Genomic DNA, 55,997 nt, shown 5'->3' with positions numbered 1-55,997 from the left:
CGCCCTGCCGCTCCTGTACGGCGATGCTCGCCCACTTCGGGGTACGCACCGTCGACCCCACCTCGACTGTCGAGAACGGCTGACCGCACCTCCATGCCCGACCATCTGAGCACCACCCGCTTCCCGGTCAACGTCGACGCCGCCCTCCGCGAGGCGGGGTGGCAGCCGGGCCGCTGGGACATCAAACTCGCCGAGCAGTGGGCCGACGCACTGCGCGCCCACGTCTCCCCGGGCGGCCACCGGCACAGCGTCTTCCCGGCCGCGGTGGAGGCCTGGGCCGAGTTCGGCGGCCTGCGCGTCACGTCACCCGGCGCCGGCCGCCAGATCGCCCCGGCGCCGCTGCGCTTCGACCCACTGGCCGGCCTGCACCTGGCCCGCACACTGGCCGACCTGGGACGCGCGCTGGACACCGAGATCTCCCCGCTCGGGGAGGAAGGGGACCACCAGGCGGTCCTCGCGATCGACCTGGAAGGCCGGGTGTACAGCCTGGACCACACGGGCGACTGGTTCCTGGGCCGCGACATCGACACGGCGCTGTCGACACTGATCACGGGGGCGCAGCCGACGCGGCTCGTCACGGGCTGAGCGCGGGGGCGGGACTCTCGTAGGCGCGCGTACGACACCGGCTCCGCTACGCCGCCCGCTCCCCCACCGGCAGCACCGCCGACACCCGGAAGCCGCCCGCGTCCGTCGGGCCCGAGACGAAGACGCCGCCCAGACGCGTCACCCGCTCCCGCATGCCGACCAGGCCGTTGCCGCCGCTCGGAAGATGGGCGTCGGTGGCGGCCCCGTCCGAGGGGCCGTTCTCGACCTGCATGGCGACCTCGCCCTCCCGATGGGCGAGGCGGACGACGACCTTCGCGCCGGCCGCGTGCTTGTGGACGTTGGTCAGCGCCTCCTGGACGACCCGGTACGCGGTCTGCTCGACCTCCGCGGCGTACGCCCGCGCCTCGCCGAGCACGGTCAGCTCGACGACCACGCCGGCCTGCCGGGACTGCTCGACCAGCTTCTCCAGAGCGTCCAGGCAGGGCCCGTCCTCCGAGGCGGCCTCGGCGGCGGCCGCCGCCGCCCGGCCGACCGCGGCCAGCGGAACCGGAGACGCCGAGGACACCGAGGACGCCGGAGACGGGGCGGCGTCCTCGCGCAGCACGCCCAGCATCTCGCGCAGCTCCGTCAGCGCCTGGCGGCCCATGTCGCCGACCAGCGCCGCGTTCTTCACCGCCTTCTGCGGGTCCTTCAACGCGACCGCCTGCAGCGCCGCCGCGTGCACCACCATCAGCGACACCCGGTGCGCGACCACGTCGTGCATCTCCCGCGCGATCCGCGTCCGCTCCTCCTGCCGCGCCCACTGGGCCCGCTGCTCGGCCCGGTCGGCCAGCAGCGACAGCTCCTGCTCCAGGCTGTCGGCACGCTCCCGCAGGCTCTCCATGAGCCGGCGCCGCGCCCCTATGTAGAGGCCGAAGAGGACGGGGGGCGCGTTGAGCCCCAGGGTCATGAAGAGGGAGACGACGGGGACGTACCAGCCGCTGGGGTCGAAGTCCTGCTGGTCGACGTCGGCCTGGGCGACGTCCTGGCGGAGCCGTACCACCGTCACGATGAACACGGCGACCGTCGACATACCGGCCAGCGCGGCCGTGATCCGGCGGGGCACCTCGGAGGCGGCGAGCGTGTAGAGCCCGACGATCCCCATCAGGTAGCCCATCTCGGCGGGCGTGACGGCGATCGAGACGAGGACGACGGCGATCGGCCACCGGCGCCGCACGAGCAGGACGGACCCGACGATCAGCCCGAACAGCACCCCGACGGGCACCGGCAGCCCCGCGTCCCCGGCGAAGCCGATCCCTTCCAGCCCGCACTCGAGCGCCGACACGACGGCCAGCCCGCCGTCGAGCACCGCACTACGCCGTCTCCCCCACCACCACCAGCCACGGGCGGCAGCCGTGGCCGCCTCGTCCTGGTGCGCCCCCATTGTGGTCATGGCGACCAGCCTACGGGCGGGCGCGAGTCATTTTCCGGCGACCGCACGACGAGGGGATGACGCGCGTCAACCACGCACACACACCTGTCCCTCGAACTACTGAATCGCCCAGGTTTTCGACCCGGATGTCCGCATTCCGGACGCATGGTGTTCGTATGACATCCGCCACGAGCAAGTACGCGGACTTCGAGATCCTGCGCGAGCAGGCGATCGCGTTACGCCGCGAGGGCCTCAGCCTGCGCCAGATCCGAGACCGCCTGAAGATCGGCAACAACGACATCCTCCACCGACTGGTGAAGGGGGAACCCCCACCGGAGTGGACCAAGCGCCCGAACGCGAAGGACGACCTCCGGGACCGAGCCCGCGAGCTCCGCCGGGAGGGCAGGACGTACGACCAGATCCAGCTGGAGCTTGGCTGCTCGAAGAGCTCGATCTCGCTCTGGGTACGCGACCTCCCGAAACCGGAGCGCAAGCGCACCCGCGAGGAGGCGTCGGCGATCGCCAGGCGGGGGTGGGAGGTCACACTCCAGCGTCGCGAGGAGGAGCGCCGGCGAGCCAAGCAGGCAGCCGCGAGCGAGGTCGGCGCGATGTCGGAACGCGAGCTGTTCCTCCTGGGCGTAGCCCTGTACTGGGCCGAGGGGACCAAGGACAAGCCCCACGCCCGCCGCGAGAGGGTGGCGTTCGTCAACAGCGACCCAGGCATGATCCAGATCTTCGTCGCGTGGCTCGACCTTCTCGGCGTCGAGAGGGCGCGGCACACCTACCACGTCATGATCCACGAGAGCGCCGACGCCGCGGCGGCCGAGCGGCACTGGGCCGAGATCGTCGGCGCCGACATCGAGAGCTTTGGCAAGACGACCCTCAAACGCCACAACCCCAAGACCGTCCGCAAGAACGTGGGCGACGAGTACCACGGATGCCTTGTGATCCACATTCGCCAAAGCGCCGATCTGTACCGTCGCATCGAGGGGGCCTGGTACGGCATAGTAGGGGCGGCATCCGCACCGGTTCCCAAGAATCGGACATAGCGGTCCATCCCGGGTCGTCTAAGGGCAAGACGTCAGATTTTGGCTCTGATCATGGGGGTTCGAGTCCTCCCCCGGGAGCGGCCATGCTCAGTTCGGGTCCCGACCACTCGGTCGGGACCCGCACTCATTTCCGGACCTGGACCCCCCGGTATCCTGCGGATGTCCACCACCCGAAGCCGAAGGGCATTCCCGTGAGCGCCAACCGCCCGGCCGCCGTCGTCGTCCTCGCAGCGGGTGAGGGCACCCGCATGAAGTCGAAGACCCCCAAGGTCCTGCACGAAATCGCCGGACGCTCCCTCGTCGGGCACGTCGTGTCCGCCGCGCGCGAGCTGGAGCCCGAGCAGCTCGTCGTGATCGTCGGGCACGCCCGTGAGCAGGTCACCGCGCATCTGGACGCGCACTACGCCGGCACCCGTACCGCCGTGCAGCACGAGCAGAACGGCACCGGTCACGCGGTCCGCATGGGGCTCGAGGAGCTCGGTCAGGCGCCCGACGGCACGGTCGTCGTCGTCTGTGGCGACACGCCCCTGCTCTCCGGGGAGACCCTCAAGGCCCTGGCCGCCACCCACGCGGCCGACGGCAACGCCGTCACCGTGCTGACCGCCGAGGTCCCGGACTCCACCGGCTACGGGCGGATCGTGCGCGACGCCGCCACCGGCGCCGTCACCGCGATCGTCGAGCACAAGGACGCGACGGACGAGCAGTGGGCGATCCGGGAGATCAACTCCGGCGTCTTCGCCTTCGACGGCCGGCTGCTCGCCGACGCGCTCGGCAAGGTGCGCACGGACAACAGCCAGGGCGAGGAGTACCTCACCGACGTGCTGTCCATCCTGCGCGAGGCCGGTCACCGGGTCGGCGCATCGGTCGCCGGCGACCACCGCGAGATCCTCGGGATCAACAACCGGATCCAGCTCGCCGAGGCCCGCACCCTGCTCAACCAGCGTCTGCTCGAGCGGGCCATGACGGCCGGTGTCACGGTCGTCGACCCGTCCTCCGTCCTCGTCGACGTCACGGTGACCTTCGAGCCGGACGCCGTCATCCACCCCGGTACGCAGCTGCTCGGCGCCACCCACATCGGCGAGGACGCCGAGGTCGGCCCGAACACGCGCCTGAAGGACACCACGGTCGGCAAGGGCGCCCGGGTGGACAACACGGTCGCCGACTCCGCCGTGATCGGCGAGAGCGCCTCCGTGGGGCCGTTCGCGTACCTCCGTCCGGGCACGAACCTCGGTCTGAAGGCCAAGGCGGGCACGTACGTGGAGATGAAGAACGCGACCATCGGCGAGGGCACGAAGGTCCCGCACCTCTCCTACGTGGGCGACGCCACGATCGGCGAGTACACGAACATCGGCGCCGCGAGCGTCTTCGTGAACTACGACGGCGAGGCCAAGCACCACACCACGATCGGGTCGCACTGCCGGACCGGGTCGGACAACATGTTTGTGGCACCCATCACCATCGGGGACGGTGCGTACACCGCCGCCGGGTCCGTCATCACCAAGGACGTACCGGCCGGTTCGCTCGCCGTCGCCCGGGGCCAGCAGCGGAATATCGAGGGTTGGGTGGCCCGGAAGCGGCCCGGAAGCGCTGCCGCGCAGGCCGCTCAGGCGGTCACGGAGGGGCCCGCCGGGGAAAGCTGACCGGAAACGGGTACGTCGAACTCGGCGTACCGTGATACGTGCACACAAATTCGGCTGGCTCGCACACGCGCACGGGAGCGCGGGATTCGCGGCCAGAGAACACGTCTGAGGAGACAGTGCTGTGACCGGGATCAAGACGACCGGCGAGAAGAAGCTGATGCTCTTCTCCGGCCGCGCCCACCCCGAGCTGGCCGAGGAGGTCGCGCACCAGCTGGGTGTCGGTCTCGTGCCGACCAAGGCTTTCGACTTCGCCAACGGTGAGATCTACGTCCGCTTCCAGGAGTCGGCGCGTGGCGCGGACTGCTTCCTGATCCAGAGCCACACGGCTCCGATCAACAAGTGGATCATGGAGCAGCTGATCATGATCGATGCTCTGAAGCGGGCCTCCGCTCGGAGCATCACCGTGATCATCCCGTCGTACGGCTACGCCCGTCAGGACAAGAAGCACCGCGGTCGTGAGCCGATCTCGGCCCGTCTGGTCGCGGACCTGCTGAAGACCGCGGGTGCCGACCGCATCCTCACGGTCGACCTGCACACGGACCAGATCCAGGGCTTCTTCGACGGTCCGGTGGACCACCTGTCCGCGCTGCCGGTGCTCGCCGACTACGTGGGTGGCAAGGTCGACCGCGAGAAGCTGACGATCGTCTCCCCGGACGCCGGTCGTGTGCGTGTCGCCGACCGCTGGTGCGACCGTCTGGACGCGCCGCTGGCGATCGTGCACAAGCGCCGTGACAAGGACGTCGCCAACCAGGTGACCGTCCACGAGGTCGTCGGTGACGTCAAGGGCCGCGTCTGTGTCCTGGTCGACGACATGGTCGACACCGGTGGCACGATCTGCGCCGCCGCCGACGCGCTCTTCGCGCACGGTGCCGAGGACGTCATCGTGACGGCCACGCACGGCATCCTGTCGGGCCCGGCCGCGGACCGTCTGAAGAACTCCAAGGTGAGCGAGTTCGTGTTCACGGACACGCTCCCGGTGCCGGGTTCCCTGGACCTCGACAAGATCACGGTCCTGTCGATCGCTCCGACGATCGCCCGCGCGGTGCGCGAGGTGTTCGAGGACGGCTCGGTGACGAGCCTCTTCGAGGAGCAGTAGGCAGACCCGTACGCCCCGCCCGTACGCATGAGAAAGGGCCGCTTCCCCTTCGGGGAGGCGGCCCTTTCGCGTCTTCTACGGGCGGTCGATGGTGAACGGGGGTGACGTCCAGGTCTCGGTGTCGGCCGGTTCGGTGCCGAGCGCCTTGACGACCGTGAGCCTCAGTACGTACTGCCCGTCGGGCACGGTGTACGTCCTGTTCCCTCTCCTCGTCTCGCCGTTGAAGGAGAAGTAGTAGAAGTTCCTGGGCGTGGCGTTGCGCTCGAGGTACTGGATGTCGACCGCCGTGTGCCAGGGCCGGCCGGTGGCGGCGTCGAAGACCTCGATGCGCAGGCGGCGCACGGGGTGGTCGACGTGGGCGAGCACGTACGGGACGTTGGTCTCGCCGGTCAGGGAGAAGGTCGAGGAGGCCGGCGGCACCTTGTAGAAATCGTCGCCTTGCCATCGTGCGAGCCAGGGGAACCCGTTGACCGTCGGGGTCAGGACCGGGATCGACTGGTAGTCGCCCTTGAAGCCGGTGTAGGGGACGCGGTAGACCTCGGCGGGCGCCTGGGTGTTGGTCAGGGTCAGATAGCCGCCGTAGAGTCCGCGGTCCGCGAGCGACGCGGGTGCCGTGATGGTGGCGTTGATCGTCGCGGTGCCGCCGCCGGGCACGGTCACGTCCGTGACGGGGTTCCCGGCCGAGGTGAAGGCGACGGTCGCCGGTGCGTCGTGGTGGGTGACGTTGAGGGTGTCCGGTCCGGTGGCGCGTGCTGCCGCGTGTGTGAGCTGGTACGTCTTCGGCGCGTTGCTGCGGTTCCTGATCGTGAGGGTCCGCGTCGCCGGTCCCGCCTGGCTCTCGCCGAGCGAGAGCTTGCTGGGCTCGACTGTCGCCTCCGCGAGGACCGCGCCGGGGATGTCGAGCATGCCGCCGCCCTGCCGGTGCACGTTGTCGAGGGCGCCGGGGTCGTCGGACGGCGGCTTCGGGTCGGCGGTGTTCTGGAAGATCGTGCGCACGGCGTTCGCGGGCGTGTTGGGTCTTCTTTCCAGGAGCAGCGCGACCGCGCCGGCGACGTGCGGGGACGCCATGGAGGTGCCGCTGAGCGTCGCGTATCCGCCTTGTTCCAGGGGGTAGGTGGAGCGGATGAAGCCGCCGGGGGCGCCGAGGTCGGGCTTGAGTGTGAGGTCGGGGCCGGGGCCGTAGGAGCTGAAGTCCGAGATCTGGTTGCCGGTGGCGTTGGGGAAGGCTTCGGTGTCCGCGGTCCAGGTCATGGTGACGGGCCCGTCGGCCAGCCGGCCGTCGATGAGGACGCCTTCGGTGTCGGAGACGGTGACGACGGGGATGGTGACGGCGGGCTCGCCGCTGAGGCTCGCGCCGAATCGCCCTGGCACGTTGTTGTAGATCACGGCTCCGGCCGCTCCGGCGAGCTCGGCGTTCCTGGCTTTGGTGTGGAAGCCGCAGGCGCCGCGCCGGATGAGGGCGACCTGGCCGGTCAGGCTGTCGGCCGGCAGGGGGTCGCAGGCGTCGTTGGTGGACGTGGGTGTGCCGGTGCGGGCCATGGGGAAGCTGCCGCTGGTGGGGGGTGGGGGGGCTCCTTCGGCGCTGATGTATCCGATCTTGGTGCCGTCCGGGGTGATGGTGAACACCGGCAGGTTGGTGTGGGTGTTGTCGTAGGAGGCGACGCCGATGGCCTGGTCTGCGACGCCGGGGGCGCTGCTGGAGTAGAGGCCGTCCTCGCCTCTGTTCCCGATGGACGCGACGACGGGGATGCCCCTGCGGACGAGTCGGTCGGCTCCCTGGGCGGTGGGGTACTGGGGCCAGGCGAAGGGGGCGCCGATGGACATGTTGACGACGTCCACCTGGTCGGCGAGGGCGCGCTCCATGGCCTGGAGCATGATGTCGGCGGTCGTCTGCCCCTCGCAGCCGAAGACCTTGTAGGCGGTGAAGGCGACGCCGGGTGCGACGCCGGTGACCTGGCCGTTCGCCCCGATGTTGCCGGCCACGTGGGTGCCGTGCCCGTTGCAGTCGTCCGGGTCCTCGTCGGGGACCGGGGGCGTCTGCGAGCCGGTGAAGTCGTCGCCGGTGAAGTCGTAGCCGCCTTCGACGCGGCAGCCGGGGCCGAAGCAGCCGCCGAGGTCCGGGTGGTCGTAGTCGAGGCCGGTGTCGATGACGCCGACGTTCACACCGGTGCCGCTGAGTCCGAGTTCGTTCTGTGCGACGTCCGCCCCGGTCATCGCTGTCGCGGTGGCGAGCTGGGGGTCGGCGACGTCGTCCCTCGGGGGGAGCGCGACGGTGTCGACGGGGTGGACCGCCTTCACGCCGGGCACCTGTGTGAGTGTGTCGAGCTGGGAGGCGGCGAGCCTGATGGAGAGCCCGTTCCAGAGGGTGTCGAAGGCGCGGCGCTCGCTGTAGTCGAGGCCTCTCCTGCGTGCCTCCGCGCGGAAGGCGGCCTTCTCGCGCCTGGTGGTGTTGATGCTGGTGCCGTCCGTCGTCGGCGGGCTCTGGAGTTCGACGAACCACAGGTCCGGGTTCTCCGCCGCCGAGCGGGGCACGGTGGGTCCTTCCTGCGCGAACGCGGGGGGTGCGGCGAGTATCACCACGGCGGTCGAGAAGAGCGCGAGTGCGCGGACCAGGTGGCCGGTTCGGCCGGTTCCCTTGAGCATGTCTCCTCCGTCGCGAGGTGGCGTCCTCGTTGACGCCCGCGAGGTGGTTCTCCCTGGAACGCCCGGATTCAACGCGGGATCAGTTCTTATGCCGCTCTTATGACGCATGGGATGGGGCCGGCGGGAGGACCCCGTCCGGAGGATCCGGCCCCGCGTCTCAGGCCGCCGCCGCCCGCAGCGCGTCCACCGCGATCCGTGCCGCCCGGCCGATCACGGCGTCCGCCGCCGGGAGCGTGACCGTCGTCGCGGCGGCCCGGGTGAAGACGGCCACGGCGTACCGGCCGCCGTCGGGGTACTCGACGACTCCGGCCTCGTGGCGCAGCGTGGGCAGCGAGCCGGTCTTGCCGCTGACGCGGACGTCGTCGAAGGGGAATCCGGCGGCGAGGCGGTGGCTCCAGGCCTGGAGCCCGAGGACCTCGCGCAGCTCCTGCCCGTACTGCGCGGCCCGTTCCCCCGCGCACACCTCGTCGCGCCAGATCGCGGCGAGCAGGCGGGCGGTCTCCCGGGGGGTGGAGCGGTTGGTGAGGGCCGGGTCGAGGGCGCGCAGGCGGGCGACGACGGCGGGGTCGGTGAGGGCGGCCGGTGAGCCGGCCGCGTCCTCGCGCATCGTGGCGTACAGCTCGCGCATGGTCTGGACGGCGACGGTACGGGTGAGGCCGAGATCGGTCATGCAGCGGTTGACGGTGTCCAGGCCGACGGCGTCCCAGAGCAGGTCGGCGGCCGTGTTGTCGCTGACGGCGACGGTGAGGGTGGCGAGGTCGCGCAGCGAGAGGCGTGCGGCGTCGCGCATCACGGCGAGGCCGGTGGCGCCGGGCGAGCGGCCTTCGGCGGGGATGTCGACGGGTCGGCGCAGGTCGAGCCGGCCGAGCGAGGCCTCCCGGTAGAGGGTGGCGATCAGGCACAGCTTGTGGACGCTTGCGGTGGGCACGGTCACGTCGGAGCCGACGCCGATGGCGGCATCGGTGTCGATGTCGGTGGCGTGCAGCTGTCCGGTGACGCCCGCGTCGGTGAAGGCCGCGGTGATACGCGTACGGACGGCGTGGGGCGCGGCGGTCACAGGGGGAACTCCGATGCGGGGCGGGGGTGGACGATCCGGGCCGACGGGGCGGTGAGCATGCCCGCGTGGTCGCGGAGTGTCTCGTGGGCGGTCTCGGCGAAGAGCCGTACGGCGGGCCCGTCCCGGCCGCTGGGCCAGGCGGCGGAGGTGCGCCAGGTGACGGGGGTGCCGCGCAGGGGGCGCCAGACGGTGCCGGGTTCGGACGGGGCGTGCGGTTCGAGGGCGATGGCGCCGCCGGAGAGGACGAGTCCGCGGGTGAAGTCGGGGCCGGTGGCCTCGTGGACGGTGCCGGGGGTGCAGCCGTGGCGGGCGCAGGCGGTGAGGGTCTCGTCGTGCAGGGCGGGGGCCTCGGTGCGCGGGAAGAGGACGAGGTCGCGGCCGGTGAGGGCGGCGGTGGGGACTTCGGGGAGCGCGGCGAGGGGGTCGGTGGCGGCGAGGAGGACGCCGAGGGGCTGGTGCAGGACGGGGCCGAAGGCGAGTCCTGGGGCGGGGCAGGGGTGGCGGACGATGCCGGCGTCGAGGGTGCCGGCGGCGAGTTCGGCGGTCTGTTCGGCGGTGGAGAGTTCCCGCAGGTCGAGGTCGCCGCCCGGGGAGCGTTCCCGGAAGGCGATGAGCAGGGCGCCGACGGCGGCGCCGCCGAGGCGGGGCGGGACGGCGGCGCGCAGGGTGCCGGCCCGGCCGCTGTGGACGCGGGCGACGGTGGCGCTGAGCCGGTCGGCGGCGGCGAGGAGGTGTTCGGCCTCGGCGAGGACGAGGCGGCCGGCGGGGGTGAGGGTGGTGCCGCGGCTGGAGCGGTCGAGGAGCCGGACGCCGAGTTCGCGTTCGAGGCGCTGGATGCGCTGGGAGAGGGAGGGCTGGGCCATGCGCAGGCGCTCCGCGGCGCGCCCGAAGTGCTGTTCCTCGGCAACGGTCCGGAAGTACCGCAGATGCAGCAGCAGGTCCATGACCGGCAAGGATAGGCAATCGGCTATGCCTTCCATGGCGATAAAGGTCTTGGACCGGGGGCCGTGGTGTCTGTTTCGCTGACCGGCATGACGACTCATCGGGTGAGACGGCGCCGACGTTGGCCGGCGGTGGCGGTGACGGGTGCGCTGGTGGCGGGGGCCGCCGGCTGGGCTGTGATGTACGGGCCGTTCACGAAGGGCGGCGACGCCCCCGCGGTGGCGGATCCGGAGGCCGTACGGACCGCGCAAACGTTTCTGCGGAGCTGGGCGGCCGGTGATCTGGCGGGGGCGGCGCGGCTGACGGACTCGCCCGCCAAGGCCGAGCTGACGCTGCGGAACTTCACGGCGGGCCTGGAGATCGCGAAGCCGGTCCTGACGGCGGGTGCGGCCCGCGCGGAGGGCGAGAGCGGTGCCACCGTCCCGTACACGGCGAAGATGCCGGTGGCGGGTCTGGGCACCTGGTCGTACGGGTCGGAGCTCGGCGTGTCCCGTACGGACGCGGGGTGGCGGGTGCGGTGGGAACTGCCGCTGATCCACCCGCAGTTGACGGACAAGCAGAAGTTCAAGCTGGTGGAGGAGGAGTCGGCGGAGCTGGCGGCCGTGGACCGCGACGGGAAGGCGATCTCGGCGTCCGCGCACCCGTCGCTCGCGGCGGTCCTCGGCCTGGGCGGCGGGAAGCCGCGGGGCGAGGTGCAGGTGGTGGACCGGATCACCGGCGAGGTGCGGTCGACGGCGGTGCGGTTCGGCCCGGCGGCGGGCGAGGGCGGCGGTCCGCTGCGGACGACGATCGACGCGCGGGCGCAGCGGGCGGCGGAGAAGGCGCTGGCCCGGCACACGGAGGGCCGTAACGCGGGTCTGGTGGCGCTGCGGATCGACTCGGGCGAGGTGGTGGCGGTCGCCAACGGCCCGGCCGGCGGCTTCAACCGGGCGTTCCAGGGGACGTACGCGCCGGGTTCGACGTGGAAGGTGCTGACGAGCGCGGCGCTCCTGGAGAAGGGGGCCGTGACGCCGTCGACGGTCGTGGACTGCCCGAAGTACCTGACCGTCGGGAAGCAGTTCCACAACGTGGAGACGTCCGAGATCAAGGGGGCGACGTTCCGGGAGGACTTCATCCACTCCTGCAACACGGCGTTCGTGGCGCTGCGGGGGAAGCTCGGCAACGGCGAGGTGACGGCGTTCGCGAAGGAGTTCTTCGGGATCGGCGGGCCGGAGTGGAAGACCGGGGTGGGTTCGGTGGACGCGAAGGTGCCGGTGCCGCAGGACGAGACGGAGAAGGCGGCGGCGCTGTTCGGGCAGGGCCGGCTGCGGACGAACCCGCTGACGATGGCGTCCGTGACGGCGACGGCGGTCTCGGGGACGTTCCGCCAGCCTCTCCTCGTCAGGGGCACGCGACAGGAGCGGATCGAGACGAAGGAGCTGCCGGAGCGGGTGGTGGGGCAGCTGCGCTCGCTGATGCGGGACACGGTCACGGACGGTTCGGCGAAGGTGCTGGCCGGGCTGGGGGGCGAGGTCGGCGCGAAGACGGGTACGGCCGAGGTGACGGAGGACGGGAACAACAACGGCTGGCTGGTCGCGCACGACGGCGAGATCGCGATCGCGTGCGTCGTGGAGGGGGCGGAGAGCGGCTCGGGGTCGGCGGGCCCGGTGATCCGGGACATGCTGGCGGAGCTGGCCGGCCCGGGGCCCGGGTGATCCAATTGGGTGGCGCGGCCGGCGGCGGGTAGACTGCCGTAGTTGCTCGGCGAGGGAGGCCGTACCAGAGGTACGGCGGTCCGTTATCGACGCGCTCTTCGTAGCAGGCCATCGCCAGTCGTGGCCGGGTGACAGCCACATTCGTCACCATCTACGAGGAGTGCACATGTCCGAGGTGAAGCTCGCCACCGAGACCCGTACCGAGTTCGGCAAGGGTGCGGCGCGCCGCGTCCGCCGCGAGGGCAGGGTCCCCGGCGTTCTCTACGGCCACGGCACCGACCCGGTCCACGTCACCCTGCCGGGCCACGACCTGCTGCTCGCCCTGCGTACCCCGAACGTCCTGCTGTCCCTGGAGCTCGAGGGCAAGAACGAGCTCGCGATCCCGAAGGCCGTGCAGCGCGACCCGCTGAAGGGCTTCATCGAGCACGTCGACCTGCTCCTCGTGAAGCGCGGCGAGAAGGTCACCGTCGAGGTCGTCATCGAGACCGAGGGTGAGCTGGCCCCGGGCACGTTCCTGGTGGAGCACGTGCTGAACACGCTCTCCGTCGAGGCCGAGGCCACCCACATCCCCGAGTCCGTCACGGTCTCCATCGAGGGCCTGGAGGCCGGTGCCTCCATCCTCGCCAAGGACATCGCGCTGCCGAAGGGCACGACCCTGGTGACCGACGCCGACGCCGTCGCCGTCCAGATCCTGGCCGCGCAGGCCGAGGAGCCGGCCGCCGAGGCCGCCGAGGGCGAGGCCGCCGAGGGCGCCGAGGCCTGAGCCGTAGGCTCTGCTTGACGTGACGGGGTGACGGGCCGCGACGGCCCGCCACCCCGTTTCTTCTGTACACCTGCCGGTACGCACACGAGGAGACGAGACGGACATGACGGACGACGCGAACGCCCCCTGGCTGATCGTCGGCCTCGGCAACCCCGGCCCCGAGTACGCCGCCAACCGCCACAACGTCGGCTTCATGGTCGTGGACCTGCTCGCCGACCGCATCGGCGGGAAGTTCAAGCGGGCGCAGAAGGCGCAGGCGCAGGTCGTGGAGGGCCGTATGGGCCCGCCCGGGCCCGCCAACCGCCGGGTGATCCTCGCGAAGCCGATGTCCTACATGAACCTCTCGGGCGGTCCGGTCACGGCGCTGCGCGACTTCTACAAGGTGCCGACGGCGCACGTCGTGGCGATCCACGACGAGCTGGACATCGACTACGGGATGCTGCGCCTGAAGCTCGGGGGCGGCGACAACGGCCACAACGGCCTGAAGTCGATGACGAAGGCGATGGGCGCGGACTACCACCGGGTGCGGTTCGGCATCGGCCGCCCGCCGGGCCGGATGCAGGTCGCCGACTTCGTCCTGAAGGACTTCTCCTCGACGGAGCGCAAGGAGCTCGACTACTTCGTGGACCGGGCGGCGGACTCCGTCGAGTGCCTGGTGGCGGAGGGTCTGGAGCGCGCGCAGTCGGCGTACAACTCCTGACGCCGGGAGCGCCGGCTCCGTACGACTGTACGATCGCGGACCATGACGCACGCCCGTAACGCCGCCATGGTCCTGGTCGCCCTGCTGCTCGTGGTCGCGGGCGCCTGGTCGTCCTGGGGCTCGGCGCAGCACGTCCTGCTGTCCAAGGGCCGCGAGCACGGCACGCTGACCGTGACGGGCTGCAACGACGAGACGTGCAGTGGCCGTTACGTACCGGAGGACCCGGCCTCCCCGCAACGGACCCTGACCATCGAGCGCTCGGTGGCGGCCGACAAGGGCCAGACGCTGGCGGTGGTGGTGAAGCCGGGGACCGACGAGGCGGTACGGGCGGGCTGGGGCGGCGGCTTCCACGCCTGGCTGCCGCTGGGCGGGGCGCTGTTGCTGGCCGCGCTCGTCGTCGGGGGCGGGCTGCGGCTGACGCGGACGGCGTGGGTGGCGGCGGCCGTGGGCGGGGCGCTGCTCCTGGGAGCATTCTTCGCACTCTGACAGATTCCCGACATGTGGGCGGGATCTGACGGGATTGTTATGAACCCTTGGGTTAAGGGTGACTTAAGTGTGCGGATAGGCTGCCCCCGCCACCTCCCACGGCAACCCTCTCATCTCCCAGATGGACGACTGCACATGCGACGATCCCTGATTTCCGCCGGCGCGCTGGTCGCCGCCATGGCGGGCTCCCTGGTGCTGGCCCCCGCCGCTTCGGCGGCGGAGGTGCCCTTCCACCACGAGAAGGACCTCCCGCTGACGGCGGCGGAGTTCGAGAACGAGGGCAATGAGGAGTGCCCGGGCATCCCTGACGACAAGGATGGCTGGCACTTCGTCCTGCCCGGCAAGGACGCCGACTTCACCAAGCTGACGGTCACGTTCGACAACGGCACCCCGCTCGTCATCACGGACTTCAGCTCCTTCGGCAACCCCGAGGGCAAGCACGCGTACGTGGCCTCGGCCCCGGGCGCGGAGCTGACGGCCGCGACCGCCGAGATCGACGGTGAGGCCAAGTTCTTCAACCTGTCCCACACCTGCCCGTCCTCGGCGACTCCGACCCCGACGCCGACGACGACGGAGACGACGCCGGAGGAGAGCCCGTCCTCGTCGGAGTCGCCCTCGGAGAGCACGTCCCCGTCGTCCTCGGTCTCCCCGACCGAGTCCGCCTCGGCCGGCGCGACGCCGTCCGCCTCCACCTCGGTCGACGCCGAGGGTGACCTCGCCGAGACGGGCTCCAGCGCCCCCGTCGGCATCATCGCCGCGGCCGCCGTCGCCCTCGCGGGTGCCGGCGCGTTCCTGGTGACGCGCCGTCGCAAGGCCCAGCAGCACTGAGCCCTGTGACGCCAAGTGCCCCCGCCGGATTCCTTTCCGGCGGGGGCACTGTCGTGTGCGGGTGGCGTCAGCCGGTGTTGCGCAGGCCCGCCGCGACGCCGTTGACCGTCAGCAGCAGCGCCCGCGCGAGCAGCGGGTCCTGGTCCTCGCCGCGCTCGGCGGCCGCGCGCTGGCGGGCGAGCAGGGCGACCTGGAGGTAGGAGATCGGGTCCAGGTACGCGTCGCGGATGGCGAAGGTCTGCTGGAGCACCGGGTTGGAGTCGAGCAGCTTCCGGCCGCCCGTCACCTTCAGGACCTCCGCGACGGTGAGCGCGTGCTCCTCCTCGATGGTCGCGAAGACGTGCTTCAGCTCGTCCGGCACCAGCGTGTCGACGTAGTGGCGGGCGATCCGCAGGTCCGTCTTCGCGAGCGTCATCTCGACGTTGGCGAGGAAGTTGCGGAAGAAGTGCCACTGCTCGTACATCTCGCCGAGGACCGCGTCGAGGCCCGCCTCGCGCAGCGCCTTGAGGCCCGAGCCGACACCGAACCAGCCGGGGACGATCTGCCGGGACTGCGTCCAGCCGAACACCCAGGGGATGGCCCGCAGTCCGTCCAGACCGGCGCCGGAGTCGGGCCGCCTCGACGGCCGGGACCCCAGGTGCAGGTCGGCCAGCTGGTCGACCGGCGTCGCGGCGAAGAAGTACGCGGGCAGATCCGGGTCCTCGACCAGGCGCCGGTACGCGGTGTGGGCGGCGTCCGAGACCGTGTCCATGGCCGCGTCCCAGCGGGCCAGCGCCTCGTCGGACTGGCGCGGCGCGGTGTGCAGGGCGGAGGCCTGCAGCGTGGCGGCGACGGTCAGTTCGAGGTTCTCCCGGGCCAGGGACGGGATCAGGTACTTGTCGGAGATGACCTCGCCCTGCTCGGTCACCTTGATCTCGCCCTCCAGGGTGCCCCAGGGCTGGGCGAGGATCGCGTCGTGCGAGGGGCCGCCGCCGCGGCCGACGGTGCCGCCGCGGCCGTGGAAGAGCCGCAGCCGTACGCCGTACCGGTGCGCGACGTCGCGCAGCCGGCGCTGGGCGCGGTGGATCTCCCACTGGCTGGTGGTGATGCCGCCGAACTTGGAGGAGTCGGAGTAGCCGAGCATGACCTCCTGGACGTCGCCGCGCAGCGAGACGAGGCGCCGGTAGGAGGGGTCGGCGAGCATGCCGTCGAGGATGACGTCGGCGGCCTTGAGCTCGTCGGTGGTCTCCAGGAGCGGCACGATGCCGATCTTGGCCCAGCCGGCGTGCAGGTCGATCAGACCGGCCTCGCGGGCCAGGACGGCGGCGGCGAACACGTCGTCGGCACCCTGGCACATCGAGATGATGTACGACTCGATGACCTCGGGGCCGAAGCGCTCGAAGGCCTCCTTGATCGTCCCGAACACGCCGAGGGTCTTGGCCCCGGCCGCGTCCAGCGGGGCGGGCGTCGGCGCGAGCGGCCTCCTCGACCGCAGCTCCTTGGCGAGCAGCTTCTGCCGGTAGTCGCGGGGCATGTCGGCGTACCGCCACGACTCCTCGCCGAGCCGGTCGAAGAGCTGGCCGAGCGCGTGGTGGTGGGCGTCGGCGTGCTCGCGGACGTCCATGGTGGCGAGCTGGAGGCCGAACGCGGACAGGGTGCGGATGGTGCGGTCCATCCGCCCGTCGGCGAACAGGGCGCCGCGGTGCTCGCGCAGCGACGTCTGGATCAGGGCGAGGTCGTGGACCAGCTCGGAGGTGCCGAGGTAGTCGCGGCCCTCCTGGTGCGGGGTGCCCTTGGCCAGGCGCTCGCGGGTGTTGACGAGCTTCTGCCGGATGCAGGTGGCCTTGAGCCGGTACGGCTCCTCGGCGTTGAGGCGCTTGTAGCGGGGGCTGATCTCCGGCAGGCGCTCCAGGTCTCGCTGGAGGGAGGTGAGGAGTTCCTCGGTGGCCCCCGCGTAGCGGATGGAGTTGGAGAGGAAGCCGCGCAGCTCGTCGATGAGGTCGAGGGCGTCGGTGATGCCGTGCTCGTGCTGGAGGATCAGCACGTCCCAGGTCACCTGCGGGGTGACGTTGGGGTTGCCGTCGCGGTCGCCGCCGATCCAGGTGCCGAAGGTCAGCGGGCGGGTCCCGGCGGGCAGCTCGACGCCGACGCGCTCCAGCTCGGCGGCGAGGTCCTCCAGGACGTCGCCGACGGCGCCGGCGTGCAGCTCGTCGAGGTAGTAGATGGCGTTGCGGGCCTCGTCGGCGGGCTCGGGGCGGACCACCCGGAGCTCGTCGGTCTGCCAGACGAGGTCGATGTTCTCGGCGAGCCGCAGGTCGTGGCGGCGCCGGTCGGCCTCGATGACCGGGGTCTCCAGGAGGGCGGCGATCCGGCGCAGCTTGTTGAGGACCGAGCGGCGGGCCGCCTCGGTCGGGTGCGCCGTGAACACGGGCCGTACGTTGAGGTTCCGTACCGTCTCGCGGACGTGCTGCGGGTCGCCGTCCTTGAGCATGTCGGCGGTGCGGGCCAGCAGCCCGCCCTCGGCGGCGCGCTTCTCGCGCATCTCGCGGCCGCGGTGGACCTGCTCGGTGACATTCGCCAGATGGAAGTACGTGGAGAAGGCGCGCACCAGCTTGGTGGCGGTCTCCAGGTCGGTCTCGCCGAGCAGCTCGGCGGCGGCCTCGCCGCCCTCGCGGGTGAGGCGGCGGACCTTCTCGACGAGTTCGAGAAGCTCGTGTCCCTCCTGCCGGACGAGCGTCTCGCCCAGCAGGTCGCCCAGTCGGCGGATGTCGGAACGCAGCTCGGCGCTGGCGGTGGGGGTCTGGTCGGCACTGCTCACAGGTGCGGCTCCTTGCAGTGTTTGAGCACGTCTGGAGGGGTACTGGAGGCTTGCGGACCGCGCTGTCCGACGCCCCCAGGATAGGTGTCCATTTCCGCGGCGCAGCTCACGCCCCTCCTTGTGCCCTCTTGCCGCGCGCCTTTGCGCTGCCATACTTACGTCGCCGTAGGTTACGGTCCCGTAGCCACGGCTTCCTTTCCCTCACCCTCACCCCCCAGGGGACACCCATGACCTCAAGCCCCGAGGTGCTCGAACCCACGGCCACCGCCCAGGATCTGCCCTCCGCCACACTCGGCGGGGACAACAAGCGTTCGATCGAGCAGATCACGCTGCTGCTGTTCATCACGGTGCCCTTCCTGGCGCTGCTCGCGGCGGTGCCGCTGGCCTGGGGCTGGGGAGTGAGCTGGCTCGATCTGGGCCTGCTGGTGGCGATGTACTACATCGGCTGCCACGGCATCACGATCGGCTTCCACCGCTATTTCACCCACGGCTCCTTCAAGGCCAAGCGGCCGCTGCGGATCGCGCTGGCGGTCATGGGCTCGCTCGCGGTGGAGGGCCCGCTGGTGCGGTGGGTGGCGGACCATCGCAAGCACCACAAGTTCTCCGACGCGGAGGGCGACCCGCACTCGCCGTGGCGCTACGGCGAGACCGTGCCGGCGCTCCTGAAGGGCCTGTGGTGGGCGCACATCGGCTGGATGTTCGACGAGGAGCAGACGCCGCAGCACAAGTACGCGCCGGATCTGATCAAGGACCCGGCGATCCGGGCGATCTCGCGGCAGTTCGTGTTCTGGACGATCCTGTCCCTGGCGATCCCGCCGCTGGTCGGCGGTCTGGTGACGATGTCCTGGTGGGGCGCGTTCACGGCGTTCTTCTGGGGCTCGCTGGTCCGGGTCGCGCTGCTGCACCACGTCACCTGGTCGATCAACTCGATCTGCCACGCGGTCGGCAAGCGCCCCTTCAAGTCCCGTGACCGCTCGGGCAACGTGTGGTGGCTGGCCGTGCTGTCCTGCGGCGAGTCCTGGCACAACCTGCACCACGCGGACCCGACCTCGGCGCGGCACGGGGTGCTGCGCGGCCAGGTCGACTCCAGCGCGCGCCTGATCCGCTGGTTCGAGCTGCTGGGCTGGGCGTCGGACGTGCGCTGGCCGAACGCCGCCCGGATCGAAGCCCGCCGCCGGGGCGAGCCCATCGACGCGGCATGATGGAGAACGTGGCGATCGACGGCAGTAGCAGCAGCGAGAACAAACCCCGGCGTGGCCGCCGGGTGAGGATGACGGGCGCGGAGCGCCGGGAGCAGCTGCTGGACATCGGCCGGACGCTCTTCGCCGAGAAGGGCTTCGAGGGCACGTCGGTGGAGGAGATCGCGGCGAAGGCCGGGGTCTCCAAGCCGGTGGTGTACGAGCACTTCGGCGGCAAGGAGGGGCTGTACGCGGTCGTGGTCGACCGGGAGATGCGCCAGCTGCTCGACATGGTGACCGGGGCGCTGACCGCCGGCCATCCCCGTGAGCTCCTGGAGCAGGCCGCCTTCGCGCTGCTCGACTACATCGAGCGGTACACGGACGGCTTCCGGATCCTGGTCCGCGACTCGCCGGTGGCCCAGTCGACCGGCACCTTCGCCTCGCTGATCAGCGACATCGCCACGCAGGTCGAGGACATCCTGGGCCTGGAGTTCAAGGCCCGCGGCTTCGACCCGAAGCTGGCCCCGCTGTACGCGCAGGCCCTGGTGGGCAGTGTGGCGCTGACGGGCCAGTGGTGGCTGGACGTGCGCAAGCCGAAGAAGGCTGAGGTCGCGGCTCACCTGGTGAATCTGGCGTGGCACGGCCTGGACGGCCTGGAGCAGAAGCCGCGGCTGATAGGGCACCGCAAGGCGTGATCCCGGCCGCGGGGCCGTCCCACCCGCAAGGCGTGATCCCGGCAGCCGGGGCGGGATCCGGCTGCCGGGGAAATCCGTTGATCACCTGTCGTCGAACAGCGGTATGCTCCCCTCCACATCCGGGGGGGTGTTCGCCGTTCGTACGCGTTTTCTGCCGTACGAACGCGTCGCGGACCCCTCGTACCCGGTCCGTTGATTTTTCCGATCCCTGGGGGGGATCTTGCGTTCTGTGCAGTCCACCCGTGCACGCCGTATCGCGGCCTGCACCGCTCTTGTTCTCTCCGCCGGCATGCTGCTGGCGGCTCCCGCGTCGGCCGCCGACCCGGCGCCGCGTCCCACCGCCGAGAGGACCGAGCCCGCCTTCACCCTGCCGGCGAAGCCGGACCTCCCGAAGAAGGAAAGCGCTCGCGCCGGGATCGCCGGGGCGACCGTGGCCGGTACCCAGCCGCTGCGTTCCGACTTCGACGGTGACGGCACGAGCGACCTGATCTTCCGCGCAGCCGACGGCAACGTCTACACCGTCCCGACCACGGCCGCGGGCGGCGCGTTCTACCGCAACGACGGTGCCACGACGTTGGTGAAGGACATCATCCCGATCGGCGACCAGGACGGGGACGGCACGGGCAGCCCCGAGGTCCTCATGCTGTCGCAGACCGGCACGCTCTCCCTCTACGGGGACGCCACCGACACCTACGGGAACTTCCGCTGGTCCGGTGCCGGCTGGACGATCTACAACAAGGTCTTCTCGCCGGGTGACGTCAGCGGCGACGGGAAGGCGGACCTGCTGGCCCGCCAGCCCAACGGCGAGCTGTACCTGTACGTGGCCACGGGCAACCCGGCCGTCCCCTTCAAGGCGCGCGTCCTGGTCGGCGGCGGCTGGGGGGTCTACGACCACCTGGTGGGCCTCGGCGACAACGACGGTGACGGCCTGGCCGACATCATCGCCCGCGCGCCTTCCGGTGCCCTCTTCTACTACGGCAGCACGGGCAACACGGCCGCGCCGTTCAAGGCGCGTACGGACATCGGTACCGGCTGGAACACGTACAACCAGGTCATCGGTATCGACGACTTCAGTGGCGACGGCTTCGGCGACCTGCTCGCCCGCGGCCAGGACGGCTCGCTGTGGCAGTACACGGGCACCGGCACGGGCCGCTTCAACGCCCGTGAGCAGATCAGCGGGGCCGGCGACTGGGCGGGCATCGCGCAGTTCGGCGGCGCGGGCAACAACCCGCACACCGGCAAGGACGGGGTCCTGGCGCGCGACACCCAGGGCACGCTCTTCTGGTACGGCACGATGTACACGGGCACGCTCACCGCCCGCGAGCAGATCAGCGACACCGGCGGCTGGGCCGGGACGACCGTCATCCACTCCTCGGACCTCAACGCGGACGGCACGTCCGAGATCGCGGAGGTCTACGGCGGCCGCCTCTGGGTCAACGGTGACTACATCGGCGCCGGCTGGGACATCTACAACCACGTGTTCGGTCCCGGTGACCTGAGCGGTGACGGCAGGGGCGACCTGCTGGCGCGTGACCGCTCCGGCAACCTGTACCTGTACCGCTCCCACCCCTCGGGCACCGGCTTCCAGACCCGGATCAAGATCGGTGCCGGCTGGGGCGGGTACGACCGGATCGTCGGTGCGGGCGACCTCACCAACGACGGTCTGAGCGACATCGTGGCCCGTACCCCGGGCGGCGCGCTGTACCTGTACCCGGGCACGGGTCAGGCCGGCTACGCGTTCAAGGGCCGGCTGCAGATCGGCACCGGCTGGAACACGTACACCAAGCTGGTCGCCCCGGGCGACCTCAACGGTGACGGCAAGGGTGACCTTCTCGGCGTGACCTCGACGGGCGACCTCTACCGCTACCTCGGTGGTACCGGCCAGGGCACGCTCAGCCCCCGGGTCAAGATCGGCTACGGCTACAAGATCTACAACACCATGTCGTAACGCCCTCCCGGGCCCCGCACGAAGGGCGCCCCGCACCGGGTCTCCGGTGCGGGGCGCCCGTGCGTCATGGCGCCTTCCTCGCCACCGCGAAGATGCGGCGGAACGGGAAGACCGTGCCGTGCGGCCCCGGCGGATACGCCTCCCGCAGCAGGTCGCGGTACTGGGTCAGGAAGGCGTCCGTCGCCTCCTGGTCGCCCTCCAGTGCCGTCAGTACGGGGCGCAGTGCCGTGCCCTTCACCCAGTCGAGTACCGGGTCGGCGCCCTGCAGGAGCTGTGAGTAGGTGGTCTCCCAGACATCGGTCTCGCAGCCGAGGTCCACCAGGCGGTTGAGGTAGTCGGCCGGGTCGAGGACATGGACGAAGCGGCGGCCCTCGCCGTCGAGGCGGTCGCGCCATTGAGGGGTGTCGCAGAGCTCGCCGAGCAGGGCGTGGCTGGGCGAGACGAAATTGCCCGGGACCTGGAAGGCGAGCGTTCCGCCGGGCTTGAGGCCGTCGATCCAGGGGGCGAAGGACTCGGGATGGTTCGGGACCCACTGGAGTGCGGCGTTGGAGACGATCAGGTCGTAGGGCTCTTCGGGGGTCCAGTGCGCGGCGTCGGCCGGCCGGAAGTCGATCCAGCCGCCGCCCGCGGTCGTGCCGGCCCAGTCCTTCTCCGCTCGTTCCAGCATGTCGGGCGAGAGGTCGAAGCCGGTGATGTGGGCGTCGGGCCAGCGGTCGGCGAGCTGGACGGTCACATTGCCCGGGCCACAGCCCAGATCGGCGATCCGGGCGGGGCGGTCTTGGGTGGGGAGATGCTCTATTCGGGCGAGCAGATCGAGAAACGGGCGCGTGCGGTGGCCGGAGTGGCGGAGGTACTGCTGCGGATCCCACGTCGGTGAGACGGATGCGGACGATGGTGCGGAATGCATGTTCGAGCCCCCTTGCTGGAACGAGCTGCCGAAGCGGAACAAGGTTCCGGCCCGGTCCTTCCCCATAGTCCAGCCGACTATATCTTGACGTCAAGAGACTTTATGTCAACAGACCCTCTACACTGATCGTCATGGAGGACGAGGTCGACCGGTTGGTCGCTGCATGGCGCCGAGAGCGCCCGGACCTCGACGTGGAACCGCTCGAGGTGCTGAGCCGCGTCTCACGGCTCGCCCGCCACCTCGACCGCGCCCGTCGGCTCGCCTTCGCCGAGCACCAGCTGGAGCCCTGGGAGTTCGACGTCCTCACGTCACTGCGCCGGGCCGGCGTCCCGTACCAGCTCTCCCCCGGCCAGCTCCTCACCCAGACACTGGTCACCTCGGGCACCATGACCAACCGCATCGACAGGCTCACCAAGAAGGGCCTGGTCGAGCGGCTCCCCGACCCCAGCGACCGGCGCGGGGTCCTGGTCCGCCTCACCCCCGAGGGCCGCGACCGGGCCGACCAGGCGCTCGCCGGACTGCTCGCCCAGGAGCGGGCCATCCTGGCCCAGCTCTCCCGCGGCCAGCGCGGCGAACTGGCCGGTCTACTACGCCAGCTGACCGCCCCGTTCGACAACATCCCCGGCTAGCTCGGCCGGGCCGACCCCGGCCCTGCGCGCCAGCGCGACCGCGGCCAGAGTGGAGTGGACGCCCAGCTTCCCGAGCACGTTCTGCATATGCGTACGGACGGTGTGCGGGGACAGGAACAGCCGCTCGGCGACCGCCTTGCGGCCCAGGCCCGCCACCATGCAGCGCAGCACCTCCCGCTCGCGCGGGGTCAGCGACTCCACGAGCCGTTCGCTCTCGGTGCGGTGCTTGCGGGCGGCCGTCAACTCCCGCAGGACGCCGGTGAGAAGCGCGGGCGGCAGATGCGTCTCGTCGCGCAGGACCCCCCGGATCACGGCGAGCAGCCGCTGCAACGAGCAGTCCTTGGCCACCCAGCCCGAGGCCCCGGCCTGCAGCGCGAGCGCGGCCCGGTGCGGATCGTCCTTCTCGGCGAGGACGACGGTACGGACGGCGGGCTGGAGCGAGCGGACCCCGGCGACCAGCGAGATGCCGTCGACGACGCCCTCTCCGGTGTCCGGTACGACCCGGGCGACCGCCACCGACGCCGCCGGCCCGGTCACCGTGCCCAGGTCGGCGTCGGCCAGCATCACGTCGTACCGGCGCCCCTCGGCGGCCGCGCGCTCCAGGCAGCGCAGCGCGGCCGGGCCACTGCCCGCGGCGGAGACGTCGACGTCGGGCTCCGCCGCGAGGGCGGCGGCCAGCGACTCGGCGAAGATGCGGTGGTCGTCCACCACAAGGACCCGGATACGACCCACGGACACCCCCAAGTGTCGAGGAACGGACCGGCGCGGGTACGGCGCCGGGGACGGGTCCGTCGATCGCACGGCCGCCGCCGTGCATGACTGTTACCCCGTCCCGGGCGCCGTACCCGACTGGCTCTCGCCCCCTGATCAGCACCGGCCCCCACCGGTGCTGTGCATCAGAGTACGGGCGAGGGCCCACCATGGAAGGCGATTTGCGGAACTGGCCGAACACGGTGGGTACTGCTGGGCCGCATGTGTCGGTTCGCGACAGAAGTCGACAATTCCGGGGGGACGTTCGGCATCCTCACTGGCGCCGGGCACCCGCCGAGGGCACGGCGGGGAAGATCCGCGGGGCGGTGAACCCGGCCTCGGCGAAGGCCTTCTCGACCGCGGCGGCCACCGCGTCCGCGTCCCGCTCCGCCACGAGCACGATCGCCGAGCCGCCGAAACCGCCGCCCGTCATCCGCGCACCGAGCGCGCCGGCCGCGTTCGCCGCCTCGACCGCGAGGTCCAACTCGGCGCAGGAGACCCGCAGATCGTCCCGGAGCGAGGCGTGGCCCTCGGTGAGGACCGGGCCGACCGCCGCCGTGTCCCCGGCGTCGAGGAGGGCGATGGTCCGCTCGACCCGGTGGTTGTCCGAGACCACGTGCCTGACACAGCGTCGCACGGACTCCGGTTCGCCACTCAAACGTGCGAGGGCGTCGGGCAGTTGCGCGTACGGGACTTCGCGCAGTGTGCGTACCCCGAGCGCCCGCGCACCGGCTTCACACCCAGCGCGCCGCTCCGCGTACGCGCCGTCGCCGAGCGCGTGCTTCACCCGGGTGTCCACCACCAGGAGCCGCAGCCCCTGCGCGGCGAGGTCGAACGGCACCTGACGGTACGAGAGATCGCGGGTGTCGAGGAAGAGGGCGTGCCCCTCGACCGTGCACGCGGACGCCATCTGGTCCATCACCCCGCAGGGGACGCCGACGAAGGCGTTCTCCGCGCGCTGGGCGAGGACGGCGAGCTCGGGGCGGCTCAGGCCGAGCCCGAACAGGTCGTTCAGGGCGAGCGCGGTGACGACCTCCAGGGCGGCGGAGGACGAGAGCCCGGCCCCGGTCGGCACGGTCGAGGTGAGATGGATGTCCGCGCCCGTGATCGGGTGGCCGGCCTCGCGCAGGGCCCAGACGACACCGGCCGGGTACGCGGCCCAGTCGGTGCCCGAGAGCGGCTCCAGCGACGCGACGTCGAGCCGGACGACTCCGCCCTCGACGTCCGCGGAGTGGACCCGAAGGATGCCGTCCGTACGCCGGGCGACGGCGGCGACCGCCGTGTGCGGCAGGGCCAGCGGCATGACGAAACCGTCGTTGAAGTCGGTGTACTCACCGATGAGGTTCACCCGCCCGGGGGCGGCCCAGATACCTTCCGGCTCCACCCCGTACAGCGCCTCGAACTCCGCCAGTACGCTCATGCGCCTCGCTGCTCCCTCTCCCTCGTGAACGCCCACGCGTCCCGCACGATGTCCGCCAGGTCCGGGCGGGACGGATTCCAGCCGAGCCGCTCGTGGGCGGTCTCCGCCGAGGCGACGAGCACGGCCGGATCGCCGGCCCGGCGCTCGGCCATGACCTCGGGGATCGGGTGTCCGGTCACCTTGCGCACGGTCTCGACGACCTCGCGCACGGAGAAGCCGTTGCCGTTGCCGAGGTTGCAGATCAGGTGCTCGCCGGGGGTCATGGCGCCCAGGGCGAGGAGATGGGCCTCGGCGAGGTCGGCGACGTGGATGTAGTCGCGGACGCAGGTGCCGTCGGGGGTCGGGTAGTCGTCCCCGTACACGTTGATCGCCTCGCGCCTGCCGAGGGCGACCTGGAGGACGAGCGGGATGAGGTGCGACTCGGGGTCGTGCCGCTCGCCGCAACCGCCGTAGGCACCGGCCACGTTGAAGTAGCGCAGGGAGACGGCGGCCAGGCCGTGCGCGGTGCACTCGCTTCTGATCATGTGGTCGACGGCGAGTTTGGTGGCGCCGTACGGGCTGGTCGGCGCGGTGGGCGCGGACTCGGTGATCGGGACGGACGCGGGCTCGCCGTAGGTGGCGGCCGTGGAGGAGAAGACCAGCTTGCGCACGCCGGCCTCGCGCATGGCGGCGAGCAGCGCCGTCGTGCCGCCGACGTTGTTCTCCCAGTACTTCTCGGGCTTGGCGACGGACTCGCCGACCTGGGAGAAGGCGGCGAAGTGCAGGACGCCGTCGTACGAACCGTCCAGCCACCGGGCGGCGTCCTGGATGCGGCCCTCGATGAACCGGGCCCCCGCCGGGACGGCCTCGGCGAAGCCGGTGGAGAGGTCGTCGAGGACGGTGACCTCGTGGCCCTCCTCCAGCAGATGCGCGGCGACCACACTGCCGACGTAGCCGGCTCCGCCCGTCACCAGGTACTTCGACGTCACTTGGTCGCCACCTCTCGCAGTCGCTCGGCCGCCGCCTCCGGCGGCACGTCGTTCATGAACGCGCCCATGCCGGACTCGGTGCCCGCAAGGTACTTCAGCTTGCCCACGGCCCGGCGCACGGTGAACAGCTCCAGGTGCAGAGCGAACTCCTCCCGCCGCTCGTCCGTGAACGGCGCCTGGTGCCAGGCGGCGATGTAGGGCGTCGGCGGCTCGTCCGGGCCGAAGATCCGGTCGAATCGCTTCAAGAGTTCCAGATAGGTCTGTGGGAACTCTGTGCGGGCGGCGTCGTCGAGCGCCCGCAGGTCGGGCACCCGCCGGGTCGGGTACAGGTGGACCTCGTACGGCCAGTGGGCGGCGTAGGGCACGAAGGCGATCCAGTGCTCGTCCTCCAGGACCACGCGGGCGCCGTCGGCGCGCTCGCGGTCGACGAGGTCGTCGAAGAGGTTGCCTCCGGTGCGCGCGTGGTGCTCGGCGACCTGGCGCTGCATCAGGGCGGTACGGGGGGTGGTGAACGGGAACGCGTAGACCTGGCCGTGCGGGTGGCCGAGGGTGACGCCGATCTCGGCGCCCCGGTTCTCGAAGCAGTAGACCTGCTCGACGCCGTCCCGCTCTGCGAGCTCGGCGGTCCGGTCGGTCCAGGCGTCGAGCACGAGCGCGGCCCGCTCGGGGGTGAGGTCGGCGAAGGAGGCGTCGTGGTCGGAGGTGAAGCAGACGACCTCGCAGCGTCCGGCGTGCTCGCTGAGCGAGGGGAAGCGGTTCTCGAAGACGACGACCTCGTAGTCGTCCGAGGGGATCTCGCTCTGCCGCCCGTCACGGGAGGGGCAGAGCGGGCACTCGTCGGCGGGCGGGAGGTGGGTGCGCGTCTGCCGGTGGGAGGCGATCACGACGGAGTCCCCGAGGAGCGCGTCGTACCGGACCTCGGAGGCGGACGTGACGGGGTCGAGCGGGCGGGCGTCGACGGCGTCGCGGACGGCGTCGTCCCCTGCGTCGTAGTAGATGAGCTCGCGCCCGTCGGCGAGGGTGGTGACGGTCTTCTTCACGGGGTGTCGTCCTCAGCGGGAAACCAAACAGAACCACGCACAAGGAACCACAATCCAACATCGGAGTCAACGCCAAGCCACCCCTCGTCGGGGGTGACTGTTCCCCTGCGGAGGCCCCCAGGGCCTAGGTGCGTTCGCTCCGGGCCCCCGGCACAGGCGCCCGATCCAGAAGCCCCGTCCGCGCGGCGAGCGCCGCCGCCTCCAGGCGCGACCCCACGCCGAGCTTCATCAGCACCCGCTGCACATGCGTCCGCGCCGTGCTCGGCGCGATCCCCATCCCCGCGGCGATCAGCCGCGTGTCCTCCCCCTCCGCCACCCGGACGAGCACCTCGACCTCGCGCGGCGTCAGCATCCGCAGCAGCCGCTGCCCCTCGTCGTCCGGCTGCGCCACCGGGTTGAGGAGCTCCTCGAAGGCCCCCTGGAGGAGCTGCGGCGCCACCGCCGCCTCCCCCGCCCGCGCCTTGATCAGCGCCCGCTCCACACCCTCGATGCGCTCGTCGTGCCGTACGTATCCCGAGGCGCCGGCCGCGAAGGCGGCCGCGATCCCGCGCGGCGACGGCACCGGACCGAGCACCACGACGGCCACCTGCGGCCGCTCACGCTTGATCCGTACGATCGGGTCGAAGGCGCCCGGCTCGGCCGGGGCGGCCGTGCCGAGCAGGCACACCTCCGGCGCCCGGCTCACCACCAGCTCCGCCGCGCCCGCCACCGGCGCGGCCGCCGCGAGCACGCGGTGCCCGCGCAGTTTCAACGCCGAGGCGAGCGCCTCGGCGAGCAGTCGGTGGTCGTCGACCACCATGAGCCGCACGCCCATCGAGCAACCCCTCTGTCCCCCCTGAAGCCGTCCCCCGGCCCCAGCCACTCCGATGACCCGGCAAGTTACACGCTCCTGCCGCTCTACGTTCCCCGAACTCCGGCACAAGACCACCTCCGGGCCGAAATCCCCCTGGCTGTGGGCAAAGTGGCGAGACGTCGGCAAACCTGGCACCTGTGGACCGACCCCCGGTCCGGACAACGAAAGCGGGCCCCTCCGGTCGCCCGGAGAGGCCCGCTGTCATGCCGCCGCCGTCAGCTCGTGACGTCGAAGGCGACCACCAGGTACTTCTTCCCGTACTGGGAGTCGGTCTCGCGCGTCTTGCTCACGAGGCCCTGGGAGATGAAGAACCGGCCCCCGGCGTAGAGGAACTCGGAGCCGTTCGGGGTGAAGCTCGTCTCGGCGTCGCGCACCGTCTTGTCGGACGGGTTCTCCATCAGGAGCGTCGGCTTCATGGTGCCGCCGTCGATGGAGACGATCTGGCCGCCCTTGTCGTACGGCGGGATCTTGTACGCGATGATGTTGCCGCCGTCCATCCGCAGCGGCATCAGCGTGTACCGGTCACCCGCGTCCGCCTTCTCCGCGACCGTCTTCCCGGTGGCCAGGTCGAACGCGATGATCTCGTTCGTCTCGTCGCCGTACTCGCCGGTGCTGCCCTCGTGCTCCTCGGTCGGCACGTACAGCCGCCCGTTGCCGACGACCAGGTTCATGCAGTTCTCGACCTCGGTCGAACGGCAGCGGCCCGCGAACCGGTCCGCGTCCGCCGCGATCTTGGCCTTCAGCTTGCCGGTCTTCTCGTCGATCGAGAAGAAGTCGGAGATGCCACTGCCGTCACCGGCGGTGTCACCGACGTCGGCCGCGACGACGAGCGGCTTGGAGGAGACGATCGAGGCGTACTCCACGCCCGCGGGCATCTTGTACTGGGAGACCGGCGCGCCCGTCGTCGGGTTGAGGTTCTGGATGACGACGTACTGGCTGCCGTACGAACCGCACTTGCGCGCCGCGACGAGGCCCTCGCCGCCGCCGTACCCCATGTCGTAGCAGTTCTGGGCGTTGGTCTGCGGCTTCCAGCGCGGGTTGCCGTTGGCCACGTCGAAGGCGGCGCCGCCGTCAGTGCCGCCGGCCGCGACGGTCGTGCCGCTCAGCGTGACCTCGCTGAACCGCACCTTCTCGTCCCCGGCCGAGCCGCCGGTGACCGAAGACGTCCACAGCAGCTTGCCGTTGTTCAGGTCGACCAGGCCGACCTCGGTGCACTTCTGGTAGTACTTCGGCGGAACGCGCTTGGTCGCCTCGAAGAGGATCGGCGTCTTGCCGTCGGCCGAGACGTGGCGCGAGGTGCCGCAGACCTGGCCGGGCAGGGGCAGGGTCCAGATCGGGGTGCCCTTGTCGAGGTCGTGGCCGACGATCGAGTTGACGCCCGTCTTGACGTACGCCTTCTCGGTGAGCCAGGAGCCGGTCATGTCGGTGAGGTCGGCGACCTTCGGCTGGGGCAGCTGGAAGGACAGCTTGGCCTGGGTGTTGGCGGCCGGCTTCTCCTTGCCGTTGCCGCCGAGCCCGTTGCCGCCCGTGCCCTGGCCGCCCTGGCCCTGGGACGCACCGGAGCCGCCCTTGGCGTTGCCCGGCTGCTCGTCGTCACCGGAGGTGGCGTACCAGACGCCGCCGCCGACGATCAGGACGACGGCGACCACGGCCGCGATGACGATCTGCATCTGCGTGGAGAGCTTCTTGCCGCCGGAGGGCCCGGGCTGGGGCGCCTGCGGGTACTGCGGCTGGGTCGGGTACCCGTACGGCTGCTGCTGCGGCTGCTGCTGCGGGTACCCGTACTGCGGCTGCGTCGGCGGCTGCTGGGGGTACCCGTACGGCTGCTGGGGCTGCGCCGGCGGCTGCTGCGGGTATCCGTACGGCTGCTGCGGCGGAGGCGTCGGCGCGCCGAAACCTCCCGGCGGGGGGTCCTGCGGCGCACCGAAACCCCCCGGCGGCGGGCCGGGCGGCTGGTTGGGCGGGGGCGGTGGGGGTTGAGTCATGGCGTACGCACCTCTGGAGTATCGGAAGCGGGGAAAGGCGGACGGGTCCGGAGCCGGCGGCACCGGTCGCTCCCCGAGCCCGCCTTCTCCTTGACGGCGACGGCGACGGCGATCCGGCCGTCCGGCGCGCGATGGTGTCTCCGGGCAGCCGGGGCTGCGGGCGGCCCCGGCTGCCTCGGAGTGGTCATCGGCGTCGGACCGGCGTCACTTGCTGAAGGCCATCATCGTCTTGGTCTCTTTCTCCTCCGCGTCGTTGCGGGCGCTGACGCGGCCGGCGGCCACGACGAAGGTGCCGTTGGAGTAGACGTAGGACGCGTCGTAGTAGTCGTTCTCGATCTCGGCCGTCGACACCGGGTGCTGCAGCACGATCTTCGGGGCGCCGCCCGTCGGGGCGAGCGTGGCGACCGCGCCGCCCGCGTCGTACAGCGGACTCATGTAGAGCAGGACCTCGGAGCCCTCCATGCCCAGCGGCGTGAGCGTGCGCTCGGCGGGAGCGGCGGCGCGCCACTTCTGCTTGCCGGTGTTCAGGTCGAAGGCGACGACGGCGTTGGCCGTGCGGTAGCTGCCGGAGTCGGTGGCCATGTAGAAGGTGTTGGCGTCGGCGGCGACACCGACGCAACCCTGCAGGTTCCGGCCGAAGATGATGAACGAGCCGCCGCAGTCGGGGGCGTACTTGTCGTTGCCGCCCTGGATGTTCGAGCGGAGCTTGCCGTCCGCCGTCAGGGCGAAGACGGACCACTTCTTCTCCTCGCGCTGCTGCGCGGAGACGACCAGCGGGTTCACCGAGTAGATCTTGTCGACCTCCCAGTTCGCGCTGAGACGGAACGTCCACCGGGGCTTTCCGGTGTTCGGGTCGACCTCGCTGATCTGCTCCTGCTTCTTGCTCGCGTCGCCGGTACGGCAGCTGGCGGCCGCGATCAGCTTGGGCCCGCCCGCGAAGGCGTAGGGCTGGCAGCTTCCGGTCGGCGGCTTGGCGAAGAGCTGCTTGCCGTCGCTCAGCGAGAAGCCCCACGAGTTGTTGGTGCCGGCCGCCGTCACCGTGTTGCCGCTGATGGCGAGCGTGATGTCGGAGAGGGAGCTGAAGCCGGTGCCCTTGTCGAGGGCCTTCTTCCAGCCCGCCTTGCCGGTCTTCAGGTCGACCTGCTGCAGGACGGTGCAGTCGGCCCGGTCGCCCGCCTTGTCCTTGACGCCGATGACCGTGGTGCCGTCGGGGCCGGGCTCGGGGGCGGCGGCGCACACCTCGAAGGGCAGGTCCAGGTGCCACTTCGAGGCGCCGTCGGCGAGTCCGTAGCCGTCGATGCCCTTGTACATCGCCTTGGCGACGACGTCGCCGACGACCCACGGCCCGAAGACGTCGGCGCCGTTCCTGGGCAGGTCGACGTTGTTCTTGAGCAGCCAGTTGACCTTCGCCTCGCCGGGCTTGCGGCCGGCGTTGAGGTCGTCCTCGCCGTTGCGGCCGTTCCCGTCGCCGTTGCCGTCGCCCTGGTCGATGGACTCGCTCGGCTTCGGGGTGCCGCTGGTGGCGGTCGGCTTCGCGACCGGCTTCTCCTCCTCGTCACCGCTGAGGGCGAACCAGGTGCCGCCGCCGATGACGAGGAGTCCGGCCACCGCCGCGGCGATGATGACGCCGGGCTTGCCCTTGAAGGGGTTGCCGCCTCCGGAGGGGGTGGGGGCAGCGGGGTACTGGGGCTGGGTGGGGTAGCCGCCGTAGGGGCCCGGCTGTCCCCCTGGGCCCTGCGGCCCGGGAGGTGCCCCCAGCCCATAGGGGCCGGGCTGCTGGCCGTACGGTCCCGGCTGCTGCTGCGGGTATCCGTAGCCGGGCTGGGGCGCCTGCTGCGGATAGCCGTAACCGGGCTGCGGCGGCTGGTTGTAGGGACCGGGCGCGGCGGGCGGCGGCGTCTGCGGGGCCGGCGGAGCCTGCGGCGGGACCGGAGGCATGGGCGGCACGCCGCCCTGATTCGGGTCCGATGCGCCGAAGCCCGGCGGCTGGTTGCTGGGCGGCTGGGTCATCAGCGCGTTCCCCCTTGATGTGAGCGGGTTTTCTTTCTACCACTCACGGGTTGACGCAAAAACGACCGGTCCTCCCCTTGTTCCCAAGGGAGGACCGGCCCGTGATGCCCTCGTTACGCGTTTTCCACGAGTCCTCTACGCGTCCTCGGCCAGTTCCAGCCAGCGCATCTCCAACTCCTCGCGCTCCCCCGCCAGTTCCCGCAGCTCCGCGTCGAGCTTCGCCACCTTCTCGAAGTCTGTGGCGTTTTCGGCGATTTGTGCGTGCAGCTTGGCCTCCTTCTCGGAGACCTTGTCGAGCTGACGCTCGACCTTCTGCAGCTCCTTCTTCGCGGCGCGGGCGTCGGCGGCGGACAGACCCGGCTTCTGCTGCGTGGCCGCCTGCGTCGGGGCCGGCGTCGGCACCGACGCCTCGATCATCTTCTGCCGCCGCTCCAGGTACTCGTCGATCCCGCGCGGCAGCATCCGCAGCGTCTGGTCGCCGAGGAGGGCGAACGTCCGGTCCGTCGTCCGCTCGATGAAGAACCGGTCGTGGGAGATGACGACCATGGAGCCAGGCCAGCCGTCGAGGAGGTCCTCCAGCTGGGTGAGGGTCTCGATGTCGAGGTCGTTGGTGGGCTCGTCGAGGAAGAGGACGTTCGGCTCGTCCATCAGCAGGCGCAGCAGCTGGAGGCGGCGCCGCTCGCCACCGGACAGGTCGCCGACCGGCGTCCACTGCTTCTCCTTGGAGAAGCCGAACTGCTCGCAGAGCTGACCGGCGGTCATCTCCCGGCCCTTGCCGAGGTCGACCCGGTCGCGGATCTGCTGGACGGCCTCCAGGACCCGCAGCGTGGCGGGGAGTTCGGTGACGTCCTGGGAGAGGTAGGCGAGCCGTACGGTCTTGCCGACGACGACCTTCCCGTCGGCGGGCTGGATGTCGCCGTGGCTGACGGCCGCGTTGGCGAGTGCGCGCAGCAGCGAGGTCTTGCCGGCGCCGTTGACGCCGACCAGACCGATGCGGTCGCCGGGCCCGAGCTGCCAGGTGAGGTGCTTGAGCAGTGTCTTCGGGCCGGCGGTGACGGTGACGTTCTCCAGGTCGAAGACCGTCTTGCCGAGCCGGGCGTTGGCGAACTTCATCAGCTCGGAGGTGTCGCGCGGCGGCGGCACGTCGGCGATCAGCTCGTTGGCGGCCTCGATGCGGTAGCGGGGCTTGGAGGTACGGGCGGGGGCGCCGCGCCGCAGCCAGGCCAGCTCCTTGCGCATCAGGTTCTGCCGCTTGGTCTCCTCGGTGGCGGCGATGCGCTCGCGCTCGGCGCGGGCGAAGACGTAGTCGGAGTAGCCGCCCTCGTACTCGTGGACGTCTCCGCGCTGCACGTCCCACATGCGGGTGCAGACCTGGTCGAGGAACCAGCGGTCGTGGGTGACGCAGACGAGCGCGGAGCGGCGCTCCTGGAGGTGCTTGGCGAGCCAGGAGATTCCCTCGACGTCGAGGTGGTTCGTCGGCTCGTCGAGGACGATCAGGTCCTGGTCCTCGATGAGGAGCTTGGCGAGCGCGATCCGGCGCCGCTCGCCACCGGAGAGAGGCCCGATGACGGTGTCGAGCCCGTGCTCGAACCCGGGCAGGTCGAGCCCGCCGAAGAGCCCGGTGAGCACGTCGCGGATCTTGGCGCTGCCGGCCCACTCGTGGTCGGCCATGACCCCGATGACCTCGTGCCGGACGGTGGCCTTCGGGTCGAGCGAGTCGTGCTGCGTGAGCACGCCGAGCCGCAGCCCGCCACTGTGCGTGACGCGGCCGGTGTCGGCCTCCTCCAGCTTGGCGAGCATCCGGATGAGGGTGGTCTTGCCGTCACCGTTGCGTCCCACGACGCCGATCCGGTCGCCCTCGGAGACGCCGAGCGAGACGCCGTCGAGCAGGGCACGGGTGCCGTACACCTTGCTGACAGCCTCGACATTGACCAGGTTGACGGCCACTTTGACTCCTGTACGGGGGGACGATCGACGTCCAAGGGTAGACGGCCGCGCCGGCACGGCGACGCCCGGCAAGATCCAGGAGACAGCCCCTAGCAGCGGTTGAGTGCGCCGCTCCCCCCGGTGGTCTTGTCGGCGAACACCCAGCCCTCGGTCTCCGTGCCCTGGATACGGGCGTAGATCCACTTGTTGCCATGGGCATTGGTGACGTAGCAGTGGTAGTAGATCTTCACGCCGTCCTTGACCGGGGTCACCCAGCCGCAGTCCGCGTACGGCCCGGTGTAGAGGTGGGAGTTCTGGGACAGGTAGCCGTAGCCGTCGCTGCGGTTCGAGTGGGCCCAGCCGGTGCAGGCCGTCGACACCGGGGTGGGCTCCTTCGCCGTGGGGCTGGGTGTGGTCTCCGGGGCGGCGGACGGGCTCGTGGTCGGCTTGTCGGCGTCGTCGCCGGATGTCGGCGTGGGACCCGGCTCCTTGTCGTCGCCCTTGGGAGCGTCCGTCCCCTCCGAGGGGGCGCCGGACCGCGTCTCGCCGGGGCTCATGGAGGTCAGGTCCCCCGGGGAACTCGGGCCGTCGGCCGTACCGCCCGTACCGGACATGTCGCCGTCGGCCGGGGTGCTCGCCGCGGGAAGCGCCGCGTTCGACCCTGCGCCGCCCGTGTCCCCGCCCTGGTTCATCAAGGCGTAGGCGACGCCGCCTCCGGCGATCACGGCGGCGGCCGCCACCGCTGCGATGGTGCGGGTGCGGCGCCGCCGCTCGCGGACGAGCGTCGTACGGGTCTCGGAGCGGCTGCCGCGACCGGCGGGTACGCCGGGCTGCATGCCGGCGTGCATCCCCGCCTGCCCGCCCGGCTGCGGGACACCGCCGTGCGGGTCGGTCGGCGTGTAGGCGACCCCTGCGGGCTGCGGAGCGGGCTGGTGGAACGGCGCGGCGGCAGGACCGAAGGCACCGGGCGGGGTGACGGGGCCAGGGGCCGGGGCGGCGGACGCGAGGTTCACCGTCCCGCCCGAGGCGACGCGCTCCAGCATGTCGCGCGCCTGCCCGGCATCCGGCCGGTCCCGCGGGTCCTTGGCCATCAGCGCCCGCAGCACCGGGGTGAGCGGCCCGGACCGCACGGGCTCCGGCAGCGGTTCGCCGACGATCGCCGCCAGCGTGGACCACACCGACGTACGGCGGAAGGGCGAGGCGCCCTCCACGGCCGCGTACAGCGTCATGCCGAGCGACCAGATGTCCGACGCGGCGCCGGGTTCCTGGCCCTGGGCGCGCTCCGGCGGCAGATAGTCGAGGGAGCCGACGATCTGACCGCTCTGGGTCAGCTTGGCCATGGCGTCGTCGCCGGAGGTGTCCATGCTGGCGATGCCGAAGTCGGTGAGCACGACCCGGCCGGTGCGCTCGAGGAGCACGTTGCCGGGCTTGACGTCGCGGTGCAGGACCCCGGCCCGGTGGGCCGCGTCGAGCGCGTCCATCAGCTTGGCGCCGATCGCGGCCGCCTCGCGCGGGTCCAGCGGGCCGCGCTGCGTCAGCACGTCGTCGAGGGAGGGCCCGTCGACGAGCTCCATGACGATGACCGGCAGCCCCTGCTCCTCGACCACGTCGTGCACGGTGACCACACCGTTGTGCCGGATACGGGCGGCGGCCTGCGCCTCGCGCTGCATCCGGACCCGCAGATCGGCCAGTTCGGCCGGGGAGGCGTCGGTGTAGGCCCGCAGGACCTTGACGGCGACCTCGCGGTTCAGCAGCTGGTCCACCGCACGGGCGACCACTCCCATGCCACCGCGCCCGATCATCCGGGTCACGCGGTATCGCCCGCCCAGAACCTCGCCGACCAGCTCTGCGCCGTTCGCCCCCGTCACCCGTCACACTCCGTCCGTCGCACTGCTCGGATCCACCGTTTGGAGGACAACAGCGTAGGGGTACGCGTACGGGCGCGTGCGCACGGTCCGGTCCTCGACGCGCAGGTGAGACCGGGTGTGGACCCGCACACCGAATGGACACAGGACCTTTTCAACAGCCACTCCCGTCCGCACATCTGACTCTACGTCAGGACATTCGGGTGTTCCGCCCACGGCCCGCCCGTTCGACCAGGAGCCAGCCCGCCAGGGCCATCCCCACCGCCGCCGGGGCGGTGACGTCGACCGCGATCAGCGTCGCCGAGTGGCCTTCCAGGAGGCCGCCGAAGCCGACCATGGACAGGCCAAGGACACCGAAGAGGGCCAGGGTGACGCCGAGGGCGGCGAGCGAAGCGAGATGGGGGTCCCCCCGGCCGGAGGCTGGGGGAAGGGCGGCGGAGCCGTCGGCCGGCGCCGTCGCGGCAGGCTGTTCGAAGCGGCGGAAGGCGGCGACGAGCAGGGCGGTGAGGACGGCCGCGGCGGCGATACGGAGCGGCGCCTGGGCCCACCAGGCGGCGGTCGCGGGCGCGGGCAGCCGTACGTCGAGGGCGAGGAGCGCGCCGTACACGCCGAGCATGGCGGTCAGGTGCCACAGGAACGCGGTCATCGCGATCCCGTTGGCGGCGACGACCTTGTGCCAGACGCCCGCCCGCGCGGTGAACCGGGCCCCCGGTCCCTTCAGCAGCTCCACCGCGCCCACCAGCCACAGGCCGTGCGCCAGGAGGGCCAGGGTGGGCGGGGCCATGTTGGAGACCTTCTCGCCGGGCATCCCGACCATGGAGAGCGGATACGGGCCGAGGGCGACGAGGAGCGCGGCGGCGGTGAGGCCGGCCCCGGCGAGGACGCCGGGCAGGCGGATCATCCCGTCGGCCCGCAGGAAGCCGAGCTGATGGATCGCCAGCCACACGAACGCGAAGTTCAGGAACTCGACGAAGGGGACGTCCGCCGCGAACCGCACCACGTCCACGACGACCGCGCCGCCCACGAGCGCCCCGAACGCGCCCCAGCCCCACCGCTCGTGCAGCGTCAGCAGCGGCGGGGTGAACGCCACCATCGCGAGGTAGATCCCGATGAACCACAGCGGCTGGGTGACGAGGCGCAGCGCGACCCCGGTCAGGCCGCCGTCCCCGCCGAGAAGCTGGATGACCAGCGCGGCGATCCCCCAGACCCCGACGAACACCATCGTCGGCCGCAGCAGCCGCTGCAGCCGGGCCCGCAGGAAGGCGGCGTACCGGGGACGGGAGCGGTAGGCCAGGGCGTGCGAGAACCCGCCCACGAAGAAGAACACCGGCATGACCTGGAGCGCCCAGGTCACCACCTGCAGTCCGGGGACGACGGCGAGCAGGTTGCCCACCTGCCCGCCGCCGTCGACCACGGCCATCAGCCAGTGGCCGAGCACCACGACCCCGAGCGAGGCGACCCGCAACAGATCGACGTACCGGTCCCGCGTCGCGGGGGTGGCGGCGGCGAGTTCCCGAGCGCTGACTCCGCTGTTTCCCATACGGGGTACGGTCCCGCGGGCGCCCGGCCCTCCGTCAGGGTGCGGATACTCAACCGGCCTCTGAGTACGCGCGCTTCCCGACGCAGCGCCAACCGGCCCCACGCCGTCGGCCACGCGGGCGATCCCCCGGCCGTGCCTCCCACCGGCCCGGGCTGACTCATCGTCATGTTTCGTCTGGTGCCGGGCACCCGGCGCCCCGTGCCCGCTCGCCCGCTTCCCGCTCGCCCGCTCGCCCGCCCCCAAGGAGAGGCCCCATGCCCCGACTCCCCCGCCTGGTCGCCGCCGCCACGGCCACCGTCGCCCTCACCGTGCTCGCGTCAGGCCCCACCTCGGCCGGTGAGCCGACCGTGACGGACCCGCGCGTCGTCGCCCACTTCGACTTCGCCCTCGGGCAGACACCGGAGAACATCGCCCTCGAACCCGACGGCTCCGCGAACCTGACCCTGTCCTTCGCCCGGCAGGTCGCCAACGTCGACAAGCACGGGGCACAGCGGATCGTCGCGACCCTGCCCGCCGTGGCGAACCCGAACACGCCCATCATCGGCGCGGCCGCCGCCATGGGGATCGCCCGCGCCCACGACGGCACGCTCTACGTCGTCTACGCCACCGGAACGAGCGAGACCGGCATCTGGCGCATCAAGCCCGGCGGCAGCGCGCCCGTCCAGATCGCCGAGCTGCCGGCCGACGGGCTCCCCAACAGCCTCGCCCTCGACGAGAAATGCGGCGTGTTCTACGTCGCCGACTCCGTCCTCGGAACCGTGTGGCGCGTCCCGCAGGAAGGCGGCACGCCCACGGCCTGGGCCACGGGAACCGAGCTCCAGCCCCTGGCCGCCCCCGACGGCTTCGGCGTCGGCGCCAACGGGATCAAGGTCCACAACGGCGCCGTGTGGGTGTCCAACACCGACCGGCAGACGCTGCTGCGCATCCCGGTCCTCCCCGACGAGAGCGCCGGGACCATCGAGACCCGGGCGACCGGGCTGACCTGGATCGACGACTTCGCCTTCACCGGGCACGACGACACCGTCCTCGCCACCCTGATCATGGACAGCGAACTCGCCCTCGTACGCCCCGACGGCACCCACACGGTCGTCCTCACCGGGCAGGACGGGCTCTCCAACCCGACCTCCGTGGCGGTGCGCGGCGAGACCGTCTACGTACCGAGCGCTTCCTACTTCGCCCCCGTGAAGGACCCGAACCTGCTCCTGGCCCGCCTCAACAAGGGCAAGAGCTAGCTAGCCGAGAACCGTCGCGCCCGGCGCCGGGGACGAGGCCACGCGGGCCGTGCGGCAGGTGCCGGAGGCGATCAGGGCGGCCGCGACCGCCTCCGCCGACTCCTCGTCCTTCACCAGGAACGCCGTCGTCGGGCCCGAGCCCGAGACCAGGGCGGCCAGCGCGCCGGCCGCCGTGCCCGCCTCCAGCGTCGCCGTCAGGGACGGGCGCAGGGAGACGGCGGCCGCCTGGAGGTCGTTCGCGAGGGCTCCGGCCAGGGCGGTCGCGTCGCCGGTGCGGAGGGCCTCCAGGAGGTCCGGGGAGGCGACCGGCTCGGGGACGGTGACGCCCTCCGTGAGCCGGTCGAACTCGCCGTACACCGCCGGGGTCGAGAGCCCCCCGTCGGCGACGGCGAACACCCAGTGGAAGCCGCCGCCCACCGGAAGCTCCGTCAGCCTCTCGCCGCGCCCGACGCCGAGCGCCGCCCCGCCGACGAGGCTGAACGGCACATCGCTGCCGAGCTCCGCGCAGATCTCCAGGAGCTCCTCGCGCGGCGCGTTCAGACCCCACAGCGCGTCGCACGCGAGCAGCGCGCCCGCGCCGTCGGCGCTGCCGCCCGCCATGCCGCCGGCCACCGGGATGTCCTTGGCGATGTGCAGGTGCACGTCCGGGGAGATGCCGTGCCGGGCGGCGAGCAGTTCCGCCGCCCGCGCGGCGAGGTTCGTCCGGTCCAGCGGGACCTTGTCCGCGTCCGGCCCCTCGCAGGTCACCGTCAGCTCCTCGGCGGGGGTCGCGGTCACCTCGTCGTACAGGGACACGGCGAGGAAGACGTTCGCCAGGTCGTGGAACCCGTCGGGCCGCGCCCCGCCGACCGCCAGCTGGACGTTGACCTTGGCGGGCACACGTACCGTGACGCCCCGGGCAGCACCCGCGTGCGCGCCGCCGACGCCTGCCCCACGGGACGCCGTTCCGGTGCCGGACGACGTGCCGGTGCCAGGTGCCGTGCCCGCGCCGAACTCCGCGCCCGTACCCCGCTCCGTACCCGCGTTCCGCTCCGTACCGGCCCCGCTCACGCCTTCGCCTCCGCGATCCGCGCGAACTCCTCCACCGTCAGCGCCTCGCCCCGCGCCTGCGGCGAGATCCCGGCCTTCACCAGGGCCTCCTCGGCCGCCGCGGGCGAGCCCGCCCAGCCGGCGAGCGCGGCCCGCAGGGTCTTGCGGCGCTGCGCGAAGGCCGCGTCGACGACCGCGAAGACCTCCGTCTTGGAGGCGGTCGTCGCCACCGGTTCCGTACGGCGGACGAGCGAGACGAGACCCGAGTCGACGTTCGGCGCCGGCCAGAAGACGTTGCGGCCGATCGCGCCGGCCCGCTTCACCTCGGCGTACCAGTTCGCCTTCACCGACGGCACGCCGTACACCTTGTTCCCGGGCCGGGCCGCGAGCCGGTCCGCGACCTCGGCCTGGACCATGACCAGCGTCCGCTCGATGGTCGGGAAGCGGTCCAGCATGTGCAGCAGGACGGGCACCGCGACGTTGTACGGCAGGTTCGCGACGAGCGCGGTGGGCGGCGGGCCGGGCAGCTCCTCGACGTGCATCGCGTCGGAGTGGACCAGCGCGAAGTGGTCCTTCTTCCGCGGCAGGCGGGCCGCGATCGTCGCCGGCAGCGCGCCGGCCAGGACGTCGTCGATCTCGACGGCGGTCACCCGGTCCGCGGCCTCCAGGAGCGCCAGGGTCAGCGAGCCGAGCCCGGGGCCCACCTCCACGACCACGTCGTCGGGGCGCACCTCGGCCGTGCGGACGATCCGCCGGACCGTGTTGGCGTCGATGACGAAGTTCTGGCCGCGCTGCTTGGTGGGGCGTACGCCGAGCGCCGCCGCCAGTTCACGGATGTCGGCGGGGCCGAGGAGGGCGTCGGGGCCTTCGGGGCCGGTGGTGGTGCTCACCGGTACAGCCTACGGCTCACCGGTACAGCCTTCGGCCGCAGTGGGGCCAGGGACTCGCCCCCCGCTGCACGAAGAGCTTCTTCGCCCGGTACGTCTGTTCCGAGGCGGACGCGTTCTGGGCGACTCCGCTGCCGCCGAGCGAGCGCCACGTGCCGGGGTCGAACTGGTAGAGCCCGCCGTACGTCCCCGAGGGGTCGACCGCGTTCGGCCGGCCGCCGGACTCGCAGGCCGCGAGCGCGCCCCAGTCGAGCCCGTCCGCGCCCGCCACCGAGGAGGGCAGGGGCCGGGTGCCGACCTTCACCTTCTGGGTGACGGGCTCCCGCACCACCTCCTCGCCGATCTTCTTCGGCTTCTGCCGGACGCCGTTGACGGTCCGCAGGGCGTACGTGACGCGGCGCACACCCTGCACCCCCTGCCGTTCGACGACCTCCGTGCCCGCGAAGAGCCCGGGGTCGCGGGTCCTCTCGACGGCGTACGGGATCGGCTCCTCCCGGATCTCCTTGGTGCCGGTGATCCGCATGACGGTGATCGTCTGGCCGTCGCGCGGGAAGGAGCTCGGCGGTACGGAGGTGGTGTCCTGGCCGGAGAGGGTGATCCCCGCCTCCGCGACGGCCTCGCGGACGGTGGCGGCGTTGGTGCGCAGGGTCCGTTCGCGGCCGTCGGCGAGGAGGGTGACCGTTCGTTCGGTGCGGACGTCGAGGGCGAGGCCCCGGCGGGAGATCGGGGCGGAGCGGGAGACGGAGAGGTAGGCGCCCTCGGCGCGGACGCCGAGCTGGCGCAGGGCCCCGTCGACGGTCCTGGCCGTGGTCCACACCTGGCGGCGTTCGCCGTCGAGGGTGAGGGCGACGGGCCGGCCGTAGCGGACGACGACCTCGTCGCCGCTGGCGAGGTCGGCGGCGGGGGCGGGGGCGACGATGTCGTGGGCGCCGACGGCCAGGCCCTCGTCGGCGAGGAGTTCGCCGACGTCGTCGGCGAAGGTGTGCAGTGTGCGCGGGACGCCGTCGACGGAGAGCCGGATCGCCTTGTCGTTGGCGACGAAGGCGCTGGTGCCGCCGGCCAGGAAGGCGACGACGAGGGCCTGCGGGACGATGCGCCGCAGGCCCTCGGCCGCGCCCGGGGAGGCCTTGCGGCGGCGGGCGGCCCGCCGGGCCTCGGCGCGGGAGCCCTGGCCGGGGAGCAGTACCGCCTCCTGGGTCTGCTGCTCATGGAGGGAGACGTCCGACCGACGCCCGCCCCGTGCGGCTCGGTGACTTCCCTGCGCGTTGCTCACGAGGCCCGGACCCTAGCGGCAGCGACCGTCACTCTCCAAAGCGACCCGACTACATCACGTAACCGTTATTGATCAGTAATCGAAGGCGCTCGCGGTGTTCACGGCGATCGCCTCGCAGAGCTCCTCCTCCGTGATCCCGCGGACCGCGGCCATCGCGCGGACGGTGACCGGGACGAGATACGGCGCGTTGGGCCGTCCGCGGTACGGCGCGGGGGTGAGGAACGGGGCGTCCGTCTCGACGAGGACGAGCTCCAGCGGGGCGACGGCGAGGGCGTCGCGCAGCGGCTGGGCGTTCTTGAAGGTCATGTTGCCCGCGAAGGACATGTAGTAGCCGTGCGCGGCGCAGATCTCGGCCATCTCGGCGTCGCCGGAGTAGCAGTGGAAGACGGTCCGCTCCGGGGCGCCCTCCTCCTCCAGGACGCGCAGCACGTCGGCGTGGGCCTCGCGGTCGTGGATGACCAGCGCCTTGCCGTGCCGCTTGGCGATCTCGATGTGGGCGCGGAAGGAACGCTCCTGGGCGGCCATGCCCTCGGGGCCGGTACGGAAGTAGTCCAGGCCCGTCTCGCCGACGGCCCGGACGTACGGCAGGGCGGCCAGTCGGTCGATCTCGGCGAGCGCGTCGTCGAGAGCCGCCTCCCCGCCCGCCTCGCGGGCGCCCTGACGGGACCACCCGTCGGGGTCCCCGAGCACGATGCGGGGGGCCTCGTTGGGGTGCAGGGCGACGGCGGCGTGCACGTTCTCGTGCGCGGCGGCGGTCTCGGCGGCCCACTGGGAGCCCTTGATGTCGCAGCCCACCTGGACGACGGTGGCGACGCCGACGGCGGCGGCCTTGGTGAGGGCCTCCTCGACGGTGCCGGACTGCATGTCCAGGTGGGTGTGCGAATCAGCCACCGGCACCAGCAGGGGCTCGGGCAGCGGCGGCGGGGCGTCCTTGGAACTCATGGCCCCGATCGTACGAGGGGCCACGCGTTCACTTGCGGTGGAAGGGGTGCAGGAGATCCGACAGATGCCAGTGACGCTCTTCTTCCTTCACGTGCACGGGCCCGGGGAGGTCGCCGACGGGGGCGGACTCCGGGGCTCCCTTGACCTCCCTGGTGTCCCTGGCCTCCCTGGTCTCCATGACCGCGGGGCCCTGTTCGCCCAGGTCCTGCCCGATCGGCCCGGCCAGACCGATCGGTCCCGCCGGTACGACCGGCCTGTGGGGCGCTCCGGGCACCTGCGGGTGATGGGCCTGTTCCCATGAGTCCAGGACCGAGGAAACCTGGCCCGCGCGCATGATGCGGACGACATGGCCGCCGCAGTTCATGCAGGTCGGGCTGGACAGGGGCGACGGGACCCGTTCGCCGCCTGCCTTGTAGACGATGAATTCCTGGCCGGCGGCGTCGACGTGGTGCTCGATGTCGTACGCCTGCTCCCAGCCGTACCCGCAACGCATGCAGGCGAAGGCGTACGCCTCATGGGCGACGGGTATGCCGGTGCCGGTGATCTCGCTCATGCCAGCTCCTTTCCACCGATCCAGTGGACGCCTTTTCGGGCCGGAGCGCATCAGCGCCGGTCGAACAATGGAATGCCCTTGGGCTTTCCCTTGCTCTCAGGCCCTCGCAAGGCCCGCCGCACGGGTTTCGCTTTGCTTTTCACGATAGCTCTTTACCCTTTGAAGGGCCCGGCGCGGCCGCGTTCTTTGCCGCGACGACGGCGTCGAAGACCTCGCGCTTGGGAAGGCCCGCCTCGGCGGCGACCGCCGCGATGGCCTCCTTGCGCCGCTCCCCGGCCTCCTCGCGGATCCGCACCCGGCGCACCAGCTCCTCGGCGTCGAGCTCCGCCGGACCGGTCTCGGGGGCGCCCTCGACGACGACGGTGATCTCTCCCCGTACGCCCTCGGCGGCCCAGGCGGCGAGCTCGCCGAGGCCGCCGCGCTTGACCTCCTCGTACGTCTTGGTGAGCTCGCGGCAGACGGCGGCCCGGCGCTCGGCGCCGAAGACCTCGGCCATCGCGGCGAGCGTGTCGTCGAGCCGGTGCGGGGCCTCGAAGTAGACGAGGGTCCTCTTCTCCTGGGCGACCTCGCGGAGCCGGCCGAGCCGCTCCCCCGCCTTGCGGGGCAGGAAGCCCTCGAAGCAGAAGCGGTCCACGGGCAGCCCGGACAGGGCGAGCGCGGTCAGCACGGCGGAGGGGCCGGGGACGGCGGTGACCTTGATGTTCTGCTCGACGGCGGCGGCGACGAGCCGGTAGCCGGGGTCGGAGACCGACGGCATGCCCGCGTCGGTGACGAGCAGCACGCGCGCGCCGCCGGCCAGCGCCTCGACCAGCTCGGGCGTCCGGGCGGACTCGTTGCCCTCGAAGTAGGAGACGACACGGCCCGAGGTGTGCACACCGAGGGCCCTGGTCAGTCCGCGCAGCCGCCGGGTGTCCTCCGCGGCGACGATATCGGCGGTCTCCAGCTCGGCCGCGAGCCGCGGCGGGGCGTCCGCGATGTCCCCGATGGGAGTCCCTGCAAGTACCAGCGTTCCTGTCACATGGGTCATCCTCGCAGCCCGGACAGGCGACTCGCACAGGCGCGTTCCCTACGATGGCGCGGTGACCAGTACCGCACCCGAGGCCCTGCAGGGTCAGCACGCCGTGGAAGAGCCCCCGTCGTGGCAGCAGCGTCTGCGGCGCTTCGGCTACGTACCCCCCGCCAGGAGCGCCGCGGGGCCTGGGCTGCGGGACCGTCTCGTACCCCCGTACACCCGGCCCTCGCAGCGGCTGTGGTCGCTGCTCGGCGTCTCGGCAGGGGCCGCCGACCGGATCGGGCGGCTCGCCGCCTGGGGCGGTCCGCTGCTCGTGGCGCTCCTCGCGGGCGTGCTCCGGTTCTGGAACCTGGGCAAGCCGAACGCGGTGATATTCGACGAGACGTACTACGCGAAGGACTCCTGGGCGCTGATCAACCAGGGGTACGAGGGGGCGTGGCCGAAGGACATCGACAAGAAGATCCTGGCCGACCCCGGTTCGGTCCTGATCCCCACGGATCCGGGCTATGTGGTCCACCCGCCGATGGGCAAGTGGGTCATCGGCCTGGGCGAGAAGATCATCGACTTCACGCCCTTCGGCTGGCGGTTCATGGTGGCGCTGCTCGGCACCCTGTCCGTGCTGATGCTCGCCCGGATCGGGCGGCGGCTGTTCCGCTCCACGTTCCTGGGGTGCCTGGCGGGGCTGCTGCTCGCGGTGGACGGCCTGCACTTCGTGATGAGCCGCACGGCGCTGCTCGACCAGGTGCTGATGTTCTTCGTGCTCGCGGCCTTCGGCTGTCTGGTCGTCGACCGGGACTGGGCGCGCCGGAAGCTGGCGGCCGGCCTGCCCGAGGACGAGGAAGGGGTCCTGCGGCCGGACGCGGTCGTCGCGGAGACCCTGCGGCTCGGCCGGCGGCCGTGGCGGATCGCGGCGGGCGTGTCGCTGGGGCTCGCGGCGGCGACCAAGTGGAACGGCCTGTACGTCATGGTCGCGTTCGGTCTGCTGACGGTGCTGTGGGACGTGGGCGCCCGGCGCACGGCCGGCGCGTTCCGTCCGTACGTGGCGGTGATCAGGCGGGACCTGACCCCCGCGTTCGTGTCGGTGGTGCCGGTCGCGCTCGTCACGTACCTGGTCACCTGGACGGGCTGGATCGTCACGGACAAGGGCTACTTCCGGAACTGGGCGGCCGAGCAGGACAAGGTGACGGGCGGCGGGACCTGGTCCTTCCTGCCGGACTGGCTGCGCAGCCTGTGGCACTACGAGACCGAGGTCTACAAGTTCCACGTGGGCCTGAACTCGCCGCACACGTACGAGTCGAACCCGTGGAGCTGGATCGTCCTCGGCCGCCCCGTCTCGTACTTCTACGAGTCCCCGGCACCGGGGAAGGCGGGCTGCCCGTCGACCGCGACGGAGAAGTGCGCCCAGGAGGTCCTGGCCCTGGGCACACCGCTGCTGTGGTGGGCGGCCTGTTTCGCGATCCTGTACATCCTGTGGCGCTGGTTCTTCCGCCGCGACTGGCGGGCGGGCGCGATCGCGTGCGGCATCGCGGCGGGCTGGCTGCCGTGGTTCCTCTACCAGGAACGCACCATCTTCCTTTTCTACGCGGTGGTGTTCGTCCCGTTCCTGTGTCTCGCGGTGACGATGATGATCGGCGCGATGATCGGACCACCGGGCTCCTCGGAAAGGCGGCGGACTTTCGGTGCGGTGGGGGCCGGAGTTCTGGTCCTGCTCATCGTCTGGAATTTCATCTACTTCTGGCCGATCTACACCGGCACGGCGATTCCGATCGACCAGTGGCGGAACAGGATGTGGCTCGACACCTGGGTCTAGGCCCTGTCCGACGGGTGGGGTGCGGCGATGTCGCGTACGGATTCGGCGATGGCCGGGAAGTCCTTCTTGAGGAGGGCGCCGTGGTTGCCGGCGACTTTCGCGCCGATCCGGATGTTGGGGTTGCGGGCGGTGACCGCGTCGAGGCTGGTGCGGATCCGCTCGTGCTCGTCTCCCTTGCTTCCGAAGGACGCGCCCGAGGCGACCACGTACCGCACCGGGACGGTGATGCCGTCCAGGACGGGGCCCAGCTCGCGTTCGCGGGAGAGCCGGCCGAGCTCGATGTTGCTGTCGGCCTGCTGTTCGGCGGTCATCCGCGGGGCCAGGCCCGTCGGGCGCAGCAGTGGCAGGAACCAGCTCATGCGCCGGAACAGTTTGCGGATGCGTTGCTCCATGGCGTCGTCGAGCCAGTCGTAGGGGAACGCGCCGTCGACCAGGACGGCGCCCAGGGCGCGGTGCGGATTGCGGTCGGCCCAGTGCGCCGCGACGACCGCGCCGTAGGACCAGCCCACGACCAGGGCGCGGTCCACGCCTCGGGCGGCGAGTACGGCGTCGAGGTCGCGGACGGCGGCCTCGAAGGAGTAGTCCGCCGAGCGCTTGGATGCGCCGCGGGCCCGCTCGTCGTAGGTGATGTGCCGCCATTCCGTGCCCAGTTCGGCGATGACGCGGCGCCAGTAGCCCTGGGTGGCGAACTGGCCGTTGAGGTAGACCACGGGGATTCCGTCGCCGCCGGTGTCGGTGACGGCCAGGGCGGTGTCGTCGACGGGCACCATGCCGGTCCACTTCGACCTGGTCGCGGACGTGCTGTTCTTCGTCATGGGTTCTTCCTGGTCTGTTCTTTTTAGAGGCTGCGGGCGGTGATGTTGCCGTAGGCGGTGGTGGCGTGGATGTGGAGTTCGGCGGTGCCGTCGGTGTTCTTGAGCGTGTTGCTGATGCGGCCGTAGGCGGTGCCGGCGTCCAGGGCCGCGCAGACGCCGCGGGCGGCGCCGACCGTGATCTCGCCGTGCTCGGTGGCCAGCGTGAGGGTGCCGTGCACGGCCTCGGTGATGTGGAGGTCGCCCTTTTGGGTGCTGATCCGGCCGGGGCCGTTCAGGCGGCCGATCGCGATGTCACCGGCCTGGAGGGTGAGGTGGGCGGTTGCGGTCTCGTCGAGCTTGACCGTGGCCTGTGCGCCGTCGAAGGTGACGTCGCCGAGGCGTCCGACGCCGCGCAGTTCGGCGGCGGCGGCCTTGGCCTCGACGTGGGAGCCGGCGGGCAGCTGGACGGTCACCTCGACCGATCCGGGGTGGCCCAGGATCCGGCTCTTCGCCGCCGGGGCCTCGACGCGCAGCACACCGTCGGCGTAGGCGATCTCGATCTGCTCGGCGGCCTTCACGTCGCGGCTCTTGGACGCGTCGGCGGGCAGGACCTCGACGGTGGTGTCGGCCCGGTCGGCGGCGATGAACCGGATGTGTCCGGCGGGGATGTCCAGGACGGCGGTGATCGGGGCGGGGGTGGTGAACTTCTGCATCGCGCTCTCCTTGAGCTCGTCGTTTCCGATGAGGGAAAAGCTACGTTGCGTTCAAGGATCGAGCAACATGCTCGTTGCGCATGATTGCCATCATTGCAGGTAGATGCGGGGAAATCGTTGCAACGGTTTCGAGGCTAACGCAACAGCACTCACTCGGTTCGTTGCAACGGATTGGAGGTGAACGCTATGGTGGAGGCACAACGAACCACGAAGGAGAACCGCGATGCCGGGAGGCAGGCTCACCCAGCCCGAACGCCAGCAGATCGCGCTGGGACTGGCCGACGGCCTGGCCTACGCGGAGATCGCCAGACGCCTGGATCGTCCCACCTCGACGATCACGCGCGAGGTGATGCGCAACGGCGGCCCCACCGCCTACCGCGCCGACCTGGCCCACCGCGCCACCGAGCGCCGCGCCCAACGCCGCAGGCGGACGGCGCCCCGGGAGCCGCAGGCGTCGGCGCAGCCCTACGGACGCGACGCCGAGGCCGTGCGCGAGTACGAGGAGCTGTTCACCACCGTCATGATGGCGTCGGGCATGCCCAAGATGATGGCCCGGGTGATGTCCTGCCTCACGCTCACCGACTCCGGCAGGCTGACCGCGTCCGAACTCGTTCAGCGCCTCCAGGTCAGCCCGGCGTCCATCTCCAAGGCGATCTCGTTCCTGGAGACCCAGGGCATGGTCCGGCGGGAACGCGACGAACGCCGCCGCGAGCGCTACGTCGTCGACGACGACATCTGGTACCAGTCGATGATGGCCAGCGCCCGGTCCACCGCCCAGCTCGTCGACACCGCCCGGCAGGGCGTCGGCGTCCTCGGCCCCGGCACCCCGGCGGCCATCCGCATGGAGAACATCGCCCGCTTCCTCGACTTCGTCTCCGAGAGCATCGCCCGCGCCGCCGAGCAGGCCCGGGAGGTCCTCCACACCAAACCCGAAACCCCCTCGGAGTCGAAGCCGGCCGCGAGCGGAAGCGGGCCGGGGTGAAGTCAGCCTCCGTGCGCGGTGAGGCGGTAACCCTCAGGGCCGGTGAAGGTGAACGTGGGGCCGAACGGGCTGTCCTGGAGCGGAGTGACGGCGACGCCGGCGGCCACGAGCCGCTCGCGCAGCTCTGCGGCGTTCGTGGTCCGCAGCCACAGCGCCACCCCCAGCCCGGGGCGCGCGTCGCCGTCCAGATCGACGCCCGGGAGTGGCTCGCGGACCGCGAACGGGATGGGGCTGGTGGCGAAGACCACCGCGTGGGGCGGTGAAGCGGGCGCACGGCGCATGCCGAGGCGTTCCTCGAAGAAGGCCGCTGCGGCCTGGATGTCCTTCACCTGCAGGGCGACGAAGTCAGGGCCGTCGACAGTGGCGGGCATGGTTCCTCCCAGAAGATTGATGTCAATACTTTGACATCAGGGACTGTAGGCACCGCTCCTCAGGCATGTCAAAATGCTGACATGAAAGACCGTGCGCCAGTCCCCCTGCCCCACCCCGCCCAGGACATCACCGAGCACGTGGGATACCGCCTCAAGCGCGCCTCGGCCGCCCTGCGCGGTGCCATGGACAAGGCGCTGCGCGAGCACGACCTCACCGTCCCGCAGTACTCCTGCCTCGAACTCCTCGACCAGAAGCCGGGCCTGTCCAACGCCGACCTGGCCCGCGGCACCTTCGTCAGCCGGCAGTCCGCGAACGTCGTCCTGCGCGGCCTGAAAGAAGCCGGCCTCATCACCCGGCCCACCACCACCGACCACGGCCGGGCCCTGCCCGTCCACCTCACCCCCGCCGGACAGGAGCGCCTGCACGCTGCCCGTACCGCCGTCTACGCCATCGAAGAACGCATGGTCGACGCCATCCCCGGGAAGCGCCTCACGGCACTCCTCGCGGACCTCGACACCATGACCGAGGCGCTCGGCGAGTGAGGCCGAGCGGCCGACGGCTCGTCGAAAGCGCTGAACGACGTGATGGTGGGCCTCCTCCCCGCGAGGACCGGATGTCGCTCGACAGTTCGATGTGACGCTGGTTGACTGTGTGAACTTCTGGGGCTTCTGGGGAGGGGAACCACAGAGATGCGCAGTGGAGTGAAGGTCGCGATCGTCGGGGGAGTCTTCGTCGTCGTGGCGGGCGGAGTCCTCTACGGGGGATACAACCTGGCCACCGGGATCAACGGCGCCACGGGCGTCGGCGCCCGGTCCGGGTCCGACGGGAAGCGGACCGGGCCCGTGACGCAGGACGAGGTCGAGAACACCGCCAAGGAGTTCCTGGCCGCGTGGGCGGCGGGTGAGTCCGACCGGGCCGCCCAGCTGACCAACAACCCCGTGGAGGCCGGGCCCGCCGTCCTGAACCACAAGGAAGGCGCGAAGGTCTCCGAGGCCGTCATCACCCCGGGCAAGGCCATCGGCGCGAAGGTGCCGTTCACGGTGAAGGCCACCGTCACGTACGAGGGGCAGTCGAAGCCCTGGACGTACGCCTCGGAGCTGACCGTGGTGCGCGGGCTCACCACCGGGCGGCCGCTCGTCGAGTGGACGCCGGCCGTCATCCACCCGAGCCTGACCAAGAACGGGACCCTGCGCACCGGCGCGGCGAAGACCGGCAGCGTCAAGGCCGTCGACCGCAACGGCGTCGAGCTGACGAAGGAGAAGTACCCCTCGCTCGGGCCGATCCTGGACCAGCTGCGCGCGAAGTACGGGGAGAAGGCGGGCGGGGAGCCCGGCATCGAGACCGTGATCGAGTCCGGTGGCGAGGGCGTCCCGGACACCACCCTCGTCACGCTCGCCGAGGGCAGACCGGGGCGCCTGCAGACGACCATCGACGCCGAGGTACAGGCCGCGGCCGAGCGGGCGGTCACGAAGTACGGGCAGGCCTCGGTCGTCGCGATCAAGCCGTCCACGGGCGAGATACGGGCGGTCGCGAACAACCCCTCGGCGGGCTTCAACACGGCGTTCGAGGGCAAGCAGGCCCCCGGCTCGACCCTGAAGATCGTCACGGCGGCGCTGCTCCTGGAGAAGGGCCTGGTCAAGGCCGACCAGGCCACGGAGTGCCCGAAGTCCGCCATGTACTACGGGCGTTCCTTCCAGAACCTCGCCGGCTTCGAGCTGGGGAACGTCCCCTTCTCGCGGAGCTTCGCCAAGTCCTGCAACACCGCCTTCATCAAGAAGATCGACGAGGTGGGCGACGACTCCGCACTCGGCAAGGAGGCCCGGGACGTCTTCGGGATCGGCCTCGACTGGAAGACGGGCATCCAGTCCTTCGACGGCAGCATCCCCGAGGAGACGGGCGGCGAGGCGGCGGCGCAGTACATCGGGCAGGGCACGGTGCAGATGAACGTGCTCAACATCGCCTCGATCACCGCCACCGCGAAGGACGGAACGTTCAAGCAGCCGTTCCTCGTGTCCAAGGAGCTGGACGGCCGCACCTTCGCCGAGGCCTCGCGCTCCCTGCCGGGCTCGGTGGCGCGCCAGCTGCGCGCCATGATGCGGGCCACGGCGACCGGCAGCGGCACGGGCGCGGAGGCGATGGCGCGGGTCGGCGGGGACAAGGGCGCGAAGACGGGTTCGGCGGAGGTCGGCGGCCAGACCACCTCCAACAGCTGGTTCGCCGGCTACTCCGACGACCTCGCGGCCGCCGCCGTCGTGCAGGAGGGCGGGCACGGCGGGGACGCGGCGGGACCGATCGTGGCGAGCGTGCTCAAGGCGGGCTGAATACGGGTCGCGTGCCCCGTACACGTACCGCTAGCGTGCGGGGCATGACCGAATCCGTCGCGCACCCCCTCTTCGCCGCCGCCCTGCGTGAGTCGGGCCTGGATGTCGAGATCCGCCGTTTCCCGGACGAGACGCGCACCGCCGCCCAGGCCGCCGAGGCCATCGGCTGCGAGGTCTCCGAGATCGTCAAGTCGCTGATCTTCGCGGCGGACGGGGTCCCGGTCCTGGTCCTGATGGACGGCTCCTCGCGGGTCGACGTCGAGCGGGTACGGGAAGAGCTGGGCGCCGAGGCCGTGACACGGGCCGACGCCCGGCTCGTACGGGAGACGACGGGGTACGCGATCGGCGGCGTCCCGCCGTTCGGCCACCGCGTCAGGACCCGGGTCCTGGCGGACCGGGGGCTGCTCGACCACGACGTGGTGTGGGCGGCCGCCGGCACCCCGCACACCGTGTTCGCCCTGGACCCGAAGTCGCTGATCGCCCACGCGGGCGGCGCGCTGGTGGACGTACGCGAGCGGACGCGGTGACGCCGCTGGTGGCGGCGGCGGTGCTGCTCGCCGCCGTGACGCACGCCAGTTGGAACGCGATCGCGCACACCGTCCGCGACCAGCTGCTGTCCTTCACGCTGATCTCGGGCGGCGGGGCCCTGATCGGCGCGGCGCTCGCCTTCTTCGTACCGCTGCCGGCGGCCGGGGCGTGGCCGTACCTGATCGCCTCGGCGGTGCTGCACATCGGCTACTACGCCCTGCTCATGCGGTCGTTCACGCTCGGGGACTTCGGCCAGATGTACCCGATCGCCCGGGGTACGGCCCCGCTGGTGGTGACGCTCCTGGCGGCGGTCTTCGTCGACGAGATCCCCGACGGCTGGCAGCTCGCCGGAGTCGCGTTCGCCTGCGCGGGCCTGACGGGCCTGGCCCTGTGGGGAATCCGGGGCTCCGGCCGCCGCCCCGACTGGCCGGCCCTGCTGGCGGCCGGCGCGACGGGGCTGGCCATCGCGGGCTACACCGTCGTCGACGGCGTCGGCGCGCGCGCCTCGGGCACCCCGCTCGGCTACATCGCGTGGCTGATGGTCCTGCAGGGCATGGTCATCCCGGCGTACGCCCTCTGGACCCGCCGCGCCGCCCTGTTCCCCCAACTCCGCCCGCACGCCCCGCGCGGCCTGCTCGGCGCCGCGCTGTCGGTCTCCGCGTACGGCCTGGTGCTCTGGGCGCAGACGAGGGCGCCGCTGGCGCCGATCGCGGCGCTGCGGGAGTCCTCGATCATCGTGGGCGCGGCGATCGGGGCGCTCTTCTTCAAGGAGCGGTTCGGGGGGCCGAGGGTGGCGGCGGCGGGGCTGATGGTGGTGGGCATCGGCCTGATGCTGTACACGAGTTGACGCTCGCTACTCCCCCAGCACTTCGGCGAAGTGGGTGTTCACCGCGAGCAGCCCGCCGTCCACCCGGAGCGTCGTGCCGGTGATCCAGGCCGCGTCCCTGGAGGCGAGGAAGGCGACCGCGGCGGCCACGTCCTCCGGGGTGCCGACCCGGCCCAGCGGATAGACGCGCTCGGCGAGCGCGGCCAGCTGCTCCTCCCGGGACTGCCAGGCGCGGGCTCGGCGACGTACTCGCCGCGCACCACGATGGCACGGGGCACGGACATCCGACTTGCGGTTGCCGCCGCGTCAACTCCTACGGTCGTGTGTGGGCCGGAGAGACCGGCCCGGCGAGGGGAGGCCCGGCCATGGCCTGGTCGATCGCGGAGGTGGCCCGGATGTCCGGGGTGACCTCCCGGACGCTGCGGCACTACGACGAGATCGGTCTGCTGCCGCCCGCGTGGACCGCGAGCAACGGGCACCGCTACTACGAGGAGGCCGATCTGCTGCGGCTGCAGCAGATCCTGCTGATGCGGGAGCTGGACCTGGGGCTGCGCGAGGTCCAGGCGGTCCTGGACAGCCAGGCCGACCGGGTGGCCGTGCTGCGCGAGCACCACGAGCGGCTGCTGAGGGAGCGGGACCGGCTGGACACGCTGGTGCGCACGGTCGGGCGGACCATCGCCGAACTGGAGGAAGACGAGGACGACGACACGATGATGAAGATCAACAGGCCGGAGAACCTGTTCGAGGGCTTCGCGCCCTCCCCCGACGACGACGCGGAGGTGCGCGAGCGGTGGCCGGAGGCGTGGGCGGAGTCCCGCGCGGCCGTCGAGACGATGACCGCGCAGGACCAGGAGCGGTGGCAGCGGGAGGTGACGGCGCAGATGATCCGCTTCGCGGAGTTCATGGCGTCCGGCACCCCGGTCGCCTCGCCCACGGTCCAGGCCGAGGTGGACGCCCACTACCAGGGCGTCTGCCGCTTCTGGACCCCGACGGCGGACGCGTACAAGGGTCTGGCCAGGACCTACGTCGACGACCCGCGCTTCCGCGCGAACTTCGACAGGGTCGCCGACGGGCTGGCCGTCTATCAGCGGGACGCGATGTACGTCTACGCCGACGCCCGGCTGAGCTGAGACGCCGACACGGAGGAACCCGGCCCGCTAGCGGGCCGCCAGCGACGCCCGCACCGCCCGTACCAGAGCCTGGGCGCGGGGGTCGGCCGTGACCGTCTTGCGCATGCCGTTCGTGACGTAGCCGAAGGCGATGCCCGACTCGGGATCCGCGAAGCCGAGTGAGCCGCCGCGGCCCGGGTGGCCGAAGGAGGTGGGGCCGAGGAGGGGGGAGGCCGGGCCGTGGAGCATGTGGCCCAGGCCGAAGCGGGTCCCGACCAGCAGGACGCGGTCGGGGCCCGCGGACTCCTCGGTGCGGGCGAGGGTCAGCGTCGCCGGGGCGAAGAGGCGGGCGCCGCCGTCGACGGGGCCGAGGGTCGAGGCGTAGAAGCGGGCGAGGGCGCGGGCGGTGGAGACGCCGCCGGAGCCGGGGAGTTCGGCGGCCCGGTAGACGGGGTCGTTCTCGTCGGGCTTGGGGTCGATCGCCCCGAAGGCGCGCCGGGTCAGCGAGGCCGGGTCGCGGTAGGCCTCGGTCACCGAGCGCTTGGGGCGCAGCTTCAGGGCCCCGCTGCCGGGCGGCTCGATCTCCTCGACGGGGCCGAGGCGGCCGGCCCGGTGGGCCTCTTCGGGCGGCAGGCCTATCCAGAGGTCGAGGCCGAGCGGGCGGGCGATCTCCTCGGCGACCCAGCGGCCGATGGTGCGGCCGGTGACCCGGTGGACGAGGCCGCTGAGCAGCCAGCTGAAGGTGTGGGCGTGGTAGCCGTGCGCGGTGCCGGGCTCCCAGACGGGCGCCTGGGCGGCGATCGCGCCGGTCGCCGTCGGAAGGTCGACCGCCTCGGCGAGGGTCAGCGGGCGGTCGAGGACCGGTACGCCCGCCCGGTGCGCGAGGAGCTGCCGTACGGTCACGCGGTCCTTGCCCGCCGCCTTGAACTCCGGCCAGTACGTGCCGACGGGGGCGTCCAGGTCGAGCTGCCCGCGCTGGTGCAGCAGCAGCGGTACGGCGGCCGCGACGCCCTTGGTCGCGGAGCGGACCACCTGGGCGGTGTCCAGGGCCCACGGGGCCGTACCGGAGACGTCGCGCGTGCCCGCCCACAGGTCCACGACCTTGGCGCCGTCGCGGTAGACGGCGATCGCCGCGCCCCGCTCCCCCCGCTGCTCGAAGTTGCGCAGGAACGCGTCCCTGACCGGCTCGAATCCCGCCGCCACCGTGCCCCGGACGTCCACGTCCCACTCTCCCTCTCGCTCGTCGGCCTCTCGCTCGTCGGCCTCACCCATGGTGCATCAGCTCAGCACGATCGAGACATCGATGTTGTCGCGGGTGGCGTTGGAGTACGGGCAGACCTCGTGGGCGGCGTCCACGAGCTTCGCGGCCAGGTCCTGGTCGAGCAGCGGCAGCGAGACGCTGAGGGCGACGGCGAGGCCGTACCCCCGCGTCCTGTTCGGCCCGATGCCGACCTTCGCGGCGACGGTGGAGCGGGAGAGGTCGTAGCCGGCCCGGCGGCCGACGAGGACGAGCGCGTTGTGGAAGCAGGCGCTGTAGCCGGCGGCGAAGAGCTGCTCCGGGTTGGTGCCCTGACCGTCCCCGCCGAGCGCGGGCGGCATCGCGAGTCTGAGGTCGATCAGGCCGTCCTGGCTGGTCACGAAGCCCTCGCGGCCGCCGTGGGCGGTGGCCTCGGCCACGTACATGATCTTCGTCGGCCGGCTGTCCGCGCGGTCGCCCATGGTCCGCCCCGATCGTTGCGATGTGCACAAGTGGATTGCGCACAAGGTATCGGACGGGGCCCGCCTCTGGTTACCGAGGGGTAGGGGCCGGCACGAAGCCGAACGGCAGCTCAAGACGGTGCCGGTTCATCAGCTCCTCGTCGGCCAGGATCTCCGCCGTGGGCCCGTCCGCCGCGATCACGCCCTCGCTCAGGATCACCGAGCGCGGGCAGAGCTCCAGGGCGTACGGGAGGTCGTGCGTGACCATGAGGACGGTGACGTCCAGCGAGCGCAGGATGTCCGCGAGCTCGCGGCGCGAGGCCGGGTCGAGGTTGGAGGAGGGCTCGTCCAGGACGAGGATCTCCGGCTCCATCGCGAGCACGGTCGCCACCGCCACCCGGCGCCGCTGCCCGAACGACAGGTGGTGCGGCGCCCGGTCCGCGTACTCCGCCATGCCGACCCGGTCGAGCGCCGTGTGCACCACGGTCTCCAGCTCCGGCCCGCGCAGCCCCGCCGCGGCCGGACCGAACGCCACGTCCTCGCGCACGGT

The 55,997-nt window shown here is 71.7% G+C and carries 50 protein-coding genes, 1 tRNA gene and 1 pseudogene (2 of these 52 running past the window's edge); 23 read left to right on the top strand and 29 right to left on the bottom strand.

Going from position 1 to position 55,997, the window contains the following annotated elements:
* Both FDM97_RS04135 and FDM97_RS04130 read left to right on the top strand, forming a co-directional pair.
* Positions 1-83 carry the 3' end of a YwqJ-related putative deaminase gene (locus FDM97_RS04135; protein WP_137988908.1) on the top strand. It extends 427 nt beyond the left edge of the window, so the window shows 83 of its 510 coding nt (coding positions 428-510); the start codon falls outside the window, past its left edge; its stop codon occupies positions 81-83.
* 10 nt (positions 84-93) lie between these two features.
* Positions 94-585, top strand: a complete 492-nt coding sequence (locus tag FDM97_RS04130) for an SUKH-3 domain-containing protein (RefSeq protein ID WP_137988907.1) — start codon at positions 94-96, stop codon at positions 583-585.
* 46 nt (positions 586-631) lie between these two features.
* On the opposite strand, the gene FDM97_RS04125 is transcribed toward FDM97_RS04130, so the two are convergent.
* Complete coding sequence (locus tag FDM97_RS04125) at positions 632-1,978, bottom strand: sensor histidine kinase (protein ID WP_137988906.1); 1,347 nt, start codon at positions 1,976-1,978, stop codon at positions 632-634.
* Between the two features lie 155 nt (positions 1,979-2,133).
* Here FDM97_RS04125 and FDM97_RS04120 point away from each other — a divergent pair, with 155 nt between their 5' ends.
* The 4 genes from FDM97_RS04120 to FDM97_RS04105 all read left to right on the top strand — a co-directional run bounded on the left by FDM97_RS04120 (position 2,134) and on the right by FDM97_RS04105 (position 5,742).
* On the top strand, positions 2,134-3,006 hold the full coding sequence (locus FDM97_RS04120; protein WP_137988905.1) for a hypothetical protein: 873 nt from the start codon (positions 2,134-2,136) through the stop codon (positions 3,004-3,006).
* A 7-nt stretch (positions 3,007-3,013) separates the two neighbouring features.
* Positions 3,014-3,084 (top strand) — tRNA-Gln (locus FDM97_RS04115).
* 113 nt (positions 3,085-3,197) lie between these two features.
* Positions 3,198-4,646: a bifunctional UDP-N-acetylglucosamine diphosphorylase/glucosamine-1-phosphate N-acetyltransferase GlmU gene (gene glmU, locus FDM97_RS04110; protein WP_137988904.1), complete on the top strand. Its 1,449-nt coding sequence runs from the start codon at positions 3,198-3,200 to the stop codon at positions 4,644-4,646.
* A 121-nt stretch (positions 4,647-4,767) separates the two neighbouring features.
* Positions 4,768-5,742, top strand: coding sequence for a ribose-phosphate diphosphokinase (locus FDM97_RS04105; RefSeq protein ID WP_137988903.1), 975 nt, complete (start codon positions 4,768-4,770; stop codon positions 5,740-5,742).
* 75 nt (positions 5,743-5,817) lie between these two features.
* On the opposite strand, the gene FDM97_RS36810 is transcribed toward FDM97_RS04105, so the two are convergent.
* From FDM97_RS36810 to FDM97_RS04090, 3 genes are all read right to left on the bottom strand, one after another.
* The gene (locus FDM97_RS36810; RefSeq protein ID WP_137988902.1) at positions 5,818-8,385 is read right to left on the bottom strand and encodes a S8 family serine peptidase; all 2,568 of its coding nucleotides are present in this window, start codon (positions 8,383-8,385) and stop codon (positions 5,818-5,820) included.
* 157 nt (positions 8,386-8,542) lie between these two features.
* Positions 8,543-9,442, bottom strand: coding sequence for a serine hydrolase (locus tag FDM97_RS04095; RefSeq protein ID WP_175439030.1), 900 nt, complete (start codon positions 9,440-9,442; stop codon positions 8,543-8,545).
* Positions 9,439-10,386, bottom strand: coding sequence for a LysR family transcriptional regulator (locus FDM97_RS04090; protein ID WP_137988901.1), 948 nt, complete (start codon positions 10,384-10,386; stop codon positions 9,439-9,441). Before FDM97_RS04090 ends, FDM97_RS04095 begins: the two co-directional genes overlap by 4 nt.
* Positions 10,387-10,473: 87 nt before the next feature.
* Here FDM97_RS04090 and FDM97_RS04085 point away from each other — a divergent pair, with 87 nt between their 5' ends.
* From FDM97_RS04085 to FDM97_RS04065, 5 genes are all read left to right on the top strand, one after another.
* Positions 10,474-12,078, top strand: a complete 1,605-nt coding sequence (locus FDM97_RS04085) for a penicillin-binding transpeptidase domain-containing protein (protein WP_137988900.1) — start codon at positions 10,474-10,476, stop codon at positions 12,076-12,078.
* A gap of 166 nt (positions 12,079-12,244) precedes the next feature.
* A complete protein-coding gene (locus tag FDM97_RS04080) occupies positions 12,245-12,841 on the top strand; it encodes a 50S ribosomal protein L25/general stress protein Ctc (RefSeq protein WP_137988899.1) in 597 nt (198 codons plus the stop codon).
* A 103-nt stretch (positions 12,842-12,944) separates the two neighbouring features.
* Entirely contained in the window at positions 12,945-13,541 is a 597-nt protein-coding gene (pth, locus tag FDM97_RS04075; RefSeq protein WP_137988898.1) for an aminoacyl-tRNA hydrolase, read from the top strand.
* A 42-nt stretch (positions 13,542-13,583) separates the two neighbouring features.
* Positions 13,584-14,027, top strand: a complete 444-nt coding sequence (locus tag FDM97_RS04070; protein ID WP_137988897.1) for a hypothetical protein — start codon at positions 13,584-13,586, stop codon at positions 14,025-14,027.
* 135 nt (positions 14,028-14,162) lie between these two features.
* Entirely contained in the window at positions 14,163-14,855 is a 693-nt protein-coding gene (locus FDM97_RS04065) for an LPXTG cell wall anchor domain-containing protein (protein WP_137988896.1), read from the top strand.
* Positions 14,856-14,922: 67 nt separating this feature from the next.
* On the opposite strand, the gene ppc is transcribed toward FDM97_RS04065, so the two are convergent.
* A complete protein-coding gene (ppc, locus tag FDM97_RS04060; protein ID WP_137988895.1) occupies positions 14,923-17,652 on the bottom strand; it encodes a phosphoenolpyruvate carboxylase in 2,730 nt (909 codons plus the stop codon).
* A 227-nt stretch (positions 17,653-17,879) separates the two neighbouring features.
* Here ppc and FDM97_RS04055 point away from each other — a divergent pair, with 227 nt between their 5' ends.
* The 3 genes from FDM97_RS04055 (at position 17,880) to FDM97_RS04045 (ending at position 21,473) form a co-directional block, all read left to right on the top strand.
* Positions 17,880-18,854, top strand: coding sequence for an acyl-CoA desaturase (locus FDM97_RS04055; RefSeq protein WP_137988894.1), 975 nt, complete (start codon positions 17,880-17,882; stop codon positions 18,852-18,854).
* On the top strand, positions 18,851-19,525 hold the full coding sequence (locus FDM97_RS04050) for a TetR/AcrR family transcriptional regulator (protein ID WP_175439029.1): 675 nt from the start codon (positions 18,851-18,853) through the stop codon (positions 19,523-19,525). The genes FDM97_RS04055 and FDM97_RS04050 overlap by 4 nt, the downstream gene beginning before the upstream one ends.
* Before the next feature lie 229 nt (positions 19,526-19,754).
* A complete protein-coding gene (locus FDM97_RS04045) occupies positions 19,755-21,473 on the top strand; it encodes an FG-GAP-like repeat-containing protein (protein ID WP_254705489.1) in 1,719 nt (572 codons plus the stop codon).
* 64 nt (positions 21,474-21,537) lie between these two features.
* Here FDM97_RS04045 and FDM97_RS04040 read toward each other — a convergent pair whose 3' ends face one another.
* Positions 21,538-22,380, bottom strand: a complete 843-nt coding sequence (locus FDM97_RS04040; RefSeq protein ID WP_137988893.1) for a trans-aconitate 2-methyltransferase — start codon at positions 22,378-22,380, stop codon at positions 21,538-21,540.
* 131 nt (positions 22,381-22,511) lie between these two features.
* Here FDM97_RS04040 and FDM97_RS04035 point away from each other — a divergent pair, with 131 nt between their 5' ends.
* Positions 22,512-23,009: a MarR family winged helix-turn-helix transcriptional regulator gene (locus FDM97_RS04035; protein WP_137988892.1), complete on the top strand. Its 498-nt coding sequence runs from the start codon at positions 22,512-22,514 to the stop codon at positions 23,007-23,009.
* On the opposite strand, the gene FDM97_RS04030 is transcribed toward FDM97_RS04035, so the two are convergent.
* The 10 genes from FDM97_RS04030 to FDM97_RS03985 form a co-directional block, all read right to left on the bottom strand.
* Positions 22,968-23,741 (bottom strand): response regulator transcription factor, encoded by a 774-nt coding sequence (locus FDM97_RS04030; RefSeq protein WP_137988891.1) that lies wholly within the window; start codon positions 23,739-23,741, stop codon positions 22,968-22,970. The genes FDM97_RS04035 and FDM97_RS04030 overlap by 42 nt on opposite strands.
* 292 nt (positions 23,742-24,033) lie before the next feature.
* Positions 24,034-25,179 carry a galactokinase gene (gene galK / locus FDM97_RS04025; protein WP_137988890.1) on the bottom strand — a complete coding sequence of 382 codons (1,146 nt, stop codon included), beginning with the start codon at positions 25,177-25,179 and terminating at the stop codon, positions 24,034-24,036.
* The gene (gene galE, locus FDM97_RS04020; RefSeq protein WP_137988889.1) at positions 25,176-26,147 is read right to left on the bottom strand and encodes a UDP-glucose 4-epimerase GalE; all 972 of its coding nucleotides are present in this window, start codon (positions 26,145-26,147) and stop codon (positions 25,176-25,178) included. The genes galK and galE overlap by 4 nt, the downstream gene beginning before the upstream one ends.
* Entirely contained in the window at positions 26,144-27,187 is a 1,044-nt protein-coding gene (gene galT, locus FDM97_RS04015) for a galactose-1-phosphate uridylyltransferase (RefSeq protein ID WP_137988888.1), read from the bottom strand. Before galT ends, galE begins: the two co-directional genes overlap by 4 nt.
* A gap of 124 nt (positions 27,188-27,311) precedes the next feature.
* Positions 27,312-28,001: a helix-turn-helix transcriptional regulator gene (locus FDM97_RS04010; protein ID WP_137988887.1), complete on the bottom strand. Its 690-nt coding sequence runs from the start codon at positions 27,999-28,001 to the stop codon at positions 27,312-27,314.
* 254 nt (positions 28,002-28,255) lie between these two features.
* Positions 28,256-30,025, bottom strand: coding sequence for an outer membrane protein assembly factor BamB family protein (locus FDM97_RS04005; RefSeq protein WP_137988886.1), 1,770 nt, complete (start codon positions 30,023-30,025; stop codon positions 28,256-28,258).
* A 204-nt stretch (positions 30,026-30,229) separates the two neighbouring features.
* Entirely contained in the window at positions 30,230-32,035 is a 1,806-nt protein-coding gene (locus tag FDM97_RS04000; RefSeq protein ID WP_137988885.1) for an outer membrane protein assembly factor BamB family protein, read from the bottom strand.
* Positions 32,036-32,170: 135 nt separating this feature from the next.
* Positions 32,171-33,982, bottom strand: coding sequence for an ABC-F family ATP-binding cassette domain-containing protein (locus FDM97_RS03995; RefSeq protein WP_137988884.1), 1,812 nt, complete (start codon positions 33,980-33,982; stop codon positions 32,171-32,173).
* A gap of 89 nt (positions 33,983-34,071) precedes the next feature.
* Positions 34,072-35,763, bottom strand: coding sequence for a serine/threonine-protein kinase (locus FDM97_RS03990; protein WP_137994642.1), 1,692 nt, complete (start codon positions 35,761-35,763; stop codon positions 34,072-34,074).
* 253 nt (positions 35,764-36,016) lie between these two features.
* Positions 36,017-37,366, bottom strand: a complete 1,350-nt coding sequence (locus tag FDM97_RS03985; protein WP_137988883.1) for an acyltransferase family protein — start codon at positions 37,364-37,366, stop codon at positions 36,017-36,019.
* A 254-nt stretch (positions 37,367-37,620) separates the two neighbouring features.
* On the opposite strand from FDM97_RS03985, the gene FDM97_RS03980 reads away from it, so the two are divergent.
* Positions 37,621-38,598 (top strand): SMP-30/gluconolactonase/LRE family protein, encoded by a 978-nt coding sequence (locus FDM97_RS03980; RefSeq protein WP_137988882.1) that lies wholly within the window; start codon positions 37,621-37,623, stop codon positions 38,596-38,598.
* Here FDM97_RS03980 and FDM97_RS03975 read toward each other — a convergent pair whose 3' ends face one another.
* The 6 genes from FDM97_RS03975 to rsmI all read right to left on the bottom strand — a co-directional run bounded on the left by FDM97_RS03975 (position 38,599) and on the right by rsmI (position 44,309).
* On the bottom strand, positions 38,599-39,648 hold the full coding sequence (locus FDM97_RS03975; RefSeq protein ID WP_137988881.1) for a 4-(cytidine 5'-diphospho)-2-C-methyl-D-erythritol kinase: 1,050 nt from the start codon (positions 39,646-39,648) through the stop codon (positions 38,599-38,601).
* Positions 39,645-40,517: a 16S rRNA (adenine(1518)-N(6)/adenine(1519)-N(6))-dimethyltransferase RsmA gene (gene rsmA / locus FDM97_RS03970; RefSeq protein WP_137988880.1), complete on the bottom strand. Its 873-nt coding sequence runs from the start codon at positions 40,515-40,517 to the stop codon at positions 39,645-39,647. Before rsmA ends, FDM97_RS03975 begins: the two co-directional genes overlap by 4 nt.
* A gap of 16 nt (positions 40,518-40,533) precedes the next feature.
* Entirely contained in the window at positions 40,534-41,787 is a 1,254-nt protein-coding gene (locus FDM97_RS03965; protein WP_137988879.1) for a resuscitation-promoting factor, read from the bottom strand.
* A 72-nt stretch (positions 41,788-41,859) separates the two neighbouring features.
* Positions 41,860-42,729 (bottom strand): TatD family hydrolase, encoded by an 870-nt coding sequence (locus tag FDM97_RS03960; RefSeq protein ID WP_137988878.1) that lies wholly within the window; start codon positions 42,727-42,729, stop codon positions 41,860-41,862.
* 28 nt (positions 42,730-42,757) lie between these two features.
* Positions 42,758-43,282, bottom strand: coding sequence for a hypothetical protein (locus FDM97_RS03955; RefSeq protein WP_137988877.1), 525 nt, complete (start codon positions 43,280-43,282; stop codon positions 42,758-42,760).
* Between the two features lie 139 nt (positions 43,283-43,421).
* Entirely contained in the window at positions 43,422-44,309 is an 888-nt protein-coding gene (rsmI, locus tag FDM97_RS03950) for a 16S rRNA (cytidine(1402)-2'-O)-methyltransferase (protein ID WP_175439027.1), read from the bottom strand.
* Positions 44,310-44,361: 52 nt separating this feature from the next.
* On the opposite strand from rsmI, the gene FDM97_RS03945 reads away from it, so the two are divergent.
* Entirely contained in the window at positions 44,362-46,104 is a 1,743-nt protein-coding gene (locus FDM97_RS03945; protein WP_137988875.1) for a dolichyl-phosphate-mannose--protein mannosyltransferase, read from the top strand.
* Here FDM97_RS03945 and FDM97_RS03940 read toward each other — a convergent pair.
* Together FDM97_RS03940 and FDM97_RS03935 are read right to left on the bottom strand one after the other, a co-directional pair.
* Positions 46,101-46,919, bottom strand: a complete 819-nt coding sequence (locus tag FDM97_RS03940; protein WP_137988874.1) for an alpha/beta fold hydrolase — start codon at positions 46,917-46,919, stop codon at positions 46,101-46,103. The two genes, FDM97_RS03945 and FDM97_RS03940, sit on opposite strands and share 4 nt — an antisense overlap.
* 23 nt (positions 46,920-46,942) lie before the next feature.
* Positions 46,943-47,611 carry a DUF4097 family beta strand repeat-containing protein gene (locus FDM97_RS03935; protein WP_137988873.1) on the bottom strand — a complete coding sequence of 223 codons (669 nt, stop codon included), beginning with the start codon at positions 47,609-47,611 and terminating at the stop codon, positions 46,943-46,945.
* A gap of 223 nt (positions 47,612-47,834) precedes the next feature.
* On the opposite strand from FDM97_RS03935, the gene FDM97_RS03930 reads away from it, so the two are divergent.
* Complete coding sequence (locus tag FDM97_RS03930; RefSeq protein ID WP_137988872.1) at positions 47,835-48,593, top strand: GbsR/MarR family transcriptional regulator; 759 nt, start codon at positions 47,835-47,837, stop codon at positions 48,591-48,593.
* Between the two features lie 2 nt (positions 48,594-48,595).
* Here FDM97_RS03930 and FDM97_RS03925 read toward each other — a convergent pair whose 3' ends face one another.
* Positions 48,596-48,964, bottom strand: coding sequence for a VOC family protein (locus FDM97_RS03925; protein WP_137988871.1), 369 nt, complete (start codon positions 48,962-48,964; stop codon positions 48,596-48,598).
* An 81-nt stretch (positions 48,965-49,045) separates the two neighbouring features.
* Between FDM97_RS03925 and FDM97_RS03920 the strand changes: the two genes are divergently transcribed.
* From FDM97_RS03920 to FDM97_RS03905, 4 genes are all read left to right on the top strand, one after another.
* Positions 49,046-49,507, top strand: a complete 462-nt coding sequence (locus FDM97_RS03920; protein WP_137988870.1) for a MarR family winged helix-turn-helix transcriptional regulator — start codon at positions 49,046-49,048, stop codon at positions 49,505-49,507.
* A gap of 147 nt (positions 49,508-49,654) precedes the next feature.
* A complete protein-coding gene (locus FDM97_RS03915) occupies positions 49,655-51,286 on the top strand; it encodes a penicillin-binding transpeptidase domain-containing protein (protein ID WP_137988869.1) in 1,632 nt (543 codons plus the stop codon).
* Positions 51,287-51,330: 44 nt separating this feature from the next.
* A complete protein-coding gene (locus FDM97_RS03910; protein ID WP_137988868.1) occupies positions 51,331-51,813 on the top strand; it encodes a YbaK/EbsC family protein in 483 nt (160 codons plus the stop codon).
* Complete coding sequence (locus FDM97_RS03905; RefSeq protein WP_137988867.1) at positions 51,810-52,661, top strand: DMT family transporter; 852 nt, start codon at positions 51,810-51,812, stop codon at positions 52,659-52,661. Before FDM97_RS03910 ends, FDM97_RS03905 begins: the two co-directional genes overlap by 4 nt.
* 6 nt (positions 52,662-52,667) lie before the next feature.
* Here the strand turns inward: FDM97_RS03905 and FDM97_RS03900 are convergent.
* Positions 52,668-52,880 (bottom strand): annotated as a pseudogene (locus FDM97_RS03900) (SDR family oxidoreductase); the annotation flags it as partial.
* Positions 52,881-53,005: 125 nt separating this feature from the next.
* On the opposite strand from FDM97_RS03900, the gene FDM97_RS03895 reads away from it, so the two are divergent.
* Complete coding sequence (locus FDM97_RS03895; RefSeq protein ID WP_137988866.1) at positions 53,006-53,770, top strand: MerR family transcriptional regulator; 765 nt, start codon at positions 53,006-53,008, stop codon at positions 53,768-53,770.
* Positions 53,771-53,797: 27 nt separating this feature from the next.
* On the opposite strand, the gene FDM97_RS03890 is transcribed toward FDM97_RS03895, so the two are convergent.
* From FDM97_RS03890 to FDM97_RS03880, 3 genes are all read right to left on the bottom strand, one after another.
* The gene (locus FDM97_RS03890; RefSeq protein WP_137988865.1) at positions 53,798-55,021 is read right to left on the bottom strand and encodes a serine hydrolase domain-containing protein; all 1,224 of its coding nucleotides are present in this window, start codon (positions 55,019-55,021) and stop codon (positions 53,798-53,800) included.
* 6 nt (positions 55,022-55,027) lie between these two features.
* On the bottom strand, positions 55,028-55,468 hold the full coding sequence (locus FDM97_RS03885) for an organic hydroperoxide resistance protein (protein WP_137988864.1): 441 nt from the start codon (positions 55,466-55,468) through the stop codon (positions 55,028-55,030).
* A gap of 70 nt (positions 55,469-55,538) precedes the next feature.
* Positions 55,539-55,997, bottom strand: the 3' portion of a protein-coding gene (locus FDM97_RS03880; RefSeq protein WP_137988863.1) for an energy-coupling factor ABC transporter ATP-binding protein. 306 nt of this gene lie beyond the right edge of the window; the window shows 459 of its 765 coding nt (coding positions 307-765); the start codon falls outside the window, past its right edge; the stop codon is at positions 55,539-55,541.

Source organism: Streptomyces vilmorinianum (genome assembly GCF_005517195.1).
Classification (GTDB): Bacteria; Actinomycetota; Actinomycetes; order Streptomycetales; family Streptomycetaceae; genus Streptomyces; species Streptomyces vilmorinianum.
The sequence above is the reverse complement of the archived record's forward strand: the minus strand, read 5'-3'. Positions and strand labels throughout refer to the sequence as shown.

Excerpts from the sequence above, each read along its gene's own strand:
- FDM97_RS04130 (WP_137988907.1), top strand. The coding sequence starts at position 94 with ATGCCCGACCATCTGAGCACCACCCGCTTCCCGGTCAACGTCGACGCC.
- FDM97_RS04125 (WP_137988906.1), bottom strand. The coding sequence starts at position 1,978 with ATGACCACAATGGGGGCGCACCAGGACGAGGCGGCCACGGCTGCCGCC.
- FDM97_RS04120 (WP_137988905.1), top strand. The coding sequence starts at position 2,134 with ATGACATCCGCCACGAGCAAGTACGCGGACTTCGAGATCCTGCGCGAG.
- FDM97_RS36810 (WP_137988902.1), bottom strand. The coding sequence starts at position 8,385 with ATGCTCAAGGGAACCGGCCGAACCGGCCACCTGGTCCGCGCACTCGCG.
- FDM97_RS04090 (WP_137988901.1), bottom strand. The coding sequence starts at position 10,386 with ATGGACCTGCTGCTGCATCTGCGGTACTTCCGGACCGTTGCCGAGGAA.
- FDM97_RS04085 (WP_137988900.1), top strand. The coding sequence starts at position 10,474 with ATGACGACTCATCGGGTGAGACGGCGCCGACGTTGGCCGGCGGTGGCG.
- FDM97_RS04080 (WP_137988899.1), top strand. The coding sequence starts at position 12,245 with ATGTCCGAGGTGAAGCTCGCCACCGAGACCCGTACCGAGTTCGGCAAG.
- pth (WP_137988898.1), top strand. The coding sequence starts at position 12,945 with ATGACGGACGACGCGAACGCCCCCTGGCTGATCGTCGGCCTCGGCAAC.
- FDM97_RS04070 (WP_137988897.1), top strand. The coding sequence starts at position 13,584 with ATGACGCACGCCCGTAACGCCGCCATGGTCCTGGTCGCCCTGCTGCTC.
- FDM97_RS04065 (WP_137988896.1), top strand. The coding sequence starts at position 14,163 with ATGCGACGATCCCTGATTTCCGCCGGCGCGCTGGTCGCCGCCATGGCG.
- FDM97_RS04055 (WP_137988894.1), top strand. The coding sequence starts at position 17,880 with ATGACCTCAAGCCCCGAGGTGCTCGAACCCACGGCCACCGCCCAGGAT.
- FDM97_RS04050 (WP_175439029.1), top strand. The coding sequence starts at position 18,851 with ATGATGGAGAACGTGGCGATCGACGGCAGTAGCAGCAGCGAGAACAAA.
- FDM97_RS04040 (WP_137988893.1), bottom strand. The coding sequence starts at position 22,380 with ATGCATTCCGCACCATCGTCCGCATCCGTCTCACCGACGTGGGATCCG.
- FDM97_RS04035 (WP_137988892.1), top strand. The coding sequence starts at position 22,512 with ATGGAGGACGAGGTCGACCGGTTGGTCGCTGCATGGCGCCGAGAGCGC.
- galK (WP_137988890.1), bottom strand. The coding sequence starts at position 25,179 with ATGAGCGTACTGGCGGAGTTCGAGGCGCTGTACGGGGTGGAGCCGGAA.
- FDM97_RS04010 (WP_137988887.1), bottom strand. The coding sequence starts at position 28,001 with ATGGGCGTGCGGCTCATGGTGGTCGACGACCACCGACTGCTCGCCGAG.
- FDM97_RS04005 (WP_137988886.1), bottom strand. The coding sequence starts at position 30,025 with ATGACTCAACCCCCACCGCCCCCGCCCAACCAGCCGCCCGGCCCGCCG.
- FDM97_RS04000 (WP_137988885.1), bottom strand. The coding sequence starts at position 32,035 with ATGACCCAGCCGCCCAGCAACCAGCCGCCGGGCTTCGGCGCATCGGAC.
- FDM97_RS03990 (WP_137994642.1), bottom strand. The coding sequence starts at position 35,763 with ATGATCGGGCGCGGTGGCATGGGAGTGGTCGCCCGTGCGGTGGACCAG.
- FDM97_RS03985 (WP_137988883.1), bottom strand. The coding sequence starts at position 37,366 with ATGGGAAACAGCGGAGTCAGCGCTCGGGAACTCGCCGCCGCCACCCCC.
- FDM97_RS03980 (WP_137988882.1), top strand. The coding sequence starts at position 37,621 with ATGCCCCGACTCCCCCGCCTGGTCGCCGCCGCCACGGCCACCGTCGCC.
- FDM97_RS03960 (WP_137988878.1), bottom strand. The coding sequence starts at position 42,729 with ATGAGTTCCAAGGACGCCCCGCCGCCGCTGCCCGAGCCCCTGCTGGTG.
- FDM97_RS03955 (WP_137988877.1), bottom strand. The coding sequence starts at position 43,282 with ATGAGCGAGATCACCGGCACCGGCATACCCGTCGCCCATGAGGCGTAC.
- rsmI (WP_175439027.1), bottom strand. The coding sequence starts at position 44,309 with ATGACCCATGTGACAGGAACGCTGGTACTTGCAGGGACTCCCATCGGG.
- FDM97_RS03940 (WP_137988874.1), bottom strand. The coding sequence starts at position 46,919 with ATGACGAAGAACAGCACGTCCGCGACCAGGTCGAAGTGGACCGGCATG.
- FDM97_RS03935 (WP_137988873.1), bottom strand. The coding sequence starts at position 47,611 with ATGCAGAAGTTCACCACCCCCGCCCCGATCACCGCCGTCCTGGACATC.
- FDM97_RS03930 (WP_137988872.1), top strand. The coding sequence starts at position 47,835 with ATGCCGGGAGGCAGGCTCACCCAGCCCGAACGCCAGCAGATCGCGCTG.
- FDM97_RS03925 (WP_137988871.1), bottom strand. The coding sequence starts at position 48,964 with ATGCCCGCCACTGTCGACGGCCCTGACTTCGTCGCCCTGCAGGTGAAG.
- FDM97_RS03920 (WP_137988870.1), top strand. The coding sequence starts at position 49,046 with ATGAAAGACCGTGCGCCAGTCCCCCTGCCCCACCCCGCCCAGGACATC.
- FDM97_RS03915 (WP_137988869.1), top strand. The coding sequence starts at position 49,655 with ATGCGCAGTGGAGTGAAGGTCGCGATCGTCGGGGGAGTCTTCGTCGTC.
- FDM97_RS03910 (WP_137988868.1), top strand. The coding sequence starts at position 51,331 with ATGACCGAATCCGTCGCGCACCCCCTCTTCGCCGCCGCCCTGCGTGAG.
- FDM97_RS03895 (WP_137988866.1), top strand. The coding sequence starts at position 53,006 with ATGGCCTGGTCGATCGCGGAGGTGGCCCGGATGTCCGGGGTGACCTCC.
- FDM97_RS03890 (WP_137988865.1), bottom strand. The coding sequence starts at position 55,021 with ATGGGTGAGGCCGACGAGCGAGAGGCCGACGAGCGAGAGGGAGAGTGG.
- FDM97_RS03885 (WP_137988864.1), bottom strand. The coding sequence starts at position 55,468 with ATGGGCGACCGCGCGGACAGCCGGCCGACGAAGATCATGTACGTGGCC.